The sequence below is a fragment of the Streptococcus parauberis NCFD 2020 genome, assembly GCF_000187935.1.
Lineage (GTDB): Bacteria > Bacillota > Bacilli > Lactobacillales > Streptococcaceae > Streptococcus > Streptococcus parauberis.
This window is the reverse complement of record NZ_AEUT02000001.1, coordinates 287,382-345,052: the sequence shown is the minus strand read 5'-3', so window position 1 is coordinate 345,052 and position 57,671 is coordinate 287,382. Positions and strand designations below refer to the sequence as shown.

Here is a 57,671-nt window from a genome sequence, read left to right as displayed (position 1 = left end):
CCTGATCCGGAGGATTTAGCTATGGCATCTAGGTCAAGACTAGCCACTCTCAAAGACAGTAGATCAGCTGTATAAATAGCCGAATCTAATTTTAGCAACTCTTGATTGACTTGCTCAAGAGCACTAATAAATTCTAATTTGTTACCAGTTTTCAAGGCTTCTATCACGGCTAGTGTTGCTTCCTGTGTATGCTTTAAAAAGCCTTGGTCAATTTTTGAGATGACATTTTTGACCATATTCTTTGAAATCGACGGATGCCCGGTCCAGCCAACCATAAATTGGCAGTCTAACTTAGGAAGAACCACTTCAATTTTGTAACCCCAGTCTAATTTCATGACTTGCTCAAAACTTAAGTCTTTAATCTTTTGGGCAATAGCTGCGCGGTCAAATGACCAATAAGCCACAGTTTGATTGAATGCAATACAAGCAATATCACCCATTGATCCATTATCACCTAATTTTAAAAGTGTATATGCAGCTAGTTTAAATAATAAATCATTGGACAGATGAATTTGATAGTAGGCTGCTAGTGCTTTAATGGTTAATACAGTAACACTACCACTTGAACCAATACCATATTTTTTACCATTTTCTTCTAGCTTGCCACTAATATGCAATTGAAATGGTCTCAAGTCATTTCTATCTTTTCTTAATATATTAGCGACAGTTGCAATTGATTCTTGGATTAATTGGTAATTGGTATCAGGAGTGAGATCAACAGAATAGTCAAACATGTCTGATTTAATCAAAAAATCGTCTGAACTATCAATAGTTGCTGTCATTTTAATTGGAATATACTTGAGCAAGGCAACTTGACCAGCTTTTAGAATCGAATATTCCCCTGCAATATATAGCTTTCCACCAGTTTCAACTTGAAAATTTGTCATTTATAATTCCTTAGTTTTAGAGACAATGATGTCAAAGTCTTTTTCAAAGATTGATGCTAATTGTTCAAGATCTTTTTCCAGACATAGAACTTTTACATTTGGTCCAGCATCCATGGTAAAGTAACATTGAAAACCAGCTTGACGCAATTCTTTTACTTTATCCATTGCTTTATAGGATCCTTCAATTAAATATGAAAATGATGGGGTAGAACTTTTCGTTGTTGCGTGCATAGCTAATGCATTTTTTTCTGTTAATTGTCCAACTTTTTCAAAATCATTTGCTTTTAGATAAGCAAGCATATCTTTGTAATCTTGGGCTGATTCTGTTCTCCACTTGTCAAAGGTTGTTGATGTTTCACGACATAGTTTCATTCCTTCGCGGCTTGAAACAGGCTTTCTGGCATCGTTAATAACTAACATAATCATGCCTAATTTCAAATCTGTTTCAACTGGATAGATTTCACCACTCTCTCTATCCCATGCTGCTAAAGGTCCAAAAAATGAGCGTGAAGCAGATCCTGATGCAAATTTAGCTTTTAGGGCTAATTCTTTTTGGGATAGATCAGTTTCAAATAATTCATTACAGGCTTTCACGAGCGCTGATAATCCACTTGAACTAGATGACAAGCCAGCAGCTGTCGGCATATTATTTTCAGTGTCAACTTTGACATATGGTTGATTTTCTTGACGGAATTGATCAATGATCGCTGTAACTTTTGCGTGCTCGGCTTGATTCTGCAATTGTCCATCAATATAAAATTGATCAGCTTGTGCCTCGACAGGTAAGAATGAGAGACTTGTTTCAGTGTACATATTTTCAAGTGTGAGTGAAATGCTACTTGTGGTAGGGATCATTTTTTGGGCATCATCTTTACCCCAATACTTGATGATTGCAATATTTGCATAAGATTTAACATTTACAGTTTTTGTATCCACGTATTTACTGCCCCTTTTTCCTCTAGTGCCTGACTAATTACCACGGCATCATTTTGACTATTTGCAAGTGCGATGATGCAACCTCCAAGGCCACCACCAGACATCTTAGCACCAAGTGCACCCTGTTTTAGTGCTTCTTCAACTAATTGATTTGATTTTTCAACACTGACACCTATTGCCTTTAAGTGCTCGTGTGCTTGTGTCATGCTTTGACCAATGCTAATGACATCTTTGGCTTTTATAGCTTCTTCCACATCTTCCGTCAATTGCCCTAAGGCTGCTAAATGTGGAAGATTACTTTCTTCAAACTTCGCAACCTTATTGACTGCTTCTCTAGTATGGCCATGAATACCTGTATCAGCGATCACCAAATAAGCATCAAGATTAATTTCTAAGCTGACAAATCCAACATTTCTAATAAACTTAATTGCCTGATCACTCAAACAAGTTTTTGCATCTAAACCACTGGGATTTGTATGTGCAATAATCTCTGCTTTATTGACCAAAATTTCCAATAATTGATCACTTAATTCTTGATCAAAATATGAAAATACTGCTCGTATGGCAGCTATTGAAACTGCTGCAGATGAACCCATTCCACGTCTTTGAGGAACCTGAGAAGTTATCTCATATGAAATTGGCTGATTTTTAATCTTTAAGTAATCAAGGGCAGAAAAAATAGCTGTAGACAGCGTATCATAAAAATCAAATTCTAATTTTTTTTCTGCTCTCCTAATTCGGCAGACTACTTCAATATCTTTTAAGGGTAAAGCTATTGCTGGAAAACCGTACACAACTGAATGTTCTCCCATTAAAATAATTTTACTGTGGGCTCTACCTATTCCTATTTTTTTACTCATAAACCTTGTCTTTTCAAATAAATTAATCTTTACTTTTACCTTACTATTTTACACTAAATGGCTAAAAATTGCGATAAGGAACCATTGTTTTAGAAAGTCACGAAGAAAATATAGAAAATTTTCATTAATTTTCAAAAAAAGAATCCGACTATGTGGATTCTTTTATACAGTTTCTTGTAGTTTAACCATTTGTGCGTATATTCCATTTTGTTTTAGAAGTGAAAAGTGATTTCCACGCTCAACAATTCTTCCCTTATCAAGGACTAGAATTTGATTAGCATATTGAACGGTTGATAGACGATGGGCAATGATAAAAGTCGTTCGACCAGTCTTCAGAACCTCCATGGCTGCCTGGATAATTTCTTCTGTTTCAGTATCAATATGTGAGGTTGCTTCGTCTAAAATAAGGATTTTGGGATTAGCAATTAAGGTTCTTGCGAAGGCAATTAATTGTCTTTCTCCACTTGAAAAAGAAGCACCTTTTTCATAAACAGGTTCATTAATGCCGTTTTTCAATCTATCTAGCATTTTTTTTGCACCAACTTTAATTAATGCATCTTCTACTTCATGGTCACTATAGGACATATTTCCCATCCTGATATTTGAAGCGATTGTTCCAGTAAAAAGATAGGGATCTTGAAGGACAATTCCCATCTGTGAACGGAGACTTTCTTTTGAAAATTCATGAATTGATTGACCATCGATTGTAATGATACCCTTTTGTGGGTCATAGAAACGATACAATAAATTCATGATTGAGGATTTTCCCGAACCGGTATGTCCGACAAGTGCGACAGTTTCCCCTTTATTAGTTGAAATAGAAATATCTGACAAGACTAATTTATTGGGGGTATAAGCAAAGTCAACTGATTCAAATACAACATCCCCATTAACCACCTTAATCTCTTCGGACTGTTCCTCTTCTGTCTTTTTTTCCAACAAGCTCATTAGTCGTTTACCAGTTGTTGTTGAGCGTTGAATATTTGGAAGCTGTCTTACCATATTACCTAATAAATCAAATAAGCGCATCAAATAATTAATATAGATAAATAATTTCCCAACTGACATACTAGTCTGTCCTTGCAAAAATTGATAACCAATAAATGCCAGTAATGCTGAAATGATTGTATATTTTATAAATTCGGTCAAAGTCCAAGAGGCAACTGAATCAGCAAAAATGATGTGGTCGTCAGCATTTTTCATCTTATCAATATGCGTCTTAAACTCATCCAAGACTTCTTTTTCCTGATGATAAAGCTGAATAATTTGAGCACCATTCATTGTTTCATTAACCTGTGTATTAATAGCACTTCTAGCTTGATAGAAGTCAGCCATATGTTTATCAGTCATTTTTTTATAGAATAATTGGATGCCATAAAAAACAGGGATAACCAGTAATAAGAAAAGTCCTGAACGACTATCTAGATAAATCATCACTCCATAAATAAAAACAATTTGAATAAAACTGATGATGATTTGTGATAAGAGATTATCATAGAATTGATTGCGTAACGTCTCTGTATCATTAACAATCCGGGTGGCTATTTTACCAGCAGGAACTTTATCAAAGTAAGAAATTGGCAATCTTTGCATGACATCAAAGGTTCTCTCTCTCAGATGTGACACAACCTTATTTGAGGAATAAATCAAGGTTCTAAAGGATAAGTATCTAAATACTGCCGTAATCAGTGTGATAGCAAAGTAATATGCGACCAACTGATAGAAAAGCTGGTGATTAATTTGCAAGCCTTTGGCTACGGGAGTTAATTGTTTATCAATAATTTCTTTTAGTAACAGTGGTGACAATTGTCCCGCTGCGGTAGCTATTAACAAAAGACATATACCAACTGTGAAACTGCCCCTTGCAATTTTTAGCTCTTTTAATAATTTAATTATGAGGCCCATTTTATACCTCCTGTGCTCGTTGTCTTTGGTACTGCTCATAGTACCAAGCTTTATTGTCAAGTAAATCTTTTGGTCGGCCTTCTTCAACAATTTCTCCATTATCCATAACAATAATCCAGTCAGCATGTTGGATGGCAGATAGTCTGTGAGTAACAATAATCGTTGTTTTGCCTAGTCGTTCTTCTTGAATGTGTCTAATAATCTGTATCTCGGTTTTCGCGTCGACTGCTGAAAGTGAATCGTCGAGAATTAATAAATCAGGTTCAGATAGGAATGCACGAGCAATCGATATCCTCTGCTTTTGGCCACCTGAGATTGATAATCCACGCTCACCAATTTGCGTTTCTAATCCTTCTTGCATATTCTCTAAGTCATTAGAAAAGGCCGCAGTCTCAATAGCTTTCATTATTTCTTGATGACTAGCATTCGATTTGCCCATGGCAATATTGTCTTGTACAGATTTAGAAAAGAGAATATGTTCTTGAGGAACATAACCAACTAATCTTTCAATGCTTGCTCTTTGGTAGTCAACAAAAGGTTTTTGATTAACTAAAAATTCACCGTCCCCTAAAGGATACTGTCGCAAAAATTGTTTGACAAGGGTCGTCTTACCAGACCCTGTTCGTCCGACAATACCCAGTGTTTGACCTTGCTTAAAATGTAAGGAAATATTTTTCAAACTTGGCTTACTACTTGTGGCATAAGAAAATTGATAATTACTTAGTTTGATTTCATCAAAATGCTGCAAGTGAATGGATCCATTTTCTTCTAAATTATCTCCAGTTTCAATTAATTCTTGTATTTTACCAAAAGAGGTTTTGCCTGTTTGATAAACTAAGATAAAATCTGAAATCATTGCAAAAGGTTCAACTAATGATACTAAGTACAATTGTAAAGCGATAACTTGACCTAGGGTCACTAAATGTTGCTCAATTCTTCCTAAACCGAGAATAATAATTAGTAATTCTCCGGCAACAATCATCACACTGAAAATTGGAAAGTAAAGCCCTCGAAAAGTAGCAATTTGATTCCATTTCCTAGCCAAATCATTTACTTTTTGACTAAATTGAAAACCTAAGTAATCCTTTTTACTATAGGCTCTCATAACTTTAATTCCTTCAACAGTCTCTAAAACTTCATCACTTAAATTTGAAATAGATTCTCTCGCCTCTTCGACTAAAAGTTCTTGTTTTTTTGTAAGATAATAGGTGGCCACCATCATCAAAAAAATTGGAATCATGCCTACCAAGGTCATCTGCCAAGAAATGAAAAACATGGTAGGTATAATAAAGGCAATCATCCCCCCTGCATAAAGTATAATCATTAGGCCGTAGCCAATGAAATCCATGAGTGCTTCTACATCAGTGGAGAAGCGAGTCATCATATCTCCTGATCTGAATTTCTCATAATAGGGTGTTCTCATAAATACCAATTTTTTAAAGGCCCTCTGTTGGATATCAAATTTAAAATGAACAGCCTCTTGAAATAAATTCATATGCCATAAATAAGCCGTAATATAAGATAAGATTGTTGACCCAAACAAAATAGCAATATGAGTGTATAAACTAACTCTGTCTAATGTATGAAGCGATATGTGATCAATCAGACTTTCAATTACTTTTGTAGGAATAACTAAAGTAGCATCATATATTATTAAACTAAGTGCGATTAGACTGTAGGTTTTTTTTCTTCTCTTCAAATATTCAATAATGAGTGAAATCATATCTTCCTCCTTCCCTCACTAACTATAAAATCAATAAATTTTGCACACAAAAAGCCCATGATAAAAAGTTCCTTTCTACCACGGGCTTAATTTTAGTCAGTCTAAGACATAACTAATTTTTTGCTTGAGAAAGGAGTTCAATATGACATGATTTTACGATTTGTTTGGTACGTTTCATATTCATGATCACGTTTCTCCTTTCATTTATTCATAATAAGAAGTTTAGCATAAGAAAAAATATTTGTAAATAGCTAAAATAATATTTTTGGAAACGTTTTATTATTTTTTGCTATAAAATAAAACAATCGTAAATAATATACTACACAATTGTCATATATGACAAAAAACAGTAATATTACTATTGCAACACATATTAATTCTTTAGGAGAGATTATGGAAAAGCATATTATTTTAAAAAGCAGTATTTTAAGTGTTGTAGCTGGTTTTTCAATGATGATTACTGCAGTTCATGCTGATCAAGTTGATGTCCAAATTCTTGGAGTTAATGATTTCCACGGAGCTCTTGATCAAACCGGTTCAGCTTATATGCCTGATGGTAAAGTATCTGGTTCAATTAATCCTAATACTGAGGTATTTGTTCAATACATTAAGAATTTAGAAGCAGCTGGTCAAACAGTTTCTGTTCCACTTACTGGTACAAAAAATTATGTTACATTGCAATTGAAAGTTCTTCAATTACAGATGCAAGTGGTCGTCATGACATGGTAAACAAAGTATATCGTGATCGTAATGGAAATGTTGTAGTGACTGAATTGGTTTCTGATCTCTTCACACCAATTCAAACACCAACTACACCAGCACCTGCAAAAGTTCCAGTAATGATGTCATTATTTGGACTTGTTAGCTTATCATATATTGGCTTTACAAAAAAGAATGAACATAAATAAGTATTAAAAAAGGTATAACTATTAAGTTATACCTTTTTTATATTAATTTTCCTTCCAAATGATCCATCTCATGTTGACAAATTTGTGCTGGTAATCCTGTAAGAGTAAGATTTTTTTCACGCCAATTCATATCTAAATACCGTACAGTAATTGTTTCAAAACGTTTAGTTGGTTTTGAGCCAGTTAATGATAAACAGGATTCTTCTGTTTGGTAGACATCAGATTGCTTAATAATTTGAGGATTAAACATGACCAAATCAACAAACCCCATACTAATAATGATAACAGCTTTTTTTTCACCAATCATATTGGCTGCGAGGCCAATACAGCGATCACGGTGATAGGTCAAGGTATCTTGCAAATCTTTGCCTATCCATAAATCCTCTTTTGTTGCAACTTGTGCTTTCTCGGAAAGAAATAATGGATCTTTTACAATGGTTCTTAACATATTTTCCCCTTTTCTTTATCATTATTAGTATATCAAAAAAAAGAACTCAGTGAGTTCTTTTTAGGTTTAGACTATGCCTTGGGCAGACATTGCCTCAGCAACTTTTAAGAAGCCAGCAATATTAGCTCCAGCGACAAGATTTCCTTCACAATCAAATTCTTTTGCTGCTTCAGCAGTATTTGTGTAAATAGATGTCATAATGTCTATTAATTTCTCATCAACTTCTTGAAATGTCCATGCCATTCGACCACTATTTTGAGCCATCTCTAAAGCTGAAACAGCTACCCCACCTGCATTAGCTGCTTTTGCTGGCCCAAACAATACACCAGCTTCTTGGAAAACTGCTACTGCTTTTAGCGTTGAAGGCATGTTTGCACCTTCTGCAACAGCAATAACTCCGTTTTCAACTAATGCTTTTGCATCATCTTCAGTAAGTTCATTTTGAGTTGCACATGGAAAGGCTAAATCAGCCTTGAGTGACCAAATTGAACCCTTTTCAGCATTAGTAAATTCAGCTTTTTGACGTTTCTCTGCATAGACATCAATTCGGTCACGGTCAACTTCTTTGATTTGTTTTAATAATTTCAAATCAATTCCTTCAGAATCATGAACAAAACCAGAAGAATCAGAAACAGCAATTACTTTTGCTCCTAATTCATGTAATTTTTCAATTGCATAGATAGCCACATTTCCAGAACCGGAAACAATTGCTTTCTTTCCTTTTAAATCTTGACCATTAGCTTTCAACATTTCTTGTGTGAAATAAACCAATCCATATCCCGTTGCTTCAGTACGTACTAGTGAACCACCAAAAGATAATCCTTTACCTGTAAGAACGCCATTTTGATATCCATTAAGTCGTTTGTATTGACCATACATATATCCAATTTCACGACCACCGACACCAATATCTCCCGCAGGTACATCCATATCTGGACCAATATATTTTTGAAGTTCTGTCATAAAGCTTTGGGCAAAACGCATGACTTCATTATCTGATTTGCCTTTAGGATCAAAGTTAGATCCCCCTTTACCACCACCAATAGGTAAACCTGTCAATGAATTTTTAAAGATTTGTTCAAAGCCTAAAAATTTAACAATTGATTGGTTAACAGAAGGATGGAAACGTAATCCACCTTTATAAGGACCAATGGCTGATGAAAATTGTACACGGTAGCCTCTATTAACTTGAACCTGTCCTTTATCATCTAACCATGGAACCCGGAATGAAACAATTCGTTCTGGTTCAACTAATCTAGCTAAAATATTTTCTTCTACATACTTAGGATATTTATCAAAAACGGGGATGAGCGACTGAAATACCTCTTCAACTGCTTGTAAGAATTCCTCTTCGTGAGAGTTTTCTGCTTTTACTTGTTCAAAGACACTTGTTACATATTCTTTTCCTGTCATTCAATCTTTCCTTTCTGAACTCTTTTAATAAGATAATAATTATTATAAATTTTCAGAATATTCTTGTCAAGCTTTTACTCAAATAAAAATTGAAAAAACTCCTTCAAAAATTTGAAAGGAGTTTAAGATTTCAATTGGATGTTTTGAACTGGCTATAATAGAGATCATAATAAAATCCACGAGCCTCTAGGAGATTGTAATGACTTCCTTGTTCAATAATTTGGCCATCTTTTAGAACTAGTATCTTATCTGCTTCTTGAATCGTTGATAAACGGTGATCAATCACAAAACTTGTTCTACCTTTCATCAAGCGTTTCATCGCTTTTTGAATTAATAATTCTAAACGGGTATCGACTGATGAGGTAGCCTCGTCCAAAATCAGTATTTTCGGATCTGCTAACAGCGCACGCGCAATAGTTAAGAGTTGTTTTTGCCCCAGAGAAATATTGCTTGATTCCTGGTTCATCATCATCTGATAACCGCCAGGCAAGGTACTAATAAAGTGATCAAAGTTGGCCGTCTCAGCGGCTTGAATGATATCATCTTCTGTCGCCGACAAATTCCCAAATTGAAGATTCTCTTGAATAGTCCCTTCAAACAACCAAGCATCCTGTAAAACCATCCCGAATTGCTGACGATAGGCTTGCCTAGAAATCTCTCTAATATCCATCCCATCTACAGTAATTGAGCCACTCTTAACATCATAGAAACGCATAAGAAGATTTATCAAAGTTGTTTTACCAGCGCCAGTCGGACCAACGATAGCAATCATTTCACCAGGTTCAACGTCTAAGGTAAAATCTTTAATCAGTGACTTAGAATCATTATAGGAAAAGTCAACTTGATTAAAGGATACTTGTCCTGTCAAGGGCACTGTTAGTGAGACATTTTCCTTAGAAAGATCTTCAGTTTCATCAAGAACCGTAAAAATCCGTTCGAGTGATGATTTAGAACTTTGAAGAACGGGAGCTAATTGGGTAATTGTTTGAATCGGCTGACTAATTTGCCAGATGTACTGAACAAAAGCCTGCATATTTCCAATAGCTAGTTTTCCTGCCAAAACTTGGAGTCCGGCTAATAGGGCTATAATCATATAGACCGAGTCAGAGATAAAATGCAATACGGGCATCATAATCCCAGATAAGAAACTTGCTTTGAACCCAACTTCTTGAAGGCGATCTGTGATGGCATGAAAGTCTTCCTCAGATCGATCCTCGCGACCATATAATTTAAGAATATTAAATCCGCTTAAATTCTCTTGAACAAAACCATTCATATCCCCTAATACTTTAGCTTGCTCCTTAAAGTAGGGTTGTGATTTTTTCAAGACAAATTGAGAAGAAAAATAGATTAAAGGAACGCTAATAATCAAAATTGAAGCCAAAGGCGCATTAATATAAAGGGCCATAATAACTGCAAAAGTAATCGTTAAGAAGGCATTAACAATTTGCAAAAAGGCTTGTTGTAAAGCATTTGAGACAGTTTCTACGTCGGATGTAAAGCGTCCCAACATATCTCCAAATTGATGCTTATCAAAATAAGAAACTGGAATTTTATTAATTTTATGACTTAAGTCCTGACGTAAATCTTTTATCCCTGATTGTACAGCCTTGGTCATAAAATAGTTAGAGCCATATGAACCGATTTCAAAAAAGACAGCACGGATAAAATATAAGAAGAGGATAAAAGCAATATAAGATTTATTAATCCCTGCCCCTTCTACTCCTTTAGCCATCTCAATGAGGTTATTTGATATCTCTGTAATAGCAAGACCAAGGACAAAAGGCTCTAAAGAACTCATTAAGGCACTAACGACTTTTAAAAGGACAGCTGAAATTAATGATGTTTTATATTTCCTAAGATAAGTCCAGATTCTTTTGAATACATGTTTTTCTGTCATTAGTCAGCTACCTCCTTTTTACTATTTAATTGAGATTTGGCAATTTCAGCATAAATCTCATTACTTTCTAGTAATTCTTCATGCGTCCCTCGACCAACAATTTGTCCTTGATCAAGAACAATGATTTGATCAGCATCCATAATTGTTCCAACACGCTGAGCGACAATTAAGACAGTTGCATTGTCCGTCACTTCTTTCAAGCGTCTTCTTAATTCGGCATCTGTCTTATAATCTAATGCTGAGAAGGAATCATCAAAGATGTAAATATCTGGTTTTTTAACGACTGCTCGGGCAATCGACAATCTTTGCTTTTGTCCTCCAGATAGATTGCTTCCAGCCTCAGCCAAATGCGTTTGATAACCTTCCTCACGGCTGGCTATAAATTCGCGAGCCTGAGAAACCTCTGTGGCTTGATCTAGTTCTGGTAGGCTAGCATCTGCTTTTCCATATTTTAGATTATCTTCGATAGTCCCGGTGAATAGCAGAGCTTTTTGTGGAATAAAGCCTATCTTTGCACGCAAAGCTTTTAGTTGGTAATCTCTGACATCGATGCCGTCGACCAGTATTCTCCCGAATGTAACATCAAAGAATCGAGGGATTAAATTAACAAGGGATGACTTACCTGACCCTGTCGATCCAATAAAAGCAATGGTTTCCCCAGGTTTTGTTTTAAATGAGATATTTTGAAGGACAGGATTTTCTGTCTCTCCAGGATAAGAAAAGGTAACATTATCAAATTCAAGGTAACCTTTAGTTTCACTTTCAGTAATCCCATCCTCATTTTTGGAAATTGAAATTGGCATATCCAGCACTTCATTAATTCGCTTGCTTGAAACAGACATGCGAGGGTACATGGTAAAGAGATTGGCAAACATCAAGAAAGAGAACATGGCATGGAAACTATATTCAATAAATGCTACTAAGTCACCAATTTTGATTTCTTGATTTGTTAAAGGATCTAAAGCAAACCAGACAATTGCTACAATCATTGCAATAATAATTTGGACAAATAAAGGCTCTGTCAAACCAGTCAGTGTGAATAATTGACGTGATGTTTCAGCATATTCTTGGTTCTTTTGAGCAAAACGTTCTTCTTGAAAGTCCTCTCTTGAAAAAGCTCTGATAACACGTAAACCTGTTAAATTTTCGCGAACAAGCTGGTTAATCTTATCCAGCGTATTTTGTTGTTTCTCAGATAAGGGTTTGGTTTTGATAGCAACATAAATAACTACAAAAACTAGTAATGGCATCAATACAGCCACAATCCAAGCAAGCGAAGGACTGGTTAATAGTATCATCACCACAGAAAAAATCATCATCAATGGTGTCACAACACCTAATCTTAATGACATTTCAGCAAATTGCATAAGTACAAAGGCGTCATTTGTTATCCGAGTCACCAATGATGAGACACCAATTTTCTCATACTCCGTATGAGAATAGTCCTGCAAGCGGCTGTACATGTCATTGCGAAGTTCCTTAATCATTGTTGTTGTTAATTTGCTGGAAGCATAGGATAGAATGATCCGTCCAATAACTCCTAAGACAACAATGATAAACATCATCATAGCCCAATAATATAAAGCATCTGTATTGTTTTGAACAACTCCTTGGTCAATCATCTTGGCCAAAATTGTCGGGAGTCCTAAGTTAACTAATACGAAAAAAATAGCTCCTACAAAATCTAAAAACAGCCAATACTTTTTGTTTTTTAAATAAGACCAAATTAATCCCATTCAACACCTCCATTTGATACATTAAAAGAAGTGCTAGCAGCACTCCTTACTTTATTCTAGTGTAACATAAATTATTTTTTTATCCTATAATTTTCAAATAATTACAATTTTTTTATCCTAAAATTTTCAAATAATTACAATTTTTTCATCATCCAAATATCCATAGCATGATGGTTTTGATTATTAGGTAATGGTTTTGATAATTTTTCATAACCATGATGACGGTAAAAACTGATAGCTTCTTTTAAAAGCGACGAGCTTTCCAAATAGATAGCTTGATAGTCATGTTCCTTGGCTTCTTGCTCAAGGTGTTCTATGAGTGCGCTAGCAATTCCTTGACGACGAGCTTCTTTTGTCACATAACATTTTTGTAATTCTGCTATTTCAGGTGTTAGTCTAGCATACCCTGCTCCGCCTAGAATTTTGTTTTCACTACTCATCACGAAATACTGTGATTTCGGCGCTTCACTGTAGTAACTTGTTAAGTGATTTAATTGTGGGTCGGTATATGCTGTTCCCTCTTGGTCCAAACCTACTGCTTCTAAGGATTTTTTTATTATTTGGGCTATAGCTTGGTCATCTTTTTCCTCGATAGGTCGGATTGTCATAGATTATTCCTCTAGTTCACTAAGATACTCATAACGGTCATACATCTCTAAGAGTTCTTTATTCATTTTTTCAACAGATGCTTGCAGATCCATTAGTTGGCCGTAATCTGATGTTGAAATAGTTTGCATCTCTTGCTCAGTCGCTTCTATCTTATCTTCTTGTTGGGCAATTTTATCTTCAATTTCTGCCCATTCTTTTTTCTCTAGATAAGACATGCGCTTCTTCTGATTAACCATAACTTTTTTTGTCACTTTAAGACTTTCTTGTTTCAAACTTTGGCTGATTTCATTTTTTTCAAAGTCTTTTTCGTCCAAATAATCACTGTAGTTTCCAAAGAACTCTCTGATTGTACCATTTTCAAAAGCTAGAATTTTATTTGCTACCTTATCTAAAAAATATCTGTCATGACTGACAGTAATTACGGGACCATTAAATGATTGCAGAAAACTCTCCAAAACAGTCAAAGTGGCAATATCCAAATCATTGGTCGGTTCATCTAATAGGAGAACATTGGGCTTCTCAATCAAGATTTTCAAGAGATACAATCTTTTTTTCTCACCACCTGATAATTTTGAGATTAAACTACCATGAGTAGATCTTGGAAAGAGAAATTGTTCTAATAATTCACTGATACTAGTTGAACCACCGCTTGTTTTTACTTCATCCGCAATCTCTTGCAAATAAGTAATCATCCGTTTATTGACATCCATATCTTTGATTTGTTGTGAAAAATAGCCAATTTTTATTGTTTCACCAATGTCTATTTTTCCAAATTGAGCCTGCAAATCTGCATTAATCAAATGAAGAAGGGTCGATTTCCCAACGCCGTTATCACCAACTATCCCAATCCTGTCTCTATTTTGAATAATCAGTGAAAAGTCATTAATCACTTTCTTATCATCATAGCCAAATGTTACATGATCAAAACTAATTACTTTTTTGCCAATACGACTCGTTTCAAAATTTATATCAAGTTGATTTTGATTATTATCAACATGAACTTCTGTTTTTAAGTTATGGAATCGACTTATTCGAGCTTGTTGTTTTGTTGCTCGAGCTTGTGGCTGACGTCTCATCCAAGTTAGTTCTTGTTTATAGAGCTGTTTCTTTTTATGTAAGTTTGCAGCGTCTCGCTCATCCTGTTCCGCCTTTAAACGGACATAATCTTGATAATTCCCTTGATACTCTGTCAAACTTGCATTATCAAGTTCAAAAATACGAGTTGCTAAACTATCAAGGAAATAACGATCGTGGGTGATAAAAAGCACTGTTTTTTTGCTAGCTTTTAAATAATTAGTCAACCAAGAAATAGTATCTATATCCAAGTGATTGGTAGGTTCATCTAAGAGCAAGAGGTCCGCCGAGCCAAGTAAAACTTGAGCCAATTGGACACGTCTACGCAAGCCCCCGGATAATGAGCCTACTTTTGCTTGTAGTTGATGAATACCTAATTTCGAAAGAACTGTTTTGACATCACTTTCAATCGACCAAGCATCTAATCGATCCATATCAGCCATTACTTTTTCTAAAAGACTTTGGTTAGACTCTGAGTAATCTGCCATTAACTTTTCATATTGTCTAATTAATTGCATTTCTTGTAAATCCGAAGAAAGGACTGTGTCAATGACGGTGGTTTGATCATCAAACACCGGATCTTGCGTTAAGTAAGCAATATTATAACCATTTGCTTTTGTTATTGGAGAGATATCCCCATCAAAACCAATTTTTTCTGAAAGAACATCAAGTAGTGTTGTTTTCCCAGTTCCATTAACCCCAATAATACCAACTCTGTCAAAATCATGTATTAAGAATGAAATGTCTTTAAATACTGTTTTGTCTCCAACGGTCTTACTTAATTTTTCAACTAATAAGTCACTCATTCACTTTCTCCTTAGCAACAAAAGCCAAAATATCTGCTTTTTGATTTGCAAGACTACCTTCTACAATAGCAATTTCAATTTTCTTCAACAAACTACCTAATTGTGGACCTGGTTTCATCCCAAATTCTTTTATTAATGTTCCGCCATTAACACAAATTTCATGTTTATCATGAATAATTAGTTCTTTATCAAACTCATCTATTAAATTATATTCAGCTTCTAAACCTTTTGCTTCTCTTAAATTTTCACATAGATAAGCTAAGTCTTTTCCATACTTGTAAATCGTTGATTTATTATAGGATGATGACAATCTTATCTGATATAAATTAATCATTTTAGTGACAATTTTTTGGAAATCATTGGAGGTTTTCCAGCTTTTTAGAAATTCTTTTGGACTTTCTACTTGTAATGTCAGAATCAAATTGGCCCAAGCTTGTGGACTATTGCTATAAATAAAATCATCCGCTACTTCCAATAGCACATTTCGTAGTTCACTCTCTTTATTGGCTAAACCAGGGAGGTAGAGATGTGCTTTAGCATTAATTAAAAGGCGTAAGCCTCTCTTCCATTTATCTGCAATAAGTAATTTGTCAAATTCAATGAATGAGCGTTCAACTGATATTTTTTCTAATAATGGGGCATGTGAACACATTGCTACGAAAGTTTCTTTTTCAATAGAAAAGTCTAATGTTGCAGAAAAGCGAAACCCTCGCATAATCCGTAAAGCATCTTCTTCAAAACGTTCTTCGGCTTTTCCAACTGCCCGTAATTCTTTGTTTTTTATGTCTTCTAAGCCGGTAAAAGCATCAATTATTTGTCCAGTTTCGTCCAACGCTAATGCATTAACTGTAAAATCTCTTCTTTTTAAATCTTCTTCCAGAGAACGCACAAAAGAGACCTGGCTAGGTCTTCGATAATCAACATAAACATCCTCAGTTCGAAAGGTAGTGATTTCATACTCACCACCATTTTCAAGGACTAAAACTGTTCCATGTTCAATCCCAATATCAACAGTTCTTTCAAAAATATTTTTCGTTTCTTGAGGATAGGATGATGTTGCAATATCTACGTCATGAATTGGCCTATCTAAAAGAATATCTCTGACTCCACCACCAACAAAGTAGGCCTGAAATCCAGCATCTTTTATTTTCTTTAATATTGGTAAAGCCTTCTGAAATTCAGAAGGCATTGTCATTAATTTCATAGTAAATTCTCTAATCCGTATACTAATTGATCTTTTTTGATAACTTCTTTTATTGCAATCTTAACACCTTGCATAAAAGAGTCTCGATTATAGGAGTCATGGCGAATTGTCAAGCCTTCTCCCGGACCACCAAAAATTACTTCTTGATGAGCGACTAGTCCTGGTAAGCGGACACTGTGGATATGGATTCCATTGTAGTTAGCTCCTCGAGCTCCAGCAAGTAATTCTTCATCTTCAACTCTGTATTCTGTACTATCTGCCTTAGACCGAGTAATCATTTCTGCAGTTTTCATTGCTGTACCACTAGGAGCATCTTTTTTCTGATTGTGATGCAACTCAATAATTTCTAAATCTGGGAAATATTTAGCTGCTTTAGCTGCAAATTCCATTAAAAGTAAGGCACCTATGGCAAAATTTGGAGCAATTAATCCACCTACTTGTTTAACTTTAGAAAGTTGATAAAGCTCTTCTAATTGACTGCTGGTATAACCAGTCGTCCCAACAACTGGACAAAAGCCATTTGTAAGCGCAAAAAAAGTATGTTCATATGCTACTGCAGGATTTGTAAAATCAACCCAAACATCTGCATCAAAACCAACTAAATCTTCTATAGAATTGAAAACAGGTATGCCCTCAATTTCTTTTTCAACTGCTTTCGGATCAAGTAAAGCAACAACTTCTAAATCAGCTTCTGATTTAACCATATTCAGCGTCGTTGATCCCATTTTTCCATTAAAACCAGCAATAATTACTTTTATACTCATGTCTGTCCTACTATTTTCTACATTTTAGGAGAAAACCCAATAGCTACTGCACCTGAACCTAAATGTGTTCCGACAACTGCACTAAAATCAGCTTCGATAAGATTAATGTCAAGGCCATTGTCAGTAAGCATTTTTTTTAAAAGAGTTGCTTTATCATTTGCATTTGCACTGATTATCGAAAAATCAAAATCACCGGTATCATTCAATTCGGTAACTATCTCAATAAGACGTCTTAATGCTTTTTTCTCAGTTCTAATTTTCTCAAAAACGACAATTTTACCATCTTGATCGAAATTTAAGATTGGCTTGATACTTAAAAGATTACCTAATAAAGCTGACCCATTAGACAAACGACCACCTTTAACAAGGTGATTTAAGTCATCTACTAAAATATAAGCTGATGAATGATCAATTTGAATTTGTAAATTAGAAACTATTGTTTGAAAATCAAGATTTTGATCATACCACTTAAAAATGTTAGTTAACATATTATAAACGGGAACTGATGCTAATTTACTATCTGGGAAAGCAATGGTCAATCGTGGATGTTCTTCGACTAAAAATTGACAATTTGCCCAAAATCCAGAGATTCCCCCTGCTAAGAATAAGCCAATAACATGACTATAACCATCATTTTCAAGTTCTGTTAATAACTCATCTAATTCCGATAAAGCAGGCTGACTAGTTTTTGGCAATTCAGGACTAGCTGCCATTTTTGTGTAAAACTCATCTAGAGAAATGTTTTTTCCTTCATAGTATGTTTCACCATCTATCATGATTGGAATATCTAGTACAAATAGATTATCTTTACTAGTCAAGCTATTTGGTAAATAACTGGTATTGTCCGTTATTACTGCTAATTTCATTAATTTTTAAACTCCAAATTGAATCCCGGTCTATCTAAAGCAATTTCTGTTACTTCAAATGTCAACCTTTGTACCATGTCTAACAAGGGTGCTGCAAGTGATTCTACTTCTTCTTGTGAAAATTCACTTGGTTTCTCAATCAAACGATCCACAATTTTCACCATTTGAGAAATAACCCCACTAATTACAAATTCATCTTTAACTATAACAAATTGTAAAACTGAAACAATAACAGTTTCATTCTTTTCTTCGTCTTTGTCAATTAATTGAAAAGTAACTTCGAAATTTGTTTCAGGAATTCCATTTTCGGCTTCCCATTCTAAATTTCTTGCATCATAATGATACTGATTGACAAATTCTTTTTCTCTAATTAATTGCATGGTATTCTATTCTCCTTGAGCGCGATAATATCCATTATAGCATAAGTTTTTCTTTAGATAAAGCAAGGGTCATTTAGTATTTTTTCTGTGGATGTTTTTCAATAATTTCAGGATATTTATCTAAAACAGCTTGTCCTTTTGGAAGCAAACTGTAGGATCTTAAATCAAAGCATTTTCCCAAAGATTCCTCATTATAACTTATAGCAATTTGATTCTCTAAATCTAGCCGTTTCATCTTTGAAAGGCCGCTTACTCCTTTTTCTTTTAAGAATTCTTTTAATTGCAGAGCAGATAAATGAGGGAGAGATTGAAAAGCAGAATCGACAGCAACGTAATTGTTTTCGATAAGCCAGTTTAACTCTTTTTCAGCATCAATCCCATAAGTAGTGTAAAAATACTTATGATGAGGATTTTCGGTTGTATATGTCCCAAATTGAATTCTCCAAAGCATAATGACATGGCCTGGTAACAATCCCTCCTCAGTCCTTATCATATTTCTTTTTGGAATAGGCTTTTGACAAAGCTCTATCTCATACTTGGGATGTACAAAGGGCAATTCATCATGATTTTCATATACTTCTTTTAATGTTTTCATATGAATATTATACCAAAAAAAAATCACTCTAAAGAGCGATTTACTTGTAGAAATTGATTTTATTGATTATTTTTATAATCACTCCAAGCTTGGTCTTGGGCAAGAGTGTCAGCACTTGTGTATTGACTACGGAATGAATTCCATACTTGTTCAACTGTTGTTGAAGGGGTCGTGCTACTAACTGTTGTATGAGTAGGGGCAGTTTGAGTAGGGGCAGCTGATGTTGTTTGGCTATATGCAACGTTTGGATCTGTCACGCCATTTGCTGGAGCTTCTGGAGTAACAACATCATAAGCAGTAAGTCCATAAGCCTGAATAATACTGTTTAACTTTACATTATAAGATGTATCAGTTGCATATAAACCAGTTAAGGCTGCCGTCGCATCCTGGTACGACAAGGTATTTGATTGTCTAACACCTGCATAAGTCGGTGTACTTAATAGTGCAGCATAATCTGATAAAGAGTCAGCAATACTTGGATAAGAACGAAATGCCTGATCGATTTCGTAGGCATTTCCATTCCCATCATCTTCCCATGTTTTCATTGTAACAGAAGCACCATTATAAGCACCTTTGATACCAAAGAAATTATTGTTAGGTGCAGCACTTAATCCAGATTGGCCACTATTCGATTCTAGGACGGCTTGAGCGATCATAACTGATGCGTATAAATCATTAGCTTGTGCTATTTGACTAGCAGTACCTGCAATTTGATTAATAAATAATTGAGTTTGTCCTGTTGACATTGTCTCAGCTGAAACCTTCATTTCCTTTTGTTTGTGACTTGAAGAAAAAACAGCAAATAGGATTAAAGTAAATAGTCCTAAAAAGAAAAATAGTTTCTTACCTTTCTGAAGCGTCATATATTTATTCCTTTATTTCAATTTTAGTTTGGAATAATATTATAACACAAGTATTTAGTATTTAACTACAAGATTCTCATTTTTATTATTTTTGATAAATTCTTGTAGTCATTTTGTTATCTTTTCGTAAAATGGAGATATTAAAAAGGGTAATCAAAATAATATAAATGATAAGAGGCAATCAATTGATTCAATTTACTATCGTAAGTAGTATCTGTTGCATACCGACCTGTCAGAACCGAAGTAGCCTCCTCATATGTTCTTGATTGGTATTTATGAACATCTTTATACAAAGGGTCACTTAAGACATTAGCATAGTCACTAAAACCATTTTTCATTGTCCCATAAGCTCTAAATTTTGCATCTATTTTATAGAGATTACCGTTTCCATCATCTTCTGTTGTTTGTAATACAACTGATTTGCCATTATATGATCCTTTTATTCCAAAAAAGTTAAAATAAGGTTCTTGGCTCAGCTTAGATTGACCGTTTGTTGATTCAAGGATGGCCTGTGCAAGCATAATTGAGGTATACAATTGATTTTTCTGAGCAATCTGATGCGCCGCATGAGAAGCTTTTCCAACGAACTGAACTGTCGTTGATTCTTGATATACTGCTAACTGATTTTTAGCTCCTTTTAAACTAAAGACTGAATAGACTGCAATAAAAAGCATCAACGTTAAAACAGCTGTTTTAAAAAACCGATCTTGATTTTTCTTATTGCTTCTCCTTTTTCTTGTGGAGTACTTTCTTTTTGCCATACAACCCTTTCTACAGTGAACTTCTATTCTTTAGTATAACAAAAAAACTAGAATCATTTAAGATTCTAGTTGAAGTTTTATGCTTTTTTACGAAGTGCTCCGAAGAGTAAGCCAGATACGACTGCTCCAATTGCAATGAAGACTAGGTATAAAATTGGGTTACTTGTAAGGGCAATAACGAAGATTCCTCCGTGAGGAGCCATTAATTTGATTCCTGATAAGCCAACTAAAGCACCTGTCAATGCTGAACCGGCGATGAAACTTGGAATAGCACGTGCTGGGTCAGCTGCACCAAATGGAATTGCGCCTTCTGTAATGAATGAAAGTCCCATAATGATGTTTGTTAATCCAGATTCACGTTCTTCTTTAGTAAATTTATCTTTAAAGATTAGTGTTGCTACAAATACTGCTAAAGGAGGAACCATCCCCCCGGCCATAACTGCTGCCATAACTACTGAACCACCATTTGCAACAGTTGCTGCTAAGGTACCTGTACCAAAAACATAAGCTGCCTTGTTAACTGGACCACCCATATCTACAGCCATCATACCACCTACTAGTAAGCCCATAAGAACAGCTGAACTTCCTGAAAGTCCTTGTAAGAAGTTATTTAAAGCTGTATTAATTGCGGCCATTGGAATGTTAACAAATAACATTAAGAATCCAGTGATTAATACCCCAAGTAATGGATAAAGTAGGATTGACTTAACACCTTCTAATGAGCGAGGTAAACCAGCTAGTAATTTACGAAGAGCAAGAATAACGCCACCAGCTAAGAAACCACCAACTAATGCTCCTAGGAAACCTGATGGGACACCAGCAAGCATAAGCGTTTTTTCTCCACCTGCTGCAAAAGGTACTTTACCAAAGGCAAGTCCGTTCGAAGCAATAGCACCTGCAACAAAACCTGCTACCAAACCTGGTTTTTCAGCAATAGAATATGCAATATAACCTGCTAATACCGGTAACATAAATGAAAAGGCTGCACCACCAATATTTTTAAAGATTGCAGCAATCTCATGGTAAGAACCTAAGTTACTTAGTTGATCTTTTGGAACACCTAAAATGTTATCTAAAAGGAAAGCAAGAGCAATCATGATACCTCCACCAATAACGAATGGTAACATTTGAGATACACCACCCATTAAGTGTTTATAGAAGGCACTGCCTAGACCACTTTTCTCAGTCGTTTTGACAGTATTAACACTATTTTTTGCATGATAAGTTGAAGCTTTACCTTCTAAAATAGTTGAGATTAATTCCTCACTTTTCTTGATACCATCAGCAACTGGACGAGAAATCAATTGTTTACCATCAAAACGATCCATTTCAATAGCTTTGTCCGCAGCAATTATAACACCACTCGCCTTAGCAATATCTTCTGATGTCAATTTGTTTCCAACACCCGATGCGCCATTTGTTTCAACTTTGATACTAACACCCATTTGAGCAGCTTGTTTTTTCAAAGCTTCTTCAGCCATGTATGTATGTGCGATACCAGTGGTACAAGCTGTAACAGCAACAATGAAATCTTTTCCATCTACACTAGTTGGCTCTACTCCTGTCGCTTTTTCTGATTCAGAGGCATCAAATAAAGCAATAACATCGTCTTCAGTTGATGCTTTTCTTAATTGATCGGCAAAGCCATCTTTAAGTAAGTATTGTGATAGTTGAGCAAGTGCAGCTAAGTGAGTATCATTTGCTCCCTCAGGCGCTGCTATCATAAAGAATAGATCTGTTGGCTGACCATCAAGAGATTCATAATCAACTCCCTTGTTTGATTTCGCAAACAATACGCGAGCATGGCGTACCACTTCATTTTTACAATGGGGCATTGCAATACCATCACCTAGCCCAGTAGATGTTTGTGCTTCACGGGCCATAATACCATCTTTGAATGTATCCATATCAGATACGATACCCTTAGCAACAAAACGAGAAACCATTTCTTCAATAGCAGCTTCTTTTGTTGTAGCTTGTAAATCTAAAATCATTAAATCTTTTTTTAGTAAATCTTGAATTTTCATCGTATTTCTACCTCAACTTTTTTATATGTTTCTTGAATAAACTCAATAGTAGCCAAATCATCTGAGAAGGCTGTAGATGTGCCACAAGCTACACCCCATTTTAATGCTTCAATTGGATTTTTCGATTTCACAAATTCTCCAGTAAATCCAGCAACCATTGAATCACCAGCTCCAACAGAGTTTTTCACCTGCCCTTTAATCGGTTTCGCGAAATAAGCTGCCTCCTTAGTAACTAACAAAGCACCATCACCTGCCATTGAAATAATAACATTCTGAGCACCCATATCTAGAATTTTTCTAGCATAATGTTCAACATCATCAAGTCCTGACAAAGTAACTTTGAAAATTTCTTCTAATTCATGATTATTCGGTTTAACTAATAATGGATTATAAGCTAATGAATCCAACAGTGTTTGTCCTTCGAAATCACAAACAACCTGAGCTCCCGTATTTCTAACTAAAGGGATCAATTTTTTATAGATTTCATTACCTAAACTACTTGGTGCCGAACCAGCAAAAACTACTGTATCTTCATCTGATAGCTTGGATAAAATTACTTCTAGTGCAATTAGATTCTCCTCTGTTATCTTTGGGCCTTGACCATTTATTTCTGTTTCTTTTTCGGATTTTATTTTAACGTTTATACGCGTATCTTCAGCCACATTAACGAAATTTGAAATAATTCCCTCGTTGACTAAAGATTCTTGAATAAAACGACCTGTAAAACCACCTAGAAATCCCGTCGCAGTATTTTCTGTTCCCAACCTTTTTAAGACGCGACTAACATTAATACCTTTTCCACCAGCAAATTTATCATCACTATCCATTCGATTCACAGAGCCTGTCTCTAAATGGTCAATTCTGACAATAAAATCAATTGAGGGGTTAAGTGTCACAGTATATATCATACTTCAATCACCTTGGCCTTTTCTTTTATTTTACTCATAAGCTTACTTGAAGATACTTCTGTGATGATTCCAATATCATCAATTGGAGCGACATTGATAAATGAGATATGTCCAATTTTAGAAGCATCGACTAATATGTATGAAGTTTTAGCATTTGCAATAATAGCTCTCTTGATAACTGCTTCTTCCATGTCTGGTGTGGTAAGATAATTCTCATCAACGCCATTCATACCAAGGAAAGCTTTATCAAAATTCATTGTATGGATTTGTTGCAAAGCAAGTTGACCAATACTAGCATCAGTTGTCTGCTTAACAAAACCTCCAATAATAATCGTTTTAATTTCCATATCAACAAGTTTAGCAGCATGGTGAATTGAATTCGTCACCACTGTAACATTATTTTGTTTAATTAATGGAATCAGTAAATCAGTAGTTGTACCCGCATCTACAAAAACAACATCATTGTCATTGATTAAGGTTGATGCCTTTTGAGCAATTGTTAATTTAACTTGACTGTTTTTGACAGATTTTTCTTGATTTGATAATTCTTCTTTTAATGAATGAGCTAATTCAGCACCACCATGAACGCGGTGAAGCTTTCTTTCAAGTTCAAGTTCATCTAAATCCCTACGTACAGTTGATTCTGACGTATTTAAAAGAAGTATCAAATCATCCAATGCAACATAATTATCTTTGGTAATTCTTTCCATGATAATCTGTTTTCGTTTAGATTTTAAGATAGCAATACCACCTTTCTGAAATCGGTTACAGATAAATTATACTATAATATCTTTCAATGTCAAGCATTTACTTTCAAAAACAGTCATAAGGATTTTTAATAAAAGACTAAAGAATGTTTAGTCTTTTGGGATTATAAGCAAACTTCGAAATAATAATATTCTTTCCTATTCTCAAAAAAATCTACTATTATTTAAAATAATATTATCAATATTTAAAATTCAGGAATACATTTCTGTATGACAAAAATGACTTAAAACCTGTATTTCAGCTAATAATGGAGGAAATCGCTTGTGTTCGGAACACCTATAGTAGTATAAAAAAAGAAGACAAATGACTTTGTCTTCACTCTGGAATGACTAGACAATGACTAGTCATTTTAATTATTTAATTTTTAATACATCTTCTTTAGTGTGAACTAATTGAGTGATTAAACGACAATATGGTGTATCGATTCCAAGTTTTTGTCCTTTAGAATTCACAGCGCCGTTTAAGAAATCAATTTCAGTTTTACGGTGGTTTTGAACTAAATCTTGATGCATAGATGGATAATGATGTGCTGCTTTTACAGAAGTATCCATTACATATTTAGTAATTTCAGCTTCATCTAAACTAACGCCTTCTGCTTCACCAACCATTACAAATTCATGGATGATTTCTTCAACCATTTTAACACCATTTTCACTTGCAAACAATTCACCAATTGTACAATCAAGTATAGCACAAGTTGAATTCATTGTTCCGTTAACACAAGCTTTTCTCCAGATATTTGGAAGAACATTTTCATCATATGTAGCAAATAATTTTGCTTCTGTAAGCATTTCAGCTACTTGATGACCAGCATCTTGATTAGATTGATCCATGCTTTGTAGATTTAAGGCACCTACACCTTGTAAATGAGCATGTCCTGGTCCTTCAAGTCCAGCTGTCCAAACTGTTACACCCATAAGAATATTATGTTCTGGAATATATTGACGAATAACTTCTTCGTGACCTAGACCATTTAGTAAGCAAAGGACTTTAGTTTCTTTGCCAATGATACCTTTAATGTCTTTCAACATTTGTGGTAATTGCATAGCTTTTGTAAATAAGATAATTAAATCTGCTTCTCTTGTAGCTTCAGTTGGTTTCATAATTGGAAGGAAAACAGTTTCTTCCACATCACCTGAAATCTTTAATCCATTATTTTTGATAGCATTAATATGATCTTCCCAGTTATCTAATAAAATTACTTCGTTATTTGTTTTAGAGATTTGGTAACCAAAACGGCAACCCATAGCACCTGATCCAGCAATATATACTAACATAATTTTCTCCTATTACCCTTCAAATACAAAGATATCATCTTTGTAAAGTTTTAGTACGTCTTTACAAATTTTATGTGATGCAAACGCAACACCAAATGGAATAATTAACCAAGCAAGGATGATGATAAGAATATTGCTTCCACCAGCAAGTGAAGCAATAGGTCCTACCGCACCTACTAAACCAAAACCAGATGAAGCTGGGGTACCAACAAGGTTAAACATTGGAATAGTTAAAGAGCTAATTGCTGCTGTTACAAGCATTGGAATAGCCATTACTGGATGCTTGAGGAAGTTTGGCATCATCATTTTCATTGCACCTAAAGCAATCGCAATAGGAACACCTGATTTGTTAACTTTAAGTGTAGCCCACACAAGAACTGCTGCTGTTGCTGCAATACCCATTGAAGCTGCACCAGCTGCTAAACCATTTAAACCAATTGCTAAACCAATAGCAACTGTTGAAATTGGACTAACGATTAAGACAGCAAATGCCATCGCAATTAAGATTGACATAAGGACAGGTTGTAAAGTAGTAAATGAGTTAATACCTTTACCAATTAAAGTTGTTACGTATGATACATATGGAAGTAATTTCCAACCAAGGTAACCAACACCAGTACCAATAATAATTGGTAATAAGATAATTGTAAGTGATCCAAATTTATTACCAAACCATTTAACTGCTAAAACAGCAAGACTGGCAGTAATCATCATATTGATAAGGTCACCAATACCAACTAATTGGAAGCCACCTTTACCAACTGCAGTAACAATAGCTGGATTAAATGCCCAAGCACCAGAACCGATGTAAGCTGCTCCACCTACTGCAAGTTGTTGCATAGGATTAAATTTGAATTGTTGTCCAATTAAGAAACCAGCCATGATTGGTGTGAAAAATTGGAATACTGCTACAACATGAAGAAATTCCGCTGCAGTTGCATTAGGTAAAAGGGGTTTTAAGAAAGTTGCCAAGATAGCATTTGGAATAAGTGCTACTACAATCGCAGTTGCAGTTCCGGCTAAAACTTTATTGATAAAAGAGCTAAATGTCTCTTTGTTTGTATCTGTCATCAAAATGACCTCGCTTCTTTTTATAGTGTGAAATCTATCACATTCACAATGTTAATTGTATCACAAGTGCAAGCGTGTGTCATAAAGGTTTTCAATAATTACTAATGTTAAATTTTATAGTTTCATAGGTTTTGTTTATACTAATCAATTAATGATGTTGAATGAACAATTCGATTATCACGATCAGGATAAATATAATTAATTGCTTGATTGACTGCAGTAGGTGCCTCGCCAAACCCAGTAGCAATCAAATCAACCTTGCCAGGATAGTCAGCGGCATCACCTATAGCATATACACCTTCTTGATTAGTTTCAAATAAAGGTGAGACATTAATGCTAGTTCGTTTATAATCTAAATTCCAATTTTTTAAATTTTTATTGGACGTAGAGAATCCATATGAAACAATCAAAGCATCTAAGTCTAGTGATTTTGTTTCTTCACCTTTAACTTTTTTAATAACTAATTTATTTGCTGATCCGTTTTCCCCTTCAACAGCAATTGGGATATAAGGGGTAATAATTTCTACTCCAGAAGCTTTTAATAATTCGACACTATGTTCATGTGCCCGAAATGCCTCACGACGGTGAACGATTGTTACACTTTCTGCTAATCCATACAAGGCTAAGGCCCAGTCAACTGCTGAATCACCACCACCGCAGATAACAACTTTCTTACCTGCAAATTGATCTAATTTATGCACATTATAAAAAATATTTTGATCAGAAAATGAATCTTCGTTGATTAAACCAAGTGTTTTTGGAGCAAAGGCCCCATTACCACAGGCAATAATAATCGATTTACTAAAATGTTTTCTTTTATTTGTCGTAATTTCGAAAACAGAGTCAACTTTTTCAAAAGATAGAACCTCTTCTTTCAATGAAACCGTTAAACGATTATCAAAACGACTAACTTGCTTAATCAGATTCTCAGTCAACTCTGCACCAGTAATAGCTGGGAATGCTGGAATATCATAAATCACCTTTTCAGGATATAAAATAGCAGGTTGTCCACCCAACTCGGAGAGACTCTCGATAATTTCAACCGTCATACCTCTCAATCCAGCATAAAATGCTGTAAACAAGCCAACTGGACCACCACCAATGATTGTAATATCATAAATCTTTTCTGTCATTCACTACACCTTTTCTGACAATTCTCTTTTAATCTTTTCAAAAATCTTTGCTTCTTCATCCGAAAATTGATAAGCCTCCAACAAGTCAGGCCTTCTTAAATAGGTTTTTCGGATACTTTCTTCCAATCGCCAAAGGCGAATATTCTCATGATGCCCACTCATTAAAACATCAGGCACAGTCATCCCACGAAAATCATAAGGCCGAGTATACTGAGGATACTCAAGCAAACCTGATGAGAAAGAATCATCTTGATGACTGGCCTCTTTACCAATTACATTTGGAATTAACCTGACAGTCGCATCAATCATAGCCATGCACGCAAGTTCACCACCCGTTAATACAAAATCACCTATTGAAATCTCATCAGTCACCAATTTTTTGATTCGCTCATCATAGCCTTCATAGTGCCCACAAATGAAAATCAATTCTTCCTCATTGGCTAGGTCTTCGGCATAGGCTTGGTCAAACGTTCTACCTGCAGGATCTAACAAAATTACGCGCGGCTTATTTGCATTTATCTTATCAATGGTATCATAAATGGGCTGTGCTCTTAACAACATCCCTTGACCACCGCCATAAGGCTCATCATCTACATGACGAGCCTTTTCTGCATTCTGGCGAAAATTATGATAGTTGATATCCAATAGTCCTTTTTCGCTGGCTTTGCCAACAATTGAAGCTTCAAGTGGAGCAAACATCTCTGGAAAAAGGGTTATTATATCAATTTTCATCGTCCAATCCCTCCATGATATCTACATCAACTCGATTTTCCTCTAAGTCAACATTTAGGATAACTGGTGGAATATATGGAAGTAACAAGTCTTTTTTACCTTTTCGTTGGACAACCCAAACGTCATTTGCGCCAGGTTGAAGGATTTCTTTCACCGTGCCAATAAGGACATCATCTTCATAGACATCTAAGCCTATAATTTCATGATAATAAAATTCATCTTCATCTAAGTCAGTCAATTTGTCTTCAGAAATTTTAAGGGTATAGCCTTTAAATTTTTCAACCACATTAATATGATTCATGTCTTTAAATTTAACAATATCAAAATTTTTCTGTATCCGATGATTCACAATTTCAACATCTTTAACAAATTGATCCTTTTCATTGAACAAAGCTAAAAGGTTTCCTTTTTGAAATCGTTCTTCAGTAAAATCACTGACTGATAAAACTCTTAATTCTCCTTGTAAGCCTTGTGTATTAACAATTTTACCGACATTAAAGTATTCCATGGTAACTCCTATAATTAAGTTTTAGTTGATTATCATTTCTGTCTTTTCAACTAAGTTTCATACTATTTTAACATGATATGGAGGAATTTGCACCCGGTCTTATCAAAGACCTTAGTTCTCTAATAATTCAAGCCAAACTTGCTTAACCTTATCTTTCGTAAATTGCTCTGCAATCTCAAATGATTTATCATTAAAAGACTGATGAACTGTTTCTGGTAATTTAAAATAAGTAATTATTTTATCAGCCAAAGCTTGAATGGTGATTTGCTCATCACTAAGGTATTCATAATCAACTAAGAAGCCATTAGAATCACTTTCAATAAAGGTTGGGTTACCATAAGGGACACTTAAGCCAATCATCGCAAGCCCATGAGAAACAGCCTCTAGTAAACTCAATCCAAAAGTTTCCCAGGAAGAAGCCGAAACATAAAGCTCATACTGTGGATACACATCATCTAAATCTGCATGACCTTTTAAGAAAATATAATTTTGGGCATTATGCTCATTTATGATATTTTCTAACTTCTCTTGCTCACTCCCTCGACCATAGATACTAAACTCTAACTGAGGAATGTCTTTTTTTGCAAGAATGGCTGCGCGGATTAACCAGTCAACTCGTTTTCTTGCTTGTAGCCGAGAAGCGGTCATCATCGAAAAATGCTTTCGCTGATGATGCGATGGTTCTTTTAAATCAACACTCCCTACAGGTATAACTTGAACATTTGGTCGGACACCACTTTCTTTATAGACCGTTTCAGTAAATTTTTGCTTTTGCAAGTCAGTAGAAACAATAAAAGTATCTATCGAATTAACATTTCTAATGATGTAATAATATTCATAATTTAAATAGAGATAACTTGGATCATAGTCCTTTGGAAAATAATGTTCCGAGTGAATGACTGCTACTAATTTTGCTTGCCCTTTGTTTTTTAAGGCAACTTGAGCAAAATATTGGTCAGCACTACGATCAAAAATTACAGTGTCATTTTTCCCCCAATTTAAGTTTTTAATAAACGTCTCAACAAATTCACTCTTATAAATATCTTTCTGATGATTGGCAAAGACGTATCTTGGCTCATCAGATGTTACTATTTCTTCATAAATCACCTTACCCTTATTATCATAAAGGTTAGTCTTAAAAGGCACGGCTATCAATTCTGATTCATTGATTTGTGGGTAATAGAATTTACTGTACATTTTTCGATTTGTAAAATAATCTCTTCTAATTAATTTCCCTTGCGCATATACAGAAACAAAGTCAACAATATCAGACTCTTCATCTGTAAAGGTAAAACTAATTCCAAAGTGGTCCATCAGTTTAGACTGAAAAGTTTTAACTCCACCATAAAAGGAAGTTTCTTCCATATTAACTATATCTGGATAACCTGGCTTAATTTCATCAAAAGATAATTGTGGAATTAAACTTGCATCCTCTAAATAGCTGAAATGAACAGAAAGCATTTCTTCTTCTTGAAGTCCGACTTGGTCCAGATAGAATTTGATTAGCGACCATTCAGGTATTTCTGTAAAAATAAAATATGATACTTGCTTTAATTCACGCAATAACTTTGCTCGATATCCCTGAGCATAGTCAACTCCCATTGGCAAATAACCAACAAGAAGATTAAAATTATAAATGGCCACAATTGCCTCCCAACTGATTAATGACGTCTTGTAAACTTAAATAGCAGAAATCTAATTGATTTTTTTGATATAGGGTAATCTCATTTTTTAAATCAGGACTTGTCGAAAGCCGTTTAATATAATCTATAAAGTTTACAATCTGATTTTTATCAAAAATTGTTTCCGGATAAATGTAAGCTTTTTGATGTGCTATATCCCTGAAGGACAATACTGGAATGTCATATAAAATAGCTCGTGACAAGATATAGTCAACTTCGAAGAAATGATTGATATCCAAATAAAATTCACATTTTTGCAAGGCTCTTTCTACATCCAATTTAGACATATGTGCTGATATAGTAACGTTTTTGTTTCTTCCGAGATTAAGAAATTTTTGGGAAACCATCGTTCTTGCCCCAATCATAAAATGATATTCTTGTAATCCTTCTATTAATTCTTCTATCATTTCCAATTCGTCACTTGCTGATAATATAAATATTGTTTTGACTAAACTACTTTCAGTTCTAGGTTTAACTACTTTAATATATGAATCTACTAGCCTTTGGCTTGAGTCACTAAAATCATATATCATCTCTAATTGATTATTAGTTCCAACTAGGTCTCTTAAGGTTCTACAATCATTCAAATTAATGCAATCAATAGCCTGATTTGCATCTTCAATCAAGTTTGAATCAAGAAGAACTAATTTATCACTGATCCCATTTTGCTTTAAATAATCTGTCAATAAAGTGAGCCGATTGGCGTAATATCCACTCAGTTGAGAGTGATTAATTATCATAATGCCACTGCTTTTAGGTACAGTTTGAGCATATTCCTGACCAGATTTGTTATAATATATGGTTATTAGTGAGTTATTATTTTTATAATATTCTCTAGTATAAAGTTTCCCATAGTCATTATAAGTTTCTACATATGCTAGTTGGCCTTTGTCATCTAGCCAATCTATTGAATGAACCATTCTATCTTCAACAGGATTTCGAAAATTTATTATAGCTCTTTTTTGACCCCAATAAGTAACTTTTCCACGGTTATTTTACTCAAGTGTGACTTCCCAAAAATCGGGTAGTGAGAGATGATTATAATAAATTGTTTTTTGACAATCATCACCTGTATACCCTGCCAAAGTTAACAACAAAGAGGTTTCATTATTAAAAAGAGTACCTTTATCTTTTAATATAAAATTCTGTCTACTTGTTTGAATAATTTTTGGAAATTCTTTCTTTGCGATTTTAATGTTTTGTCCATCACTATCAATTAATATCATACTTCCCCTCTTTATTTTCTCTCATTCCTATATATTTTACTATAGAATAAGTTGAGATTACTTTTATTTAAAGGAAAATAAAAAACCCTCTACAAAAATTGTAAAAGGTTTGGTATTTTATTTGCTCTTTAGTATGGTAAATGCTAACGTCATTATTAGTCATAAGCTCTAAAAATTAATATTATTCACGAAAACTTGATAGTAATTTCCATCCATTAATTTATCATTAGCAATTACTTGACCATTCGCATAAGGATTTCCCTCAAATACAATTGACCATCTGCTTTTTTAATTGAACATTTTGATTTGGGATATTTTCACCTACCTAAGCTCTTATAGTTACAATAATGTAAGTAAGACTGTAAAATTCGTCTTACTATCTTGGTCACTAGTCAATAACTGTAGTGCTCTACCTTGATTATCCGAAATATCCTTCAAAACAACTTCTTTTTATAGTACGATCTGACCTTAATTATCGACAATTGTTACTTGAAGTTAAAATGTCCATTGAGTTGAAAATAGCTGAGCAGATTTACCTACTTCATTTACATGAATGGAGATAGAATCGTTATTTGCTACATATAAAGTTGAGATAGCTGATAATGTTACCAGTGATTTAATGATAATTTATCGATTTTTCATTTTTACTTCAATTTTAGTTAAACTATTACATTACTGATAAAAAAATAAATTTACTAGTGTAGTACATCTGAAATTCCTTAACCATTCAAGTAATTTTATAAAAAAAATTCTATTAACAATAGTCAATAGAATTTAATATTCAAAATAGTTTAGACTTATTACTTTTCGTCAATAACAAGTCTAACTTTCTTACCTTGTGTTGGAACCGAATAAACAATCGATCTTATCGCAGTAATGGTACGACCTTTTTTCCCGATTACACGACCGATGTCTTGAGCATCCAAGTCAAGATGATATTCTAGAAATTCTGGAGTATCTTCAATTTTGATGGTAAGATTGTCTGGATGTGAAATTAAAGGTTTCACAATGGCGATAATAAGATTTTCAATGGTATCCATAGGCTTTTATTATTTTGAGAATTTTTGATCGTGGAATTTAGTCATAACTCCAGCTTTTGAAAGAAGGTTACGTACTGTATCAGAAGGTTGAGCTCCTTTTGACATCCAGTCAAGAATACGGTCTTCTTTAAGTGTAACTTGATTTTCAGCTACTAATGGGTTATATGTTCCAACTGTTTCGATGAAACGACCATCACGTGGTGCACGTGAATCTGCAACGTTGATACGGTAGAAAGGTTTTTTCTTAGAACCCATACGAGTTAAACGAATTTTTACTGCCATGATTTTTATGTCTCTTTTCTTTTTATCTTTTAAAGAAATATAATCTAATACTTCTTACTTAACTTATTATATCTTACCAAAGATAACCTGTCAAGTTTTTTTCTTGACAGAAATAAAGCTTTTTCAAGGGATATCTAATTCAAGAAATTTTTCACAACTTCTCCTCCATAAATCCAAAAATAACTATAGGTTATCATTGAAATTGGTCTGCAAATCATGATAATTATCAGGAATTTCTTGAATGAAATTTTACTGAGCCCAGTTATCATTATCATTATATCGGCTGGTGCCATTGGTGAAACCATATTTAATATAAATATAGTTTCATAAGTTTTACTCGAAATTTTTTCTTCATATTTTACTATTTTGTCTTCATTAAGAAAGAGCAAAATAAATGGCCTTCCATATTTTCTTACTAGTGCAAATAATAGGCTTGAGCCAATTATTATTCCTAGAAAATTAAGAACAAATCCTAGTAACGGGCCAAATGTAAGAAAACCAACTACAGTAGTCACACCACCTGGAATAATAGGAATAACAACCTGAATAATCTGTAAGAAAAAAAATATAATTGATCCTAAAAGAATATGATGCTTAATTAATTCAGATAAGGCATCGGGATTATTAAAAATATCAAGTTTGCCTATTAGTAAGAAGATAAAAACAATAGATAATACGATAGAAATCACACCTATAACTCGAAATATTTTTTTTAATTTGTTATGGCTAATTCCAAATTTATTCATATCTTAGAGCCTCAATAGGATCCAGTTTACTCGCCTTATTAGCAGGTAATAAACCAAAAATTATACCTATTGTTGCAGAAAATACAATTGCAATCAATGCAACATTAAATGAGACACTTGCACCTTTTAAATGCATAGTATTTCCTAATCCGCCAACTGAAACATATGCTAATAATAAACCAATTAATCCTCCTAAAATTGTTAATACAATTGATTCAATTAAAAACTGATTTAAAATTTTCATTCGAGTAGCTCCAAGTGCTTTACGGAGTCCAATTTCTCTTGTTCTCTCAGTCACTGAAACAAGCATGATATTCATTACACCTATTCCTCCAACTAATAATGATATTCCTGCAATGGAACCAATTACTGTAGTCATTATACCAAATTGTTGGTCAATTTCCTTGATAATTTGACTGTTATCTGGAATAGTGTATTTGCCATCTTTTACATGTGATAAATTTGTTAACAATTTTGCTGCATCATGTCCAATATCGATACTTTTTTGAATATTAGTTACGTGAATATATATTGTTCCTACCTCATTAATATTGAATTCTGAGGCAACCTGAGTATTGGCCATAACTGCTCCACCCGTTACCATACCATTAACGGATACGGACTGTGTCTTAGTCTTATAAACGCCAACTACTAAATAATCTTTGTCCTGAAGACTAACTACTTTGTTCAGAGCATCTTTATAGTTCCCTTTACCAAATAACTCATCTGATAATGATGTATCAATTAAAATGATTCTTGAAAAATTTTTATAATCAGTATCTGAGAGTGTCCGACCAGCAACGATATCATATTTTTTAACCTTAAAGTAATCTTTACTAGCACCTGTAATATTGGTATCTTTCATTTTTTTCTTACCATATGAAATAGTAGAACTTGTATTATTCGTGAAATAATAAGCGTCAACACCATCAACTTCTCTAACAATTCGTTCCATCCACTCTGATTTTACTTCTTGTGTATTTTCTTGAACATTTAAGCTTGCATATGGATCTTCTTCTTCTGTCTTAGATTGGTAATATATTTGAACTTCTCTTTCATTATTGGAAAATGAGTCAGTCACACTCTTTTTCATAGCATTACCTAATCCCATAATTATGACAACAGCTGAAACACCAATAATAATTCCAAGCATAGTTAATAATGATCTTAATTTATGCCCCCAAATTGAACTAAGAGCGAATTTCCAATTTTCCATTAATTCCTCCTATTCAATTCGAACACTATCAGTAGTGTCTGCGGTAATTTCACCATCACGAATAACAATTTTTCGTGTTGCAAAGTCAGCTATATCAGGTTCATGGGTTACCATAATAATTGTCTTACCTTCTTTGTTAAGTTCGGTTAATAAATCCATTATTTGCTCACCTGTTTTAGTATCTAAGGCACCAGTTGGCTCATCTGCTAAAATTATTGATGGGGTGTTAACCAGAGCTCTAGCTATAGCTACACGCTGTTTTTGCCCACCAGATAATTCAGATGGTAAATGTTTCATCCGAGTCGACAATTCCACTTTTTCTAAATATAATTTAGACAATTCTTTTCTTTTTGACAGTCCAACTCCAGCGTAAATAAGTGGAAGTTCTACATTTTGTAAAGCTGTTAACTTAGAAAGCAAGAAAAACTGTTGAAATACAAACCCGATTTCCTCATTACGTACTTGAGCTAACTTTCGATCATTTAATTTATCTACTTCATTTCCATTAAGTAGATAGTCACCACTCGTAGGTCTATCTAGCAAACCAATAATATTCATCAAAGTTGATTTTCCAGATCCAGAAGGTCCCATTATTGCTAGAAATTCTCCTTTATGTACTGTCAAATCTATACCTTTTAAGACTTGGAGTTTCTGGTCTCCATTTTTATAACTTTTGACAATATCTTTCAATTGTATAAGTATCGTTTTTTCATCAGTCACTATTTAGTCACCTCAGATTCAGTTTTGGCTTTAACATCTTCAGATTCAACACCTTTAAGCTTTTTATTTTCTTTAATTGAATCGTTCGGATTAGCAATTACAATTTGTCCATTCTCAAGTCCAGTTAAAATTTCTTGATTTTTTGCATCAGCATTTCCAATTGTGACTTCTCTTTTCTTAACTTTTGAGCTTGAATCATCGTAAACCCAAACATAAGATTTTTTACCTTCTTTAAAGACTGATGATACAGGTACCAAGAGATGTTTAGATTCATTAACAACTTCAACAGAAACTGTAAAACCTTGTTTCAACTCATCTAAGGGACTTGTTATATTTGCTTTATATTCATAATTTGTGGTACTTGATGTAGAGGATTTTTCACTTGCTGGTGCCCCTTGTGAAGTATTTTCTTGACTAGGATAATTAGAAATGTAGGAAATTTTACCTTGCCATTCCTTTTCTGGATAAACTTTTGATTTAATTTTCACTAATTGATCTTTTTTAATATTCGCTAAATCATATTCCGTCAAACTTCCTTTAACTTGTAATTGTCCTTCAGATGCAACATGTACCAAAGTTTGACTTTCTTTAGAAGAGGGGTCTAAATCCTTATTAACTTCGACAACTGTTCCATCACCACCACTTACTATTACTGTTTGATTTAATAATTCTTGAGCTTTATTTACTTCGGATTGAGCATCTGCATAAGCATCATTTAAATCTTGCAATTGTTGATTATAGCTTGCTGAGTCTGTTGCGGATGGAGACACCGTTGATCCAATAGTGGGTTCCTCAGATGATGAACTCATTTGTGGTTCTTGGGATTCTGCAATTGGTACACCATGGGTTTTTAAGTAATTAATCTGTCTACCAATTTTGTTTAAATTTCTGATAGCAGAATCGTACGCAGCTTGTGCTGTACTGGTATTATATTGAACAAGTTGTTGCCCCTTAGTTACTTTATCTCCTACATTTACAGATACTGTAGCGTCAGTACCTTTTGATGCATCAAAATATATATATTCCTCCGATTCTGCCTTCACCATTCCGGAAAGTAACGTTGTGGAACTGATAGTTCCCTCTTTAACATTTACCGAAGAATATCCTGTATCATGAGATTCACTAACTGATTTATTACTCTGAAAATACAAAGTAGTTCCAATAATTGTAAGTAGAACTACTACACCACTACTAATCATAATTTTTGTTCTTTTGGTCATTGTTTTCTGTTTCAACCTAGCCATAATATTCTCCTAATTGTATTGTTTATATAAGACAAGTATATAATCTAATTGTATTACTGTCAAGTTTTTTGTGTAAAATTATTAAATTTTTCTTAATTTTATTATAATAAAAATTAAGTTATCAAACCTTACAAAAATGTAATAATAACCAACGTTTTAGGAGAACTATATCCCTAAAGTTAGACAAGAAATTTAAGGATTGAGGGGTTTTAATATGAAATTAAGTTTAAATGATAAGTTTCAGATAAAGCATGAAGGTTTTAGCGCGAGTCATCTAATAATATAATTCGAGGTCAATAAGTCAAATAAGATATCTTATTTGACTTATTAATCGTTTGGACTCAAATAGTGCAACTTCAACAAGAATTAGATAGATGGTCATTTGAGGATTCAGGCTAGATTTCAGCTAAATTAGCTGGTTCGACCTATTACTATCATCTTAAACAACTTGAACAAGGTGAAAAAGATAATGTCATTAAAGACTAAAGGCAAACAATTTATAAGGACAATAAAGGCAATTATAGCTTTCGTCGTATCACTAAAAGGAAACAGTCCAGACAATGGCATAATGGAATCCTTTTTGGGCATCTAAAAATCAATTATGTTCTACGACTATAGACTATAAATCATTAGACGACCTGGAGCAAGCAATGATAAAATACATTGATTATTACAACAGTAAACGTATCAAAATAAAACTAAAAGGATTTAGTCCTATGCAATACAGAACTAAATCCTTTTCTTAAAAATATAATGTCCAACTTTTGGGAGTCCATATAAAATGAAAATATTTTTTTATTATATTGATACTGTGGTAAATCCACGGCTTTCTAATACTTTTAACATCGCATTAGCTGTATCCAATGCAGTAAACAATGGAATGCCTTGTTCTATGGCTGAACTTCTTATGATTTGACCGTCCTTATCGGCTGTTCGTTGCTTACCGACAGTATTAATGATTGTTTGGACTTTTCCTTGTCGAATTAAACTTGGGATATCCATCTGTCCTTGCCCAATTTTCTCAACTCGTGTCGCGAACAATCCTTTTGTTTCAAAATAATCAGCTGTGCCACTTGTCGCTAAAATATGGTAGCCGATGGCATTAAATCGACGAGCAAGCTCTAAAGCCTCCTCTTTATCATCATCACTAATCGTGAAAACAACATTCCCAAAATCCTCTAGATGTGAGTAGCTTGCTTCAAATGCCTTATAAAGTGCCTTTTCTAAGCTAGTATCAGATCCCATCACTTCCCCTGTAGACTTCATCTCGGGTCCCAAAAGACTATCGACTTTAGCCAACTTATTAAAAGAAAAGACTGGTGCTTTGATATGAATCATCTTAGGTGCTGGATGTAACCCAGATTGGTAACCTAGTTGACTTAAATGCTTTCCTAACATTAACTTAGTTGCAAGATTTGCCATTGGGATACCTGTGACTTTAGACAAGAATGGTACTGTTCGACTTGCTCGTGGATTGACTTCAATGACATAAACTGTCTCACCTTTAATAACAAATTGGATATTCATCATTCCAATACATTTTAGGCCAATTGCTAGTTTTTCTGTATAATCAACAATTTTATCAATTACTATAGGTGATAATTTCTGAGGTGGATAGACAGCCATCGAATCCCCAGAGTGAACACCTGCTCTTTCAATATGCTCCATAATTCCAGGGATAAGAACATGCTTACCATCTGAGATGGCATCAACTTCACATTCTTGACCTATAATATAAGAATCAACAAGAACAGGATGTTCTGGACTAGCCTTAACAGCAGTCCTCATATATGATTGTAAATCTTGTTTATTTTCAACAATTTCCATAGCCCGACCACCTAAGACATATGAGGGACGAACTAGAACAGGAAAACCAATTTTTCTTGCTACTTGAATCGCTTCATCTTCATTGGTCGCAGTCTGACCTGGGGGTTGTGGAATATTTAATTCTTTTAAGACTTTCTCAAATAAATCACGATTTTCAGCCCTGTCTAAATCTTCCACCTGGGTGCCAAGAATAGTCACACCAGCGTTAGCTAATTTTTCAGCTAAGTTTATTGAAGTTTGTCCGCCAAATTGAACCAATACTCCCTTTGGCTTTTCTAAATCAATGACATTCATCACATCTTCAAAAGCAAGTGGTTCAAAATATAGTTTATCAGAAATCGAAAAATCTGTTGAAACAGTCTCAGGATTTGAATTCATAATTATAGCTTCATAGCCTGCTTCTTGAATCGCTTTAACCGAGTGTACAGTAGCATAGTCAAACTCAACTCCTTGGCCAATCCGGATTGGACCTGATCCAATTACGATGACAGATTCTTTGTCAGATTTAATGGATTCATTTTCCCACTCATAAGCGGAGTAGAAATAAGGCGTTTCAGAAGCAAACTCAGCTGCACAAGTATCTACCATTTTGTAAACAGGTTTGATGTCATGAGCCAGTCTTATTTCCCTCACTTTTTCTGGTGAATGGTTCCACAGTTCAGCAATAATTCTATCAGAAAAACCATATTTTTTAGCTATATATAATGTATCAAGGTCACCTTTGTTAGTCGCTAAGTCTGTTTCAATTTCAAAGATATGTAATAATTTATCTAAAAAGAATAAATCAATTTTTGTTAGCTCAGCTATTTCTTCGATAGAAAAGTCTCGACGGATAGCTTCTGAGAGATAGAAAAGGCGATCATCCTGAGCTTTTACCATTTTTTCATAAAGTGCATCATCAGATAGGATTTTGAGTTCTGGTAATAAATTGTGATAGACCCCAATTTCCAATGACCGACAGGCTTTGAGTAATGCTTCTTCAATGTTACGACCAATGGCCATGACTTCACCTGTTGCTTTCATTTGAGTCCCCAGCCGACGATCCCCATCCTCAAATTTATCAAATGGAAAACGGGGAATTTTTGCAACAACATAATCTAAGGCTGGTTCAAACATGGCATAAGTTGTACCAGTAACAGGATTAATCATTTCATCAAGAGTTAAGCCAACTGCAATTTTAGCTGCAATTTTAGCTATTGGATAACCAGTAGCTTTTGAGGCTAATGCAGAAGAACGTGAAACACGTGGATTGACTTCAATGACATAGTAATTGAAGGACTTGGGGTCTAAGGCTAGTTGAACATTGCAACCACCTTCAATCTTCAAAGCTCTGATTATTTTCAAGCTGGCATCTCGAAGCATTTGATTTTCAATATCTGACAAGGTTTGGGTTGGAGCAAAAACAATTGAATCACCTGTATGAATACCGACTGGATCAAAATTTTCCATATTGCAGACAACTAAGGCATTATCTGCACCATCCCGAATCACTTCATATTCAATCTCCTTATAGCCGGCTATTGAACGCTCAATTAAACATTGAGTTACTGGAGATAATTTAAGACCATTTTCAGCAATTTCACGCAACTGTTCTTCGTTGGCACACATTCCTCCGCCAGTTCCACCTAATGTAAAAGCGGGTCGTACGATGATTGGAAAGCCAATTTTAGCTGCAAAATCAACTGCTTGGTCAACAGTATTAACGATTTTTGATTCTGGAATTGGTTGTCCCAATTCTTCCATTAATTGTTTAAAAAGGTCCCTATCTTCGGCCTGATCAATTGAAGATAATTTTGTTCCTAATAGTTCAACATCCAATTCTTTCAAAATTCCTGACTTAGAAAGCTGCATGGCCATATTTAAACCTGTTTGCCCTCCTAAAGTTGGTAGCAAGGCATCTGGTCTTTCTTTACGAATAATTCGACTGACGAACTCTAAAGTAAGTGGTTCAATATAAACTTTATCTGCAATATCCTTGTCTGTCATAATCGTAGCAGGATTAGAATTAACTAGAACTACTTGATAGCCTTCTTCTTTCAAGGCCAAGCATGCTTGCGTTCCCGCATAATCAAATTCTGCTGCTTGACCAATGATAATAGGCCCCGATCCAATGACCATTATTTTATTAATATCAGTACGTTTTGCCATTTTAAAACTGTAAAGGAGGATTCATTTTTCTTTAAAAAGCCTAGGTTAAACTGAGGCTTCTATTTTTTTATTTATGAATAACTGTCCTTGACCTATCTATTTTTTAGAAGAAACAAGTCAAACCTCTACTTTTCCTTTCTATTTGCTACCTCACTGGATAGTTTTAAATATTAGTTATTAGTAGTTTGTAATTGAAATGAATCAATCATTTCCAAAAATGTATCAAATAAATATGAAGCATCATGTGGACCTGGAGCTGCATCTGGATGAAATTGTACTGAGAAAGCAGGATAATAACGGTGTCTTAATCCCTCTACTGAGCCATCATTAATTTCCTCATGTGTCACAATTAATTCTTCTGGTAAACTTTCTCGTTCAACAGAATAGCCATGATTTTGACTTGTGAAGTCAACTCGACCAGTAGCAATTTCTCTAACAGCATGGTTAAATCCTCGATGCCCAAAAGTCATCTTATAAGTTTTTGCACCATTTGCTAGGCTAAATAATTGATGCCCCATACAGATACCAAAGATTGGAATCTTTCCTTGTACATCTCTTATCATCTTTAGGGCTTCTGGTAAATCTTCCGGATTACCTGGGCCATTTGTCAACATTACACCATCAGGATTCATAGCCAGTATTTCTTTCGCAGTCACATCAAATGGGACAACAGTGACATTACATTGACGCTTGGCAAATTCTCTTAAAATCGAATGTTTTAGTCCAAAGTCCACAACAACAATATTTTTCCCAAGACCTGGCGCTGGATATGCTGATTTTGTAGATACTTGTTCTATATTATTAGTTGGTAGCACCGTAGCTTGTAAAAGAACTTTTAAATGATCTATTGAATCACCAGCATCTGCTATAGTTGCTTTCATTGTCCCATGCTGTCTAATGATTTTTGTTAAGGCACGAGTATCAATTCCTGCAATCCCAGGAATTCCTTTCGCTTTTAAAAATTGATCTAAGGTCATCTGTTGACGCCAGTTACTGGCAATCCGACTAATTTCAGAAACTACTATACCTTTACAGGTTGGCTTAATTGTTTCGTAATCATCTCGATTAACACCATAGTTTCCAATAAGTGGGTAGGTAAAGGTCAGTATTTGACCATTATAGGATTGATCTGTGATTGATTCTTGATAACCAGTCATACCAGTATTGAAAACAATTTCTCCTGTGACATCGATATCAGCCCCTATGGCTTTTCCTTCAAAAATGGTACCATCTTCTAAAAGCAATAATCTTTTTGTCATTTCAACCTCCTAGTAACATTTAGGCCTGGTTTCTACCATTTAAAATAGCCTCAATTATTGCCATTCTAACATAAACGCCATTTTCCATTTGAGCAACAATTCTTGCTTTTGGAGCTTCTACTAAACTATCAGCAATTTCAACTTCTCTATTTACAGGAGCAGGATGCATGATAATTGCTTGATCTTTTAACTTTTCATAGCGGCCTTCAGTTAAGCCAAATTTTTCATGGTATTCTTTTTTCGAAAATCCGGCAGTTCCATCATGACGTTCGTGTTGAACACGAAGCAACATTAGGACATCCAATTGATCAATAATCTCATCGATATCCTTATAAGTACCATATGATTCAAATTCACTTGAGTACCATCTTTCGGGACCACAGAAATAAACATGTGCACCTAGTCTTTTAAGAATTTGCATATTTGATTTTGCTACTCGAGAATGGGTCAAATCACCTGCAATAGCTATTTCAAGTCCATCGAAATGACCAAATTCTTCATAAATTGTCATCAAGTCTAATAAACATTGACTAGGGTGTTGACCTGATCCATCTCCACCATTAACAATTGAAGCTGTTATTGTTGGACTTTCAATCAACTGTTTATAATAATCAACCTCAGGGTGTCTGATGACACAAATGTCAACACCTAAAGCGCTCATTGTCAAGACCGTATCATAGAGCGTCTCACCCTTATTAACAGAACTAGTATCAGTATTAAAATCGATTACTGGCAATCCCAATTTTCGCTCAGCAACCTCAAAAGATTTATGTGTTCTAGTTGAGTTTTCAAAAAATAAATTTGTCGCAAAAATTTTACTATTATCTTCTAATTTAACCTTACCTTGTTTAAACTGATGTCCTCGAGTGATTAACCCCATGACTTCTTCATTAGATAATAGTTCCATCGATACTAAATTTTTAAGTGAGACTTGATTATTAATAACTGACATAATTTCCCCTTTATGCTAATTGATTGCTGTCTTTGTAAAATTCTTATTCTGGTAATACTTTATTAAGGATTATTCCTAACAATGTTGAGAAGGCAACACCGGAAATTTGTAATCCGTTAATTTGAAGCATTAATCCACCAATTCCTGATACTAAGATAACACTTGTAATCAAGAGATTTTTCTTATTATCCATATCGACTTTCGATTCAATAAGAATTTTTAAACCACTTGAAGCAATGACTCCGAAGAGTGCAATTGAAATCCCACCGATAACTGGTGAAGGAATTGATTGTATCAGAGCAGAAATTTTACCTATAAAACTTAGGAGCGCTGCTATTGCTGCTGCTCCAGCTATGACATAAACTGAGAAAATTTTATTTAGAGCCATAACACCAATGTTTTCACCATATGATGTTACTGGCGGTGCACCTAGGAAACCGGCAATTACTTGTGCTAGACCATCACCTGTTAGAGTTTTTTCAAGTCCAGGATCTTTAAAGTAATCTCGATTCGTTAAACTATTCAATACCATAACGTGACCAAAATGTTCTGTCATCGTTACAAATGCAATTGGTGCCATTGTTAAGATTGCACTTGGATAAAATTTTAAGCCGTAACTTAAGAATGGGATTGAGACAGAAGGAGCACTAAACCATTTTGCTTGTGCAACTGCTGTGAAATTAATGATTTCTTGTCCAGTTACGAAACCTACTACCAAAGAAAAGACATAACCTACTAGTAATCCTAGTAAAATTGGAATAATTGCTACTAAGCCTTTACCATAAATATTGAAGAAAATAACGGATAGTAAGGTTACCATACCGATTAGTAGATAGAGTAGATTATAGGTACCATCCTTCAACATAACACTTCCGACTGCTGTCGATGCTAAGCTTAAACCGATGACCATTACGATTGGTCCAACTACAACCGGTGGCAATATTTTATCTATCCAATCATTTCCTATTGCTTTTACGATCAGGGCTACTATCAGGTAAACTAAACCACCTGTTATTGCCCCTTGAGCAACTGCGCCAATGCCGTCAGTTTTCATCAACATCTGCATCGCTGCAATATAAGCGAAACTTGAACCCATATATGCTGGAATTTTAAATTTTGTTACAGATAAATGGGCTAAGGTTCCTAGTCCACTTGATAACAAAGCAACTGATGGATCTATTCCGACTAAGATTGGAACTAAAACAGTTGCTCCAAACATAGCGAATAAATGTTGGAAGGATAGGCCAAACAGAATTCCTGCTTTGGGCATTTCTTCGACATCGTAAATTACATCTTTCATTATTACTCCTTTGTCCTTATGAAGGATCGACAATGATAACACGATCGTTACCATCAACTTCTACAACTTCTACAACGATTTCTTCTATACTACTTGTTGGAATATTTTTTCCCACATAGTCAGCTCTAATCGGCAACTCTCTGTGGCCACGATCAATAAGGACTGCCAAACTGACACGACCAGGACGCCCTAAACTTACAAGGTTATCAATAGCAGCTCTGATTGTTCTTCCTGTATATAGAACATCGTCAACTAATATAATATCTTTCCCTGTAATATCAACTGGCATTTCTGTCGTATCTTCTTCGACTTTTATATCATCTCTAAAAGGTTTAATATCAAGTTCCCCAAGTGGAAGTTCTTTACCTTCTAACTCTAATAAACGTTCTTGAATACGCTTGGCAAGGTGAACGCCTCTTGTCTTGATACCCGCCAAAACAATATTATCCAAACTTTTATTGCGTTCAATAATTTCATAAGTTATTCTTGTTATTGCCCGTTTCATTGTCATTTGATCGACAATTTCTTTTTGTTTCATTATTTCCTCCTATCACAAAAAAATCTCCTTGATTACAAGGAGATTTACAAATTATGGCATACCTAAAAAAAGGCACACTTTACTTGAGCTTTTCTCCTTGCCAGCCTCACGGGACCGTTTTAAAGGATTATTAAATTTTTACTAGTATAGCAAAATATTTTTCGAAAAACAATAGTATTTTTAAAATTTTTTTAAAAAGTTAATTTCTATTTTCGTAACTTTTCAATCGTTTGTTGAAAAATTAATGGTGGCTCTGCTGTAAAAGTCATGACTTCACCAGTACGTGGATGGGTTAAACCTAAAGTTTGGGCATGTAGAAACTGTCCATTGCCTGGAAGAGTTTTTCTCGGTCCATATAGTGGATCACCAGCAACTGGATGACCAATGTAAGCCATATGAACACGTATCTGATGCGTTCTTCCTGTTTCCAAAGTTAGCTCAACCAAGGTATAGTCACCAAACCGTTCAATAACTTGAAATCTGGTTACTGCCTCTTTTCCTCTGGCAATAACTGCTTGCTTTTTGCGGTCCTTTTCACTACGTCCAATTGGTGCCTCAATTATTCCACGGTCATTTGGTAAATTGCCGTGCACTATAGCCAAATATTTTCTGAGTGATTTTTTTGCTTTCAATTCATCTGCCAAGGCCCGATGCGCGGCGTCATTTTTGGCTACCATCAATAAGCCCGAAGTGTCCTTGTCAATACGATGGACGATTCCTGGCCGGACCACACCATTAATGCCTGATAAATCTTTAATTTGATATAACAAGGCATTAACCATTGTACCTGAACTGTGACCAGCTGAAGGATGGACGACCATTCCTTGAGGCTTATTAATTATTGCCAGGTCTTCATCCTCATAAACGACATCCAGAGGAATGTCCTCAGCTTGATAATCCAGAACTTCTTCTTCCTGAATCTCATAGGTAATAATATCACCTGCTTTGACAGAATACTTTGCTTTTGCAGCTTGGCCATTGACCAAAACAATACCAGCCTTAATGGCGTCATTAGCTTGGCCTCGTGATAGCTCTGTTAAATCAGCAATCGCTTTATCTAAGCGACTGCCTGCTTCTTTAATTATTAATTCCATTAATCTTCCCTCCATAGAATGAGCATCAGTAAAACAACTCCTATTGAAAGATAGGAATCAGCAATGTTGAATATAGCAAAATTCATAAAATCAGTATGGACCATATCAACAACATAACCTAAACGCATTCGATCAATAAAGTTTCCAAGCCCACCAGCTAATATTAGTATTAAAGCAAATTGTTTGATTTTTGACATCTCTGGGTGCTTAAAGTAATAAACGAGAATGCCACCTACAACAAATAGGGTCATTATTGCAAAAAACCAATGTTGCTCTTGAAGGATTGAGAAGGCAGCCCCTCTATTTTGTAAATACGTTAAGCTAACGATTCCAGGAATAAATGGTCTCATTTCTCCTAAGGGTATGTTATTAACAATCCACCATTTGCTGAGTTGATCCAAGACGATGAGTAATAGACTACCTATTACTAATTTAATGTACTTCATGTTTTAACTTTCTTTTTCAGATTTAAAATAATTATCTAATAGCCCTACAAATCGCAAAGCTGATGATGAAAGATTTTTATCCTTCCGTTTAATATAAATCATTTCATTTTCAATATGATCAATCAAAGGAATCACTTTTATCCCATTTACACTACTTTGGTCCAATAGACCTGATCCGGTCGCAAAAGCATTCGTTCTTTCAAGAATCCCATTCAGTGTTGCTCGATCCGTAACATTATAAATTAAATTGGTTTGATCAGTGTTTACAAAATTTTCTGAGTAATATAAATAGTCATCTTTTTCCTGAGTAAATTTTACAACAGGAAATCCTGACAAATCAGTCATACTTAATTCTGTATGACTGGATAGTGGATGGCCTTTTCGCAGATAAATATGCGTTTGAAAGGGGGTAACATTAACATATTCTAAGCTCAATTTTTCCATCCTTTGAAATAAACCTTTCCGATTTTGCGAATTAAGATAAATAATGCCAATTTCACTATTACCTTGAGCCACTTCATCTAAAATTTTGATGGTCGTTGTTTCAAAGATACGTAATAACTTATGATCATTTGTTTCTTCAGCAAACCTAGTCACTAAAGGAGCTAAAAAATCATAATGTTGACTAGCAACTGAAAATTCATTCTGATCTAAATCAGATTGTGAAAATTGTTTTTCAAAACTATCAAATGATTTGACAACTTCTAATGCTTTTTCATAGAAAATTAAGCCCTGACTGGTCAAAACAGTTCCAGTACTTGTCCGTGTAAAAATTTGAAAGCCCAATTCTTCTTCTAAATCTTTGACGGATACTGATAAACTAGGTTGACTAACATATAATTTATTAGCAGCTTCACGAAATGTTCCGTTATTTGCGATAGCTACTACATATCGTAATTGTTGAATGTTCATCTATACTTTTTTCCTTTACTAGTTAGTCTATTATATCAGAAAACAGTGATTAGTCCTACTAGACTAAACAGCAATCTATTTTTAAAATGATGACATTTAGAAACTAGGTTATTAAAACTGATTCATTAAACAATTAATTCAGTCAACATTTCTTTAAAGCTAAATTTTGAAAGAAAAAAGCCTCTGATAACCAGAGACTTTTATTAGTTTTGATTATTTAGCTACTGGGTAGATTGATACTTGACGTTTGTCACGACCTTTGCGTTCGAAACGTACTACACCTTCAACTTTAGCAAAAAGTGTATCATCTCCTCCACGACCAACGTTTACACCTGGATAGATGTGAGTACCACGTTGACGGTAAAGAATAGAACCACCAGAGACAGTTTGACCGTCAGCTGCTTTAGCTCCAAGACGTTTAGATTGTGAATCACGTCCGTTAGATGTAGAACCTCCACCTTTTTTATGGGCGAAAAGTTGCAAGTTAGCAAGATTCATTTTTAACATAATGTTGTTTCCTCTCTTAAAATAAATTTAGATGACTTTTGTCGTAACAAACTTTGAAGAATCATTAGACAAATTAGTCATTCCCAGAAGAAAAGATTCGAAAAGTAATTGAACTTTCTCCTGATTGTCACGTGGAATAGAAATTTTCATATATCCACCTTCAACGTCATTCATATCTATATCAGCCTGTGTATCTGTAAGAACTTCTAAGGAATTAACAAAGTTAATTGCTAGAGTACTAACGGAAGCACAAACTATATCAAAGCCATATTTACCACTACCAGCATGGCCAGTCAGTGTTACACTGCTCAATGAACCATCATTTTGACGTGTAAAAATTGCTTTAATCATGATATAAAATTAAGCGTTGATTGCATTGATGACAACTTTAGTGTAAGGTTGACGATGACCTTGTTTACGGTGACTACCTTTTTTAGGTTTGTATTTGAAAGTAACAACTTTCTTTTGTTTTCCTTGTTTTTCAACAGTTCCAACTACAGTAGCTCCTTCAACAACTGGAGTACCAACTACAGTGTTTTCGCCACCTACAAGAACAACTTCGTTAAAAGTTACTTCTGCTCCAGCTTCAGCGTTGATTTTTTCAACGTAGATTGCTTGACCTACTTCAACTTTAACTTGTTTTCCACCAGTTTTGATGATTGCGTATGTGCTCATTATGCACCTCCTATAAATTTGTTGTGAGGTTTCCCTCTGTGAAGACTCGCCTGTAACCGTGAGATATAAAATCTACTTATGGACGATTTTGGTGCGGTTGCACAGGATGTGCACTTAGTCAACATTACTATTATAGCACTCTAATTTAATTTGGCAAGTCTTTTGCAAGTTTTTTTAACGATTACCAATTCAAATTAACATGTTCATTCATCTCTTTATAAGCAATATCAACTTTTTCTTGGGTAGCACTATCAATTTTTTTTCGATATTTACCACCCTTGATGAAATCTTCAAGAATTAAGGTGCGATAATTATATAATTCATAGCCATCTTTTCCAACAACACCCCGTTCTTTAGCTAATACCATTGTTGGGTGAGCAAGGACTGATTTAATAGTCGTCTTCTTACCTTTTTTATTGATTGTTACATCCATTAACAAACCACGTTCAGTCCAAATATCATCAACTGTCTCTAACCGTTGGTTTGAAATAAAGTTCCCCATTGAGTAAATGATAAACTTTTTCTCGTTTCCTTTTTTAATCACTTGAGCAGGCTCAACAACGTGAGGATGTCCTCCAAAAACAAGATCTGCTCCCCAATTAACCATATTTTGATATAATTCCTTTTGTTTGTCTGTTGGATGAAGTTGATATTCAACGCCATCTTGAGGCATTACAATTGTTATATCAGCTTTCTTTTCGGCTTCTTGAATATCTGCTTTAATTTTCTTTTCATCGAAATCGGACATGTGTTTTTCATATTCTGACTTTGTTAAGTTTGCGTCCATTCCGTTATATCCATAAGAATAACCTAAGATGGCAATTTTTATTCCATTAACCTTTTTAATTAGGAAATCTTCTTTTGAACGATTCTTACTATAGATACCAATGCTATCAATTCCTAACTTTTTAAAAGTATCTTTAGTATTAATTGCTCCGGCTAGGCCTGAGTCTAAAATATGATTATGAGCTAAATCAACCACGTCGTAACCGGTTGACTTAATGGCACTAGCAATTTCCTTGGGGGCATTAAAAAGTGGATAACCCGCTAGTGGATAGTCTGGACTGATGGTTCCTTCGAAGTCACCAATCGCTAAGTCCGCACTTTTGATATGGCCTTTGACAAACTCAAAGTAGGGGTTAAAATCATAATGACCATTGCTGGTTTCAGCACTCATATAGAGCCCGTCATGAATAAGAATATCACCGTTAGCTACAATCCGTGCTGTTTTCGTCACTTTGGATTGAGATTCCTTAGTAGTTGTTTGTGTATCGCCTTTGTGAAAACCAAGAAAGTCATATATCAAGGCAAAGACTAACGTGGAAACAATTGCCACTAAAACATAGTACATTATTTTACGGATTTTTTTATTTTCATTCATAACATCACCCCTTCTTCCCCTTAGTATATCATATTTGAAAGCCCTTTAATATAGAAAAAAGAATCCAAACAGTTGGATTCTTTTTATAAAATTGAGTCGATTAGATCTGTCATATCATCACTTGTTTGCTCTGGACCAATTTCAGAAACAATTATACCGGCTACTGCACGCGCCACTAATCCTTCGATGTCAAAGCGTTCTTCATATTTTTCAACATTCTTCAATTTCGGATTTGTCTTAGGACGGTCAGGTGCAAAAATTGTACAACAATCTTCAAATGGTTGAATTGAAATATCAAAGGTATCAATAGCTTGAGCTATATCGATGATTTCTAATTTATCCATAGTGACAACAGGACGAATTACCGGTGTTGTAGTTACGGCATTTATTGCTTGCATACTTTCCAAAGTTTGACTAGCTACTTGACCTAAACTTTCTCCATTAATAATTACTAAACCACTACGACTTTCACGAATAGCATCAGTAATACGCATCATGAAACGACGAGTTAATGTCATTAAGTAGGCTTCCGGAGCTTTATCCTTAATTTCCTCTTGAATTTCAGTAAATGGAACCTCGATAAATTGAATATTTCCACCAAATCTAACCAAACGACGTGTCAATTCTTGCGCTTTCTTCAAAGCACCTGGACTTGTATAAGGTGGACTAGCAAAATGAACAGCTTCAATTTCTACACCACGTTTCAATGCTAAGTAGCCTGCAACTGGTGAATCAATCCCACCGGATAGCATTAACATCCCTTTACCAGAAGTTCCAACAGGTAATCCGCCAGCACCTTTAATATCTTCATATGAGATATATGCTGCTTCATCTCGGATTTCAACTTTTAAATTAACATCCGGTTTTTTCATTTGGGCTTTAATATTAGGTAAAACTTCAAAAACAGCTCCACCAAGTATGCGATTTAATTCAGTACTGTCTAATTCAAAATTGTGATCGCTGCGCTTCCCAGAAATTTTAAATGTCATTTCTTCAAAGTAGAGGCCTGTCATAATTTGCTGAACGGTTTCAACCAAAACAGGTACACTTTTTTCTACTTTATACACTGGAGATAGACCTTGAATACCAAAAACTAATTTCAAAGCTTCAATCACTGGTTCATAGGGGGTGCCATTTAAGAAGACATGAGTTCTATCTCTGTCAGAATGGACTTTAATCTCTGGATAGATTGAAAGAACATCTTGTATATTGCGCTTTAATTTATTAATAAAGCGCATGCGATTTTTTCCTTTAGTAGACAACTCACCGTGTCTAACCATAATTTCTGAGTATTGCATTTTATCTTACTTTCTGTGTTTTATCATAAATCTGCTTAAAGATTGTTAAGAATTGTTCAACTTGTCCCATATCGTTATCGTCATCTAAACTAATTCGAACGGCTGTCTGAGCATCTTGCAAAGGCACTCCCATAGCAAGTAACGTTCCTGCTGGTTTGCCGGCCTTAGATGAACAGGCACTAGTAGTAGAAATATAAATCTCATGACTTTCAAAAGCATGGACCAAAACTTCTCCTCGTACTCCTTTAATCCCAAAAGTCAGGATGTTCGGTGCGAAGCCTTCTATACCTGAAAAAACAGTTACATCCTTATACATTGATAAGGCTTCAAATAAGACTTGCTTCATAACTGATATCTTTTTCAAAGCACTTTCTTCACGTTCATTTAAAAGACGTAAAGCCCTAGCCATACTAGCAATAGCTGGTAGATTTTCAGTTGTCGAGCGTTGACCTTTTTCTTGTCCACCACCATTTAATAAGGGAGTAAGTCGTTTGCCGGTCTTCATATAGAGGAAGCCAATGCCTCGAACAGCATGAAACTTATGTCCCGAAAAAGATGCAAAATCGACACGGTCTGTTAAAAATTCTGAAGTTGGAATTTTACCGATTGCCTGAACAGCATCAACGTGAAAGGCAATGCCTGGCTTATCAGATAAAAGTTCTGAAATAGCTTTAATGGGTTGAATAGAACCAATTTCGTTATTAACCCCCATAACCGAAACAAGGATTGTATCAGGTTGAATTAAATTCGCTAGTTTCTCTACATCAACAAATCCATCCTTAGTGACCGGTGCAAATGAAATTGAAAAACCTTGGCTTTCCAACCATTTGGCACTTTCTTTAACCGCAGGGTGTTCAATATCAGAAACAATTATATGTTTGCCATAACTTGCTTTTTCAAAGGCTAAACCTTTAAGGGCCCAGTTATCACTTTCTGTACCCCCTGAAGTAAAGATGATTTCTTGCTCATTACATCCTAAAAGATCAGCTATTTGTTTACGTGAGGCTTGCAAAATACGACTAGCATTTGTTCCTAGTTTATGCAAGCTAGAGGGATTACCATAAATTTTACTGGCAACTTCCTGATAGGTTCTCAAAGCTTGAGGGTCAGGCATTGTAGTTGCAGCATTATCAAAATATATCATTTGTCACTTCCTATTATAATCAATCACTCTATTTTATCACAAATTAATTGAAATGCCAGAAGCATAATTTTTAAGAAAAATTATCGGCACCAATTTGTAGCTAAAAGGTAAGGTAAATGGTTGACTAAGTTTTTTTTGAAGCATATACTATTAAGTGAACTTTTTATTCAAAAGTTAATTGTAAGAATGAAATAAGGAATACTTATATATAAGGAGTAAGCATGTCATCAAATTATTCACGTAAAGCTAAAACACCAAACAAAAAATCGGTCCCAGCAAAACACATCGTAACTGGCTTGTCAGCACTGCAAAAGACAATTGCCTTAGTCGGGGGGATTTTATCCATTATAGTCGCAACCATTACGATTATGCGTACCCTTCACCCTGAGGATGCAAACAATAAAGATAATTCTGCAGATCATTCAAGTTCAACTATTGTTAAAATTATTGAAAAAGAGTCAAGCAAGCAATCAGACAATAGTCAAGAATCAACTGATCAAAGTTCAAGTCTTCCAAGTAGTTCAATCGAAACTGATACGTCCACAACTACTACAACTAATAATCCTGATAGTAATCAGTCATCATCATCTAGTCAAGAAACCGTTCCAAGTGATACCACAACAAGCACAAATACACAATAAATCGAAAGTCTGAGTGAATACTCAGGCTTGATTTTTGTCAAATTTTACCAAATATAAGGAAATAAAGATGACTATTCAAGAAGCACTCAATTGGATACATAGTTTTAAAGCATTTGGTCGAAAGGTTGATTTAGAACTGATGAACTGGTTGCTAAATCAACTGCATAACCCACAAAAAAAATTTCCAGCTATCCATGTTGTTGGAACGAATGGCAAAGGATCCGTAACTGCCTATCTACGCACCATCTTTTCTCAAGCAGGTTACAAGACTGGTAGTTTTACATCACCTTTTATTACCCGATTTAATGAACGGATTGCCATTAATGGACAAGATATATCAGACCAAGATTTAATCCAATGCGTTTTAATTTTAAAACCGCATATTCAAGGTCTCCCATTAGAAACCAAATGGGATCGTCCAACTGAATTTGAAATTGTAACCTTACTGATGTTCATTTATTTTGCAGAAGTTAATCCGGTTGATCTAGCCATCATAGAAGCCGGCATTGGTGGAAAAAATGATGCGACAAATGTTTTTCAAGCCCTAGCTGTTGTCTGTCCCTCAATTAGCCTTGATCACCAAGAAAAATTGGGACAAACTTTGTCAAGCATTGCCCAACATAAAGCGGGTGTCTTAAAGGGGCATGAGTTCTTGATTTTAGGGAAATTGGAATCCAGCGCAGCAAAAGTGTTTGAGGAACAAGCTCACAAAAACCAGAGCACCGTGTACTCCTTAGGCACAGCTTTTTCCATAAATTCTAACAGAGAGACATTTGATTTCCACTGGCAGAATCAATCGATCGAGCGTGTAAAGCTACAGCTTCTTGGCAAACACCAACAGGAAAATGCAAGTCTAGCAATCATGACAGCTTTGCTATTGCAAAAAGAATTTCCGAAATTAAATCCACAGGCATTCCCTCAAGCTTTGGCTGATGTTAGGTGGCCTGGTCGGACGGAATTTGTAACTTCAAACCTGATGTTGGATGGCGCACATAATCCTGACTCGGTAACAAAACTGAAGGATTTGCTAGTTACAAATTTCGATGACAGCAAAATTCATATTCTTTTTGCTGGCCTTCGTCGTAAGCCACTCCGCGAGCTTCTTGAAATTTTAAGCGAATTTGATGTTATAGTGACAACTTTTAATTTTTTCGAAGCTGAACAATTGGAAAACTATCCTGATCAGTTTCCAAGAATTAGTGATTTTAGAAATTGGATTGAATCCAGTAAATCAAGTGATGATTTATATGTCGTTACTGGCTCGCTCTACTTTATTTCAGAGGTAAGGGATTACATTCATTCAAATATTAAATAAAAGCTCTCCTGATGGAGAGCTTTTATTTATCTCATTGTCACAAATTCTTCTGCACCAGTTGGGTGAATTGCTACTGTGTTGTCAAAATCTGCCTTTGTCGCCCCCATCTTGATTGCAACTGCAAATCCTTGAATCATTTCATCAACTCCATAGCCGATACCATGAAGCCCAACAATTTTTTGATTTTCCCCTTGAGTAACTAACTTCATTTTGCACACCTGGCGATGGTCCGTTACGGCAGTGTACATTGAAGTAAATGAAGATTGATAAACCTTGATATCGTCTTCACCAAAAACTTCTATTGCCTCTTCTTCTGTCATGCCTACTGAACCAATTGCTGGATGGCTAAAAATAACTGTCGGAACATTGGTATAGTCTAACTTTTCATTTGGTTTGTCATTGAATAGACGTTCAGAGAGTCTTCTACCGGCAGCAACTGCAACCGGAGTAAGTGCAAGCTTACCATTGATATCACCTACTGCATAAATCCCTTGAACACTTGTATTTTCATATTCATCAGTTTTAATGTAGTTTTGCTCATCTAGTTCGACACCTGTATTTTCCAAGCCAAATCCTGTAACATTTGATTGACGCCCTATTGCCCAAATAACCCGATCAACTTCCAACTGGCTACCATCATTTTTAGTCAATAAAATTGAATTATCTTCTTGTTTTTGCAAACTTTGTACTTGCGTCTGTGTATGGAGTTGGATCTGCGTATTTGCCATTTCATCAATTAAACTTGCAACGATATCTTTATCAAAGCTTCTTAGTGGACGATCATGTCGAACAAGTAAATGAGTTTGTGACCCTAGAGCATTTAAGACACCTGCAATTTCTACAGCAATATAGCCTGCACCAATAACAGCTGTCCGTTTAGGAATATCATCCAAAGCAAAAAAACCATCAGAAGTAATTCCTAATTCTGCTCCAGGAACGTCTTGAGGAATAACCGGATGTCCACCAGTTGCAATCAGAATATGCGGAGCAGTATAGGTTTCATCTCCTGCTGTTATAGTATGGGCGTCAATGAAACTAGCATAGGCATTGATACGTTCCACTCCGTTTGATTCAAATCCTCTTTGATAGGACTGATGGATACGATCAATATAGGCTTGTCTATTAGCTTTTAATGTTGCAAAATTGAAGTCAACATTTTCTAAAGTATAACCATAATCTTTAGCATAGGTTTGGATTGTTTCTGCCACTTGAGCACCATACCACATCACTTTTTTAGGTACACATCCAAGATTTACACAGGTTCCCCCAATCTCTGAAGCTTCAATTAGCAATACTTTAGCACCATAAATAGCTGCACGATTAGCAGAAGCAATGCCTGCACTTCCGCCCCCAATTACTATATAATCATATTTTTTCATACATTTACCTTCATACTTTCTGATAATAATGTAACACATTTAAAAACTGGCCTCAAGAAATAAAATCGACAAAAAAACTTAGATTGAAAACAATCTAAGTTTTTAAGAGTATTAAAGTAAATCTTTAAGTGGTGTAAAGATGATGCGCTCCAAATCAGTTACATAAACTGATAATGCTTGTTGTGCATCAAAGTATGCTTTTAATAAGTCATTTGCTTCAATTTTTTGACTTAAACCTTGGATTTCAGCTTGTTCTTCTGGACTTGGCATTTGTCCAGTTTGCATCATATTTTGAATTTTTTCTTGCATTCCAACAAATTCATCAAACAATTGATTGGCTTGTTCATCTGCTTTTATTTCATCTTTAGCAGATTCTACTTTTTTATACTCAGGAAGAGCTCTTAAAGCTCTTTCAATTTTATTGGCATAGTCATAAATTTCTTGTGACATAAGATTTCTCCTTTGATCTTTTATGTTCATATCATATCATAAGATAATTACATCTGTCGCCTAATAACTGTCAACATAAGCTTTGTAATCAGCAAAAGCTTTTTTTAACTCAGTCATCGTATCAGATGAAAATTTTTCCAATAGTTCATTTGCTAAGACAGTAGCCACAACATGTTCCATTACCACTCCAGCAGCCGGTAAAGCTGTTGGATCTGAGCGTTCAACCGTTGCTTTATACGGTTCATGGGTATCTATATCGACGGACATTAGAGGCTTGTACAAAGTTGGAATTGGCTTCATCACACCTTTGATGATTAAATCTTCTCCATTAGTTACCCCTCCCTCAAATCCACCTAGATGGTTTGACTGACGGCTATAACCTTCTTCCATAGACCATTGAATGGGGTCCATCACTTCTGACCCTTTTAAATAGGCCATCTCAAATCCCATCCCAAACTCAACACCTTTAAATGCATTGATAGATAGAACTGCTTGTGCCATTTTCCCATCTAACTTTTTATCCCAATGAACATAAGAACCTAGACCAGCTGGAACACCTCTTACAATGGTCTCAACTACGCCACCAATGGTGTTGCCTTCTTTTTTGACTTGATCTATATAATCTCTAATTTCATTATCCTGAGCTTTATTGGTAATTGACAAGTCAGATTCCAAAGCAGCTTTATGTAAATCAGAAAAAGTTAAGTTAAGAGGAACTTGGACCTCTTTGCCACCAAAAACAAGAACGTGGTTTAAAATAGCAATATCTAACTCTATGAGAATTTGTTTTGCGACAGCTCCAACGGCAACTCTCATCGTCGTTTCTCGAGCCGATGACCTCTCTAAAGCATCTCTTAAATCTGCGAAGCCATATTTAATACCACCTACCAAATCGGCGTGTCCTGGTCGAGGATGCTTAACTCGGCGTTTAGACTTTATCTTTCCGTCTACTTCTTGAACCGCCATAATATCGAGCCACTTCTGGTGATCTTTGTTAATAACAGTCAATGTAATAGGTGCCCCTGTCGTTTGTCCATGACGAACTCCTGATGAAATAATTACTTTATCATTTTCAATCGACATGCGAGCACCACGGCCATAACCACCTTGTCTACGTTTTAGTGATTGATTAATGATATTTTCGTTCAGATTTAATCCTGCCGGTACTCCTTCAATAATGGCAGTTA

The 57,671-nt window shown here is 34.9% G+C and carries 55 protein-coding genes, 3 pseudogenes and 1 other annotated feature (2 of these 59 cut by a window edge); of the genes and pseudogenes, 5 read left to right on the top strand and 53 right to left on the bottom strand.

Going from position 1 to position 57,671, the window contains the following annotated elements:
• The 5 genes from SPB_RS01720 to SPB_RS01700 form a co-directional block, all read right to left on the bottom strand.
• A protein-coding gene (locus SPB_RS01720) for a phosphomevalonate kinase (RefSeq protein WP_003104029.1) crosses the window boundary here: on the bottom strand, window positions 1-887 show its 5' portion. Its footprint begins 115 nt before the window's first position; only the first 887 of its 1,002 coding nucleotides appear in the window; the start codon lies at window positions 885-887; its stop codon lies beyond the left edge, outside the window.
• Window positions 888-1,823 carry a diphosphomevalonate decarboxylase gene (mvaD, locus tag SPB_RS01715; protein ID WP_003104536.1) on the bottom strand — a complete coding sequence of 312 codons (936 nt, stop codon included), beginning with the start codon at window positions 1,821-1,823 and terminating at the stop codon, window positions 888-890.
• Window positions 1,805-2,683, bottom strand: coding sequence for a mevalonate kinase (mvk, locus tag SPB_RS01710; protein WP_003105664.1), 879 nt, complete (start codon window positions 2,681-2,683; stop codon window positions 1,805-1,807). The genes mvaD and mvk overlap by 19 nt, the downstream gene beginning before the upstream one ends.
• Window positions 2,684-2,845: 162 nt before the next feature.
• Window positions 2,846-4,588, bottom strand: coding sequence for an ABC transporter ATP-binding protein (locus tag SPB_RS01705; protein ID WP_003104485.1), 1,743 nt, complete (start codon window positions 4,586-4,588; stop codon window positions 2,846-2,848).
• Between the two features lies 1 nt (window position 4,589).
• Window positions 4,590-6,311: an ABC transporter ATP-binding protein gene (locus tag SPB_RS01700; RefSeq protein WP_003105372.1), complete on the bottom strand. Its 1,722-nt coding sequence runs from the start codon at window positions 6,309-6,311 to the stop codon at window positions 4,590-4,592.
• Window positions 6,312-6,704: 393 nt separating this feature from the next.
• Between SPB_RS01700 and SPB_RS10955 the strand changes: the two are divergent.
• A pseudogene (locus SPB_RS10955) lies at window positions 6,705-6,884 on the top strand (hypothetical protein); the annotation flags it as partial.
• 149 nt (window positions 6,885-7,033) lie between these two features.
• Window positions 7,034-7,219: a hypothetical protein gene (locus SPB_RS01690; RefSeq protein WP_003102863.1), complete on the top strand. Its 186-nt coding sequence runs from the start codon at window positions 7,034-7,036 to the stop codon at window positions 7,217-7,219.
• A 37-nt stretch (window positions 7,220-7,256) separates the two neighbouring features.
• On the opposite strand, the gene SPB_RS01685 is transcribed toward SPB_RS01690, so the two are convergent.
• From SPB_RS01685 to SPB_RS01540, 31 genes and pseudogenes are all read right to left on the bottom strand, one after another.
• Entirely contained in the window at window positions 7,257-7,667 is a 411-nt protein-coding gene (locus SPB_RS01685) for a peptide deformylase (protein WP_003104023.1), read from the bottom strand.
• 66 nt (window positions 7,668-7,733) lie between these two features.
• Complete coding sequence (gene gdhA / locus SPB_RS01680) at window positions 7,734-9,080, bottom strand: NADP-specific glutamate dehydrogenase (protein WP_003102566.1); 1,347 nt, start codon at window positions 9,078-9,080, stop codon at window positions 7,734-7,736.
• Window positions 9,081-9,210: 130 nt separating this feature from the next.
• Window positions 9,211-10,980 carry an ABC transporter ATP-binding protein gene (locus SPB_RS01675; RefSeq protein WP_003103430.1) on the bottom strand — a complete coding sequence of 590 codons (1,770 nt, stop codon included), beginning with the start codon at window positions 10,978-10,980 and terminating at the stop codon, window positions 9,211-9,213.
• Window positions 10,980-12,716, bottom strand: coding sequence for an ABC transporter ATP-binding protein (locus tag SPB_RS01670; protein WP_003102488.1), 1,737 nt, complete (start codon window positions 12,714-12,716; stop codon window positions 10,980-10,982). Before SPB_RS01670 ends, SPB_RS01675 begins: the two co-directional genes overlap by 1 nt.
• A 134-nt stretch (window positions 12,717-12,850) precedes the next feature.
• The gene (locus SPB_RS01665; RefSeq protein WP_003105038.1) at window positions 12,851-13,324 is read right to left on the bottom strand and encodes a GNAT family N-acetyltransferase; all 474 of its coding nucleotides are present in this window, start codon (window positions 13,322-13,324) and stop codon (window positions 12,851-12,853) included.
• A gap of 3 nt (window positions 13,325-13,327) precedes the next feature.
• On the bottom strand, window positions 13,328-15,205 hold the full coding sequence (locus SPB_RS01660; RefSeq protein ID WP_003104195.1) for an ABC-F family ATP-binding cassette domain-containing protein: 1,878 nt from the start codon (window positions 15,203-15,205) through the stop codon (window positions 13,328-13,330).
• The gene (locus SPB_RS01655) at window positions 15,198-16,409 is read right to left on the bottom strand and encodes a CCA tRNA nucleotidyltransferase (protein ID WP_003102825.1); all 1,212 of its coding nucleotides are present in this window, start codon (window positions 16,407-16,409) and stop codon (window positions 15,198-15,200) included. Before SPB_RS01655 ends, SPB_RS01660 begins: the two co-directional genes overlap by 8 nt.
• Entirely contained in the window at window positions 16,406-17,173 is a 768-nt protein-coding gene (dapB, locus tag SPB_RS01650) for a 4-hydroxy-tetrahydrodipicolinate reductase (RefSeq protein ID WP_003105813.1), read from the bottom strand. Before dapB ends, SPB_RS01655 begins: the two co-directional genes overlap by 4 nt.
• A 17-nt stretch (window positions 17,174-17,190) precedes the next feature.
• Entirely contained in the window at window positions 17,191-18,039 is an 849-nt protein-coding gene (locus SPB_RS01645; protein WP_003104962.1) for a DegV family protein, read from the bottom strand.
• Window positions 18,039-18,419: a DUF1149 family protein gene (locus SPB_RS01640; RefSeq protein ID WP_003103937.1), complete on the bottom strand. Its 381-nt coding sequence runs from the start codon at window positions 18,417-18,419 to the stop codon at window positions 18,039-18,041. The genes SPB_RS01645 and SPB_RS01640 overlap by 1 nt, the downstream gene beginning before the upstream one ends.
• Before the next feature lie 73 nt (window positions 18,420-18,492).
• Window positions 18,493-19,014: a hypothetical protein gene (locus SPB_RS01635; RefSeq protein ID WP_003104315.1), complete on the bottom strand. Its 522-nt coding sequence runs from the start codon at window positions 19,012-19,014 to the stop codon at window positions 18,493-18,495.
• A gap of 59 nt (window positions 19,015-19,073) precedes the next feature.
• Window positions 19,074-19,877 (bottom strand): glycoside hydrolase family 73 protein, encoded by an 804-nt coding sequence (locus tag SPB_RS01630; protein WP_003105112.1) that lies wholly within the window; start codon window positions 19,875-19,877, stop codon window positions 19,074-19,076.
• A 140-nt stretch (window positions 19,878-20,017) separates the two neighbouring features.
• Entirely contained in the window at window positions 20,018-20,638 is a 621-nt protein-coding gene (locus SPB_RS01625; RefSeq protein ID WP_037621088.1) for a glycoside hydrolase family 73 protein, read from the bottom strand.
• Window positions 20,639-20,715: 77 nt separating this feature from the next.
• Window positions 20,716-22,665 (bottom strand): PTS fructose transporter subunit IIABC, encoded by a 1,950-nt coding sequence (locus SPB_RS01620; protein ID WP_003105093.1) that lies wholly within the window; start codon window positions 22,663-22,665, stop codon window positions 20,716-20,718.
• Complete coding sequence (gene pfkB / locus SPB_RS01615; protein ID WP_003103974.1) at window positions 22,662-23,573, bottom strand: 1-phosphofructokinase; 912 nt, start codon at window positions 23,571-23,573, stop codon at window positions 22,662-22,664. The genes SPB_RS01620 and pfkB overlap by 4 nt, the downstream gene beginning before the upstream one ends.
• Complete coding sequence (locus SPB_RS01610) at window positions 23,570-24,289, bottom strand: DeoR/GlpR family DNA-binding transcription regulator (protein WP_258025991.1); 720 nt, start codon at window positions 24,287-24,289, stop codon at window positions 23,570-23,572. The genes pfkB and SPB_RS01610 overlap by 4 nt, the downstream gene beginning before the upstream one ends.
• A gap of 405 nt (window positions 24,290-24,694) precedes the next feature.
• The gene (locus tag SPB_RS01605; RefSeq protein WP_003104699.1) at window positions 24,695-25,618 is read right to left on the bottom strand and encodes a 2-dehydropantoate 2-reductase; all 924 of its coding nucleotides are present in this window, start codon (window positions 25,616-25,618) and stop codon (window positions 24,695-24,697) included.
• Between the two features lie 12 nt (window positions 25,619-25,630).
• Window positions 25,631-26,689, bottom strand: coding sequence for a PTS sugar transporter subunit IIC (locus SPB_RS01600; protein ID WP_003103820.1), 1,059 nt, complete (start codon window positions 26,687-26,689; stop codon window positions 25,631-25,633).
• Between the two features lie 140 nt (window positions 26,690-26,829).
• The gene (locus tag SPB_RS01595; protein ID WP_003103352.1) at window positions 26,830-27,822 is read right to left on the bottom strand and encodes an NAD(P)/FAD-dependent oxidoreductase; all 993 of its coding nucleotides are present in this window, start codon (window positions 27,820-27,822) and stop codon (window positions 26,830-26,832) included.
• 3 nt (window positions 27,823-27,825) lie between these two features.
• Window positions 27,826-28,554 carry a tRNA (guanosine(37)-N1)-methyltransferase TrmD gene (trmD, locus tag SPB_RS01590; RefSeq protein ID WP_003105480.1) on the bottom strand — a complete coding sequence of 243 codons (729 nt, stop codon included), beginning with the start codon at window positions 28,552-28,554 and terminating at the stop codon, window positions 27,826-27,828.
• Window positions 28,544-29,062 (bottom strand): ribosome maturation factor RimM, encoded by a 519-nt coding sequence (rimM, locus tag SPB_RS01585; RefSeq protein WP_003105766.1) that lies wholly within the window; start codon window positions 29,060-29,062, stop codon window positions 28,544-28,546. The genes trmD and rimM overlap by 11 nt, the downstream gene beginning before the upstream one ends.
• A gap of 111 nt (window positions 29,063-29,173) precedes the next feature.
• On the bottom strand, window positions 29,174-30,706 hold the full coding sequence (locus SPB_RS01580) for a glycosyltransferase (RefSeq protein WP_003105967.1): 1,533 nt from the start codon (window positions 30,704-30,706) through the stop codon (window positions 29,174-29,176).
• A complete protein-coding gene (locus SPB_RS01575) occupies window positions 30,693-31,484 on the bottom strand; it encodes a hypothetical protein (RefSeq protein ID WP_037621295.1) in 792 nt (263 codons plus the stop codon). Before SPB_RS01575 ends, SPB_RS01580 begins: the two co-directional genes overlap by 14 nt.
• A 9-nt stretch (window positions 31,485-31,493) precedes the next feature.
• Window positions 31,494-31,727, bottom strand: a pseudogene (locus SPB_RS11695) (hypothetical protein); the annotation flags it as partial.
• Between the two features lie 12 nt (window positions 31,728-31,739).
• Window positions 31,740-31,970 carry a hypothetical protein gene (locus tag SPB_RS01570; protein WP_003105213.1) on the bottom strand — a complete coding sequence of 77 codons (231 nt, stop codon included), beginning with the start codon at window positions 31,968-31,970 and terminating at the stop codon, window positions 31,740-31,742.
• Window positions 31,971-32,770: 800 nt separating this feature from the next.
• Window positions 32,771-33,010 carry a KH domain-containing protein gene (locus SPB_RS01565; RefSeq protein WP_003104111.1) on the bottom strand — a complete coding sequence of 80 codons (240 nt, stop codon included), beginning with the start codon at window positions 33,008-33,010 and terminating at the stop codon, window positions 32,771-32,773.
• Between the two features lie 9 nt (window positions 33,011-33,019).
• On the bottom strand, window positions 33,020-33,292 hold the full coding sequence (gene rpsP / locus SPB_RS01560; protein ID WP_003105644.1) for a 30S ribosomal protein S16: 273 nt from the start codon (window positions 33,290-33,292) through the stop codon (window positions 33,020-33,022).
• A gap of 134 nt (window positions 33,293-33,426) precedes the next feature.
• A complete protein-coding gene (locus tag SPB_RS01555) occupies window positions 33,427-34,038 on the bottom strand; it encodes a TVP38/TMEM64 family protein (protein WP_003103869.1) in 612 nt (203 codons plus the stop codon).
• The gene (locus SPB_RS01550; protein WP_003102416.1) at window positions 34,031-35,254 is read right to left on the bottom strand and encodes an ABC transporter permease; all 1,224 of its coding nucleotides are present in this window, start codon (window positions 35,252-35,254) and stop codon (window positions 34,031-34,033) included. Before SPB_RS01550 ends, SPB_RS01555 begins: the two co-directional genes overlap by 8 nt.
• 9 nt (window positions 35,255-35,263) lie before the next feature.
• Window positions 35,264-35,974: an ABC transporter ATP-binding protein gene (locus SPB_RS01545; RefSeq protein ID WP_003105958.1), complete on the bottom strand. Its 711-nt coding sequence runs from the start codon at window positions 35,972-35,974 to the stop codon at window positions 35,264-35,266.
• Entirely contained in the window at window positions 35,974-37,218 is a 1,245-nt protein-coding gene (locus SPB_RS01540; protein WP_003105251.1) for an efflux RND transporter periplasmic adaptor subunit, read from the bottom strand. Before SPB_RS01540 ends, SPB_RS01545 begins: the two co-directional genes overlap by 1 nt.
• Window positions 37,219-37,750: 532 nt before the next feature.
• On the opposite strand from SPB_RS01540, the pseudogene SPB_RS10950 reads away from it, so the two are divergent.
• Window positions 37,751-37,964, top strand: a pseudogene (locus tag SPB_RS10950) (IS3 family transposase); the annotation flags it as partial.
• Between the two features lie 52 nt (window positions 37,965-38,016).
• On the opposite strand, the gene carB reads toward SPB_RS10950, so the two are convergent.
• The 14 genes from carB to SPB_RS01470 form a co-directional block, all read right to left on the bottom strand.
• On the bottom strand, window positions 38,017-41,193 hold the full coding sequence (gene carB / locus SPB_RS01535) for a carbamoyl-phosphate synthase large subunit (protein ID WP_003105272.1): 3,177 nt from the start codon (window positions 41,191-41,193) through the stop codon (window positions 38,017-38,019).
• A gap of 170 nt (window positions 41,194-41,363) precedes the next feature.
• Window positions 41,364-42,452 carry a carbamoyl phosphate synthase small subunit gene (locus SPB_RS01530; protein ID WP_003105017.1) on the bottom strand — a complete coding sequence of 363 codons (1,089 nt, stop codon included), beginning with the start codon at window positions 42,450-42,452 and terminating at the stop codon, window positions 41,364-41,366.
• Window positions 42,453-42,471: 19 nt separating this feature from the next.
• The gene (locus SPB_RS01525) at window positions 42,472-43,404 is read right to left on the bottom strand and encodes an aspartate carbamoyltransferase catalytic subunit (protein ID WP_003103008.1); all 933 of its coding nucleotides are present in this window, start codon (window positions 43,402-43,404) and stop codon (window positions 42,472-42,474) included.
• 43 nt (window positions 43,405-43,447) lie between these two features.
• Window positions 43,448-44,704 carry a uracil-xanthine permease family protein gene (locus SPB_RS01520; protein WP_003105983.1) on the bottom strand — a complete coding sequence of 419 codons (1,257 nt, stop codon included), beginning with the start codon at window positions 44,702-44,704 and terminating at the stop codon, window positions 43,448-43,450.
• A 16-nt stretch (window positions 44,705-44,720) separates the two neighbouring features.
• A complete protein-coding gene (gene pyrR / locus SPB_RS01515; protein WP_003105283.1) occupies window positions 44,721-45,242 on the bottom strand; it encodes a bifunctional pyr operon transcriptional regulator/uracil phosphoribosyltransferase PyrR in 522 nt (173 codons plus the stop codon).
• 206 nt (window positions 45,243-45,448) lie between these two features.
• Complete coding sequence (locus SPB_RS01510) at window positions 45,449-46,336, bottom strand: RluA family pseudouridine synthase (protein WP_003104472.1); 888 nt, start codon at window positions 46,334-46,336, stop codon at window positions 45,449-45,451.
• A complete protein-coding gene (gene lspA / locus SPB_RS01505) occupies window positions 46,336-46,782 on the bottom strand; it encodes a signal peptidase II (protein WP_003102536.1) in 447 nt (148 codons plus the stop codon). The genes SPB_RS01510 and lspA overlap by 1 nt, the downstream gene beginning before the upstream one ends.
• A 3-nt stretch (window positions 46,783-46,785) precedes the next feature.
• On the bottom strand, window positions 46,786-47,694 hold the full coding sequence (locus SPB_RS01500; protein ID WP_003105617.1) for a LysR family transcriptional regulator: 909 nt from the start codon (window positions 47,692-47,694) through the stop codon (window positions 46,786-46,788).
• A 213-nt stretch (window positions 47,695-47,907) separates the two neighbouring features.
• Window positions 47,908-48,201 (bottom strand): 50S ribosomal protein L27, encoded by a 294-nt coding sequence (gene rpmA / locus SPB_RS01495; RefSeq protein ID WP_003104751.1) that lies wholly within the window; start codon window positions 48,199-48,201, stop codon window positions 47,908-47,910.
• Between the two features lie 27 nt (window positions 48,202-48,228).
• Window positions 48,229-48,552 (bottom strand): ribosomal-processing cysteine protease Prp, encoded by a 324-nt coding sequence (locus SPB_RS01490; RefSeq protein WP_003103972.1) that lies wholly within the window; start codon window positions 48,550-48,552, stop codon window positions 48,229-48,231.
• Between the two features lie 9 nt (window positions 48,553-48,561).
• Window positions 48,562-48,876, bottom strand: a complete 315-nt coding sequence (gene rplU / locus SPB_RS01485) for a 50S ribosomal protein L21 (protein WP_003105811.1) — start codon at window positions 48,874-48,876, stop codon at window positions 48,562-48,564.
• A 32-nt stretch (window positions 48,877-48,908) separates the two neighbouring features.
• Window positions 48,909-48,985, bottom strand: a sequence feature (ribosomal protein L21 leader region).
• 72 nt (window positions 48,986-49,057) lie between these two features.
• The gene (locus SPB_RS01480) at window positions 49,058-50,257 is read right to left on the bottom strand and encodes a CapA family protein (protein WP_003102656.1); all 1,200 of its coding nucleotides are present in this window, start codon (window positions 50,255-50,257) and stop codon (window positions 49,058-49,060) included.
• Between the two features lie 83 nt (window positions 50,258-50,340).
• On the bottom strand, window positions 50,341-51,555 hold the full coding sequence (gene thiI, locus SPB_RS01475; protein WP_003105143.1) for a tRNA uracil 4-sulfurtransferase ThiI: 1,215 nt from the start codon (window positions 51,553-51,555) through the stop codon (window positions 50,341-50,343).
• 1 nt (window position 51,556) lies between these two features.
• The gene (locus tag SPB_RS01470; protein ID WP_003104444.1) at window positions 51,557-52,699 is read right to left on the bottom strand and encodes a cysteine desulfurase family protein; all 1,143 of its coding nucleotides are present in this window, start codon (window positions 52,697-52,699) and stop codon (window positions 51,557-51,559) included.
• 221 nt (window positions 52,700-52,920) lie between these two features.
• Between SPB_RS01470 and SPB_RS01465 the strand changes: the two genes are divergently transcribed.
• Both SPB_RS01465 and SPB_RS01460 read left to right on the top strand, forming a co-directional pair.
• A complete protein-coding gene (locus SPB_RS01465) occupies window positions 52,921-53,340 on the top strand; it encodes a DUF6556 family protein (protein WP_003102892.1) in 420 nt (139 codons plus the stop codon).
• A 67-nt stretch (window positions 53,341-53,407) separates the two neighbouring features.
• Complete coding sequence (locus SPB_RS01460) at window positions 53,408-54,655, top strand: bifunctional folylpolyglutamate synthase/dihydrofolate synthase (RefSeq protein ID WP_003104230.1); 1,248 nt, start codon at window positions 53,408-53,410, stop codon at window positions 54,653-54,655.
• A gap of 26 nt (window positions 54,656-54,681) precedes the next feature.
• Here SPB_RS01460 and gorA read toward each other — a convergent pair whose 3' ends face one another.
• From gorA to aroC, 3 genes are all read right to left on the bottom strand, one after another.
• The gene (gene gorA, locus SPB_RS01455) at window positions 54,682-56,034 is read right to left on the bottom strand and encodes a glutathione-disulfide reductase (RefSeq protein WP_003104592.1); all 1,353 of its coding nucleotides are present in this window, start codon (window positions 56,032-56,034) and stop codon (window positions 54,682-54,684) included.
• A gap of 111 nt (window positions 56,035-56,145) precedes the next feature.
• Window positions 56,146-56,484 carry a YlbF/YmcA family competence regulator gene (locus SPB_RS01450; protein WP_003105820.1) on the bottom strand — a complete coding sequence of 113 codons (339 nt, stop codon included), beginning with the start codon at window positions 56,482-56,484 and terminating at the stop codon, window positions 56,146-56,148.
• 60 nt (window positions 56,485-56,544) lie between these two features.
• A protein-coding gene (aroC, locus tag SPB_RS01445; RefSeq protein ID WP_003102401.1) for a chorismate synthase crosses the window boundary here: on the bottom strand, window positions 56,545-57,671 show its 3' portion. The gene runs 40 nt beyond the window's last position; only the last 1,127 of its 1,167 coding nucleotides appear in the window; its start codon lies beyond the right edge, outside the window; its stop codon occupies window positions 56,545-56,547.

Bases quoted from the DNA above. Each gene is read 5' to 3' on its own strand.
- lspA (WP_003102536.1), bottom strand. From the start codon at position 46,782: ATGAAGTACATTAAATTAGTAATAGGTAGTCTATTACTCATCGTCTTG.
- SPB_RS01645 (WP_003104962.1), bottom strand. From the start codon at position 18,039: ATGAAATTAGCAGTAATAACGGACAATACCAGTTATTTACCAAATAGC.
- rpmA (WP_003104751.1), bottom strand. From the start codon at position 48,201: ATGTTAAAAATGAATCTTGCTAACTTGCAACTTTTCGCCCATAAAAAA.
- SPB_RS01605 (WP_003104699.1), bottom strand. From the start codon at position 25,618: ATGTTAGTATATATTGCTGGATCAGGTGCTATGGGTTGCCGTTTTGGT.
- SPB_RS01705 (WP_003104485.1), bottom strand. From the start codon at position 4,588: ATGGGCCTCATAATTAAATTATTAAAAGAGCTAAAAATTGCAAGGGGC.
- SPB_RS01595 (WP_003103352.1), bottom strand. From the start codon at position 27,822: ATGACAGAAAAGATTTATGATATTACAATCATTGGTGGTGGTCCAGTT.
- SPB_RS01575 (WP_037621295.1), bottom strand. From the start codon at position 31,484: ATGATAATTAATCACTCTCAACTGAGTGGATATTACGCCAATCGGCTC.
- SPB_RS01480 (WP_003102656.1), bottom strand. From the start codon at position 50,257: ATGAATGAAAATAAAAAAATCCGTAAAATAATGTACTATGTTTTAGTG.
- SPB_RS01690 (WP_003102863.1), top strand. From the start codon at position 7,034: ATGGTAAACAAAGTATATCGTGATCGTAATGGAAATGTTGTAGTGACT.
- SPB_RS01465 (WP_003102892.1), top strand. From the start codon at position 52,921: ATGTCATCAAATTATTCACGTAAAGCTAAAACACCAAACAAAAAATCG.
- mvk (WP_003105664.1), bottom strand. From the start codon at position 2,683: ATGAGTAAAAAAATAGGAATAGGTAGAGCCCACAGTAAAATTATTTTA.
- SPB_RS01540 (WP_003105251.1), bottom strand. From the start codon at position 37,218: ATGGCTAGGTTGAAACAGAAAACAATGACCAAAAGAACAAAAATTATG.
- SPB_RS01630 (WP_003105112.1), bottom strand. From the start codon at position 19,877: ATGACGCTTCAGAAAGGTAAGAAACTATTTTTCTTTTTAGGACTATTT.
- rpsP (WP_003105644.1), bottom strand. From the start codon at position 33,292: ATGGCAGTAAAAATTCGTTTAACTCGTATGGGTTCTAAGAAAAAACCT.
- carB (WP_003105272.1), bottom strand. From the start codon at position 41,193: ATGGCAAAACGTACTGATATTAATAAAATAATGGTCATTGGATCGGGG.
- rimM (WP_003105766.1), bottom strand. From the start codon at position 29,062: ATGGAATACTTTAATGTCGGTAAAATTGTTAATACACAAGGCTTACAA.
- SPB_RS01490 (WP_003103972.1), bottom strand. From the start codon at position 48,552: ATGATTAAAGCAATTTTTACACGTCAAAATGATGGTTCATTGAGCAGT.
- SPB_RS01520 (WP_003105983.1), bottom strand. From the start codon at position 44,704: ATGAAAGATGTAATTTACGATGTCGAAGAAATGCCCAAAGCAGGAATT.
- dapB (WP_003105813.1), bottom strand. From the start codon at position 17,173: ATGAGTATAAAAGTAATTATTGCTGGTTTTAATGGAAAAATGGGATCA.
- trmD (WP_003105480.1), bottom strand. From the start codon at position 28,554: ATGAAAATTGATATAATAACCCTTTTTCCAGAGATGTTTGCTCCACTT.
- SPB_RS01500 (WP_003105617.1), bottom strand. From the start codon at position 47,694: ATGAACATTCAACAATTACGATATGTAGTAGCTATCGCAAATAACGGA.
- SPB_RS01600 (WP_003103820.1), bottom strand. From the start codon at position 26,689: ATGACAGATACAAACAAAGAGACATTTAGCTCTTTTATCAATAAAGTT.
- SPB_RS01510 (WP_003104472.1), bottom strand. From the start codon at position 46,336: ATGGAATTAATAATTAAAGAAGCAGGCAGTCGCTTAGATAAAGCGATT.
- SPB_RS01470 (WP_003104444.1), bottom strand. From the start codon at position 52,699: ATGATATATTTTGATAATGCTGCAACTACAATGCCTGACCCTCAAGCT.
- thiI (WP_003105143.1), bottom strand. From the start codon at position 51,555: ATGCAATACTCAGAAATTATGGTTAGACACGGTGAGTTGTCTACTAAA.
- SPB_RS01670 (WP_003102488.1), bottom strand. From the start codon at position 12,716: ATGGGATTAATTTGGTCTTATTTAAAAAACAAAAAGTATTGGCTGTTT.
- pyrR (WP_003105283.1), bottom strand. From the start codon at position 45,242: ATGAAACAAAAAGAAATTGTCGATCAAATGACAATGAAACGGGCAATA.
- SPB_RS01550 (WP_003102416.1), bottom strand. From the start codon at position 35,254: ATGGAAAATTGGAAATTCGCTCTTAGTTCAATTTGGGGGCATAAATTA.
- SPB_RS01565 (WP_003104111.1), bottom strand. From the start codon at position 33,010: ATGGATACCATTGAAAATCTTATTATCGCCATTGTGAAACCTTTAATT.
- rplU (WP_003105811.1), bottom strand. From the start codon at position 48,876: ATGAGCACATACGCAATCATCAAAACTGGTGGAAAACAAGTTAAAGTT.
- SPB_RS01675 (WP_003103430.1), bottom strand. From the start codon at position 10,980: ATGACAGAAAAACATGTATTCAAAAGAATCTGGACTTATCTTAGGAAA.
- gdhA (WP_003102566.1), bottom strand. From the start codon at position 9,080: ATGACAGGAAAAGAATATGTAACAAGTGTCTTTGAACAAGTAAAAGCA.
- SPB_RS01620 (WP_003105093.1), bottom strand. From the start codon at position 22,665: ATGAAAATTCAAGATTTACTAAAAAAAGATTTAATGATTTTAGATTTA.
- pfkB (WP_003103974.1), bottom strand. From the start codon at position 23,573: ATGATATATACTGTGACACTTAACCCCTCAATTGATTTTATTGTCAGA.
- SPB_RS01685 (WP_003104023.1), bottom strand. From the start codon at position 7,667: ATGTTAAGAACCATTGTAAAAGATCCATTATTTCTTTCCGAGAAAGCA.
- SPB_RS01555 (WP_003103869.1), bottom strand. From the start codon at position 34,038: ATGAATAAATTTGGAATTAGCCATAACAAATTAAAAAAAATATTTCGA.
- SPB_RS01655 (WP_003102825.1), bottom strand. From the start codon at position 16,409: ATGAAATTAATGACAATGCCTTCTGAATTTCAGAAGGCTTTACCAATA.
- gorA (WP_003104592.1), bottom strand. From the start codon at position 56,034: ATGAAAAAATATGATTATATAGTAATTGGGGGCGGAAGTGCAGGCATT.
- SPB_RS01635 (WP_003104315.1), bottom strand. From the start codon at position 19,014: ATGAAAACATTAAAAGAAGTATATGAAAATCATGATGAATTGCCCTTT.
- SPB_RS01625 (WP_037621088.1), bottom strand. From the start codon at position 20,638: ATGGCAAAAAGAAAGTACTCCACAAGAAAAAGGAGAAGCAATAAGAAA.
- SPB_RS01640 (WP_003103937.1), bottom strand. From the start codon at position 18,419: ATGCAATTAATTAGAGAAAAAGAATTTGTCAATCAGTATCATTATGAT.
- SPB_RS01665 (WP_003105038.1), bottom strand. From the start codon at position 13,324: ATGACAATCCGACCTATCGAGGAAAAAGATGACCAAGCTATAGCCCAA.
- SPB_RS01460 (WP_003104230.1), top strand. From the start codon at position 53,408: ATGACTATTCAAGAAGCACTCAATTGGATACATAGTTTTAAAGCATTT.
- SPB_RS01530 (WP_003105017.1), bottom strand. From the start codon at position 42,452: ATGACAAAAAGATTATTGCTTTTAGAAGATGGTACCATTTTTGAAGGA.
- SPB_RS01450 (WP_003105820.1), bottom strand. From the start codon at position 56,484: ATGTCACAAGAAATTTATGACTATGCCAATAAAATTGAAAGAGCTTTA.
- SPB_RS01660 (WP_003104195.1), bottom strand. From the start codon at position 15,205: ATGAGTGACTTATTAGTTGAAAAATTAAGTAAGACCGTTGGAGACAAA.
- SPB_RS01700 (WP_003105372.1), bottom strand. From the start codon at position 6,311: ATGATTTCACTCATTATTGAATATTTGAAGAGAAGAAAAAAAACCTAC.
- SPB_RS01525 (WP_003103008.1), bottom strand. From the start codon at position 43,404: ATGTCAGTTATTAATAATCAAGTCTCACTTAAAAATTTAGTATCGATG.
- SPB_RS01570 (WP_003105213.1), bottom strand. From the start codon at position 31,970: ATGATATTAATTGATAGTGATGGACAAAACATTAAAATCGCAAAGAAA.